Source organism: Ruegeria sp. CDSC085, assembly GCF_059610465.1.
Map to the genome: position 1 here is coordinate 168,075 of NZ_JBXWNR010000003.1, position 57,671 is coordinate 225,745.

Below are 57,671 nucleotides of genomic sequence, written 5' to 3' on the forward strand. Positions count from 1 at the left end.
ACAGCATCAAAGTCGGAAACAGATTGATGGCCGCCGGAGAATACGAACTGGCGCTTGAAACTTTTTCCCGGGCCGCGCTGGAGCAGGGTATGACGCCCCAGGTCCTGACGTCTCTGGGCACCGCGAATGTCGGACTCCGCCGCTTGGGTCAGGCCGAAAAACTGCTGCGCCGTGCTGTAGAAGACGACACGGACTGGCCCGTGGCGTGGAACAATCTCGGTGTCCTGCTGATGGAGAAACAGGAATACCCTGAAGCCGCGCAAGTGTTTCAGCGGGCCTATGCGTTGGACAATGGCGAAAGTGACGCAATCCGGGACAATCTGCGCTTAGCACTCGCAAAAATGGAAAATCCTGTTAATAATACCCCACAAGAACAACAAGAATACACACTGGAGCAGCTTGGCGACGGGCAATTCACGCTACGCAAGACCCAGTAATTGAGGCGAGAGCAGTAAAGGACGCAAAAAATGCGCCAGCAATTCTTGATTCCGACTGTTGTTATCAGTGGTCTGATCCTTTCGGCCTGTGCAAAGGAAACCGAAGAGGAAAAGGTTGAACGCACATTCCAGGAAGTGAACGTAATTGACGAAACCAACCTGAACGATGTGCTTCTGAGTGCCGCTGATCCAAATGAGGCAGTGACCTATTTCCACGGTGCAGCACTCAAAAACCCGGACCGGATCGATCTTCAGCGTGGACTGGCGATTTCCTTGGGCCGTGCCAAACGCACGACCGAAGCCGTAACCGCGTGGAAGCGCGTTACAACGATGAAAGGCACGAATGCCGCGGACAAGGTCGAATACGCGGACGCACTAGTCCGAAACGGAGATTGGTCGCAGGCCAAAACGGTTCTGGATTCGGTCCCCCCGACCTTTGAAACCTTCAAACGGTATCGCCTTGAGGCCGTGGTTGCGGATTCCCGGAAAGAGTGGAAGCGCGCGGATCATTTCTATGAAACCGCTGTCGGGCTGACGACACGTCCAGGCAGTGTGATGAACAACTGGGGGTATTCCAAACTGACCCGCGGCCAATATGCCGAAGCTGAGCGGTTGTTCTCGGATGCAATCCGCCAGGACAACTCATTGTTTACCGCAAAGAACAACCTTGTTTTGGCCCGATCAGCGCAAGGCAACTATAGCCTGCCAGTCGTCCCCATGACTCAGGTTGAACGGGCGCGCTTGCTGAACACAATGGGTATTTCAGCAGTCAAACAGGGCGATATCACAACTGCCAAGAATCTGTTCCGTGAAGCCATTTCAACCCACCCGCAGCATTTCGACGAGGCAGTCCGCTCGCTTCGGGCGCTTGAAGGGGCCTGACACATGCAAATACCAGCAGTGGCAGCGGCCTGGTTCCTGCCGTTTGTGCTGCCTATCTGCTTTTACGTGGCATTCACGGATATGCGTGAGATGCGGATCAAGAACCATGCAGTCCTTGCGCTGGCACTGGTTTACATTGTGATAGGTCTGATCGTCCTCCCACCCTGGTCCACAGGCGGCATCAGCGGCAACCTGGGGCCGTTCACCGTGTCGATGCCGGTCTATTTCTGGCAACTTCTGCATATCGTCGTGGTCCTGGTAATTGGTATCTTCCTGAATGCTGCAGGCACCATGGGCGCTGGCGACGCCAAGTTTCTGGCTGCCGCGTCGGCGTTTGTATGGCTCGGCGATTTTAGAATTGTGCTGGTGATCGTGACCGCCTGCATTCTGGCTGCCGTGGTCACTCATCGTTTGGCCAAAATCACAAAGCTGCGCACCATTGCGCCGCATTGGGAAAGCTGGGATCGAGGCAAACAGTTTCCGATGGGGTTCGCCTTGGGCGGATCGCTCGCCATGTACCTGATTTTGGGCACTGTTCTCGGATCGTAAACTATCATCAGCGCGCCTTTTCGCTGCCTTTGTCCCGCCACAAAGCTGGTTCATTTTTTTCAAGACGCCCATTTTTGGGTTCTTGGCGTGACATTTTGATGGACGAGCACCGCGCATGAATATGCAGACTTCCTCTGTTATGGCCCCCCCTGCCCCCAAGGGTCTGGGCGAAATGAAGCTTCCGCTTGTAATGATGCGGGATATTCTGCTGAAGACGATTTTCCGCAAAAACGCGAGCACCGTGTCGGAAGTGGCCGAAGCCATCTGTCTTCCCACTTCGGTTACTCAGGAACTGATCGACATCGCGCGCGATCAGAAACTGCTTGAAGCGACCGGGACACTGAACGCCAATAGCGGCAATGAGATGGGGTATCAGCTGACCGATGCGGGCAAGGCCCGTTCGCTGGATGCGCTGAGCCAATCCGAGTATTTTGGTGCGATGCCGGTGCCGCTGGATGTCTATCGCGAGCAGGTTAAACGCCAGTCGATCCGCAATATTCAGGTCACGCGAGAACAACTCGTAGGTGCAATGGGCCATCTGGTCCTACCCGACAGCCTGCTGGATCATCTGGGCCCTGCGGTCAGCGCGGGCCGGTCGATTTTGATGTATGGTCCCCCGGGCAACGGTAAATCCTCAATCTCGAACGGTGTACGGGACGCACTGGGCGATAATGTTTATGTGCCCTACGCCATCGAATACTCGGGGCAGGTGATCACGGTTTATGACCCGATCGTTCACACGGCGATCCAACAGGAGCCGGATGATCCCAATAGCCTGCGCCGTCGCAAGCGATTCGATTCCCGCTATGTGCAATGTGAACGCCCCACCGTTGTAACCGGTGGTGAACTGTCGCTCAGCATGTTGGATCTGGTCTACAACCCAACCGCACGAACCTATCAGGCCCCGTTGCAGCTGAAATCCACCGGTGGCATCTTCATCGTGGACGACCTTGGCCGTCAGGCCGAGCCGCCGCAGGCGCTGGTCAACCGTTGGATCGTCCCGCTGGAGGAAAACAAGGATATCCTCGGCCTGCAATCGGGTGAAAAATTCGAAGTACCCTTCGACACTCTGGTCATCTTCTCGACCAACTTCCACCCGAACGAGATCTTCGACCAAGCCGCCTTGCGTCGAATCTTCTTCAAGATCAAGATTGACGGCCCGAACCAGGAAAACTTCCTGAAAATTTTCGCCATGGTGGCCCGCAAACGAGGAATACCACTAGACGAGGCGGCACTGGTACACCTGCTGAAGGTCAAGTATCCGACTATCGACAATATCTATGCCAACTATCAGCCGATCTTCCTGATCGACCAGATGATCTCGATCTGCGAGTTCGAGGGCATACCTTATCAGATGAGCCCGGACCTGATTGACCGTGCCTGGGCCAATATGTTCGTCAAAGACGAGAAAATCGTCAAATAACGCCGTGCCAATCCCTCCTCCGGGCGGGTAATCTGTGACCATGACGCAGATTCCCGCTCGGATTGATACGTGGTTTTCCACCAAAGGCTGGTCCATCCACCCACATCAGCAAGAGATGTTCGATCGGGCGAAGGACCCGTCAACCTTGCTGATCGCCCCAACCGGTGGCGGCAAGACCATGGCCGGTTTTCTACCTTCCCTGTCCGAGCTGGCCGACGGTGGCCATGGCGGATTGCACACGATCTATGTCTCTCCCCTGAAGGCCCTGGCAGCTGATATCAAACGTAACCTGCGCACCCCGGTGGACGAGATCGGCCTGCCTATTCGGATCGAGGATCGCACCGGGGACACCTCAGCCACACGGAAGAAACGCCAAAGGGCCGACCCGCCCCATATCCTGCTGACCACACCCGAAAGTCTGGCGCTGCTGACCTCTTACGAAGATTCGCCGCGCATGTTCGACGGCGTGCAACGGATCATCGTCGACGAAATCCACGCGCTGGCGGAAAGCAAGCGCGGCGATCAACTGATACTGGCCCTGGCGCGTCTTCAGCGTCTCAACCCGGATCTGCGCCGTGTTGGATTGTCAGCCACGGTCGAAGACCCCGCAGCGATTGCCCACTTTCTGGCGCGCCACCCGGACCCCTGCCGGATCGTGCAGGCCGACCCCGGCCCGGACCCGGACATACAGATGCTGGAAACAACCGAAATGCCGCCCTGGTCCGGCGGCGGCGCGGCTTATTCGATTCCGGCAGTGCTGGAACAAATCCGGCGGCACAAGACCACGCTGATCTTTCACAACACCCGCGCGCAGGCCGAGATCTACTTTCACAATCTGTGGTTGGCAAATGACGACGGCCTGCCCATCGGCGTCCATCATGGCAGTCTTGACCGACAGCAACGCGAGCGGGTCGAGGCAGCGATGGTGCGTGGCGACTTGCGTGCTATAGTCTGCACCGGCTCGCTGGATCTGGGCATTGATTGGGGCGATGTCGATCTGGTGATTCAGATCGGTGCGCCCAAGAACGTCAAACGGCTGGTGCAAAGGATTGGACGAGCCAACCACCGCTATAACGCGCCTTCCAAGGCACTACTGGTGCCTGCTAACCGGTTTGAAGTTGTCGAATGCATTGCAGCGCTCGAGGCTGCCAAGGCTCATGACCTGGACGGGGAACCCCGAGGCCCCGGCCCTCGCGATGTGTTGTGCCAGCACATTCTGATTGCGGCCTGCGCCGGGCCTTTTGACGCCGATGACCTTTATGCTGAGATGACATCCGCCGGGCCTTTTGCGCAGTTGACGCGAACCGAGTTTGACGCCTGTCTGGATTTCTGTGCCACCGGGGGTTACGCCTTGCGCGCCTATGATCGCTGGCAAAGATTGCAGCAGCGTGCCGACGGGCAATGGCAATTGCGCGATCCTCGCGCAACGTCACGCATTCGCATGAACTTGGGCACGATTCAGGATACCGACACCCTGAAGGTACGCCTGAAGCGCAGCCGTGGTGGAAAACCGTTGGGAGAAGTTGAAGAAGCCTTTGCTGCCTCGCTGACCCCCGGCGATACCTTCCTGATCGGTGGGCAGATCGTGCGCTATGAGGGCCTGCGCGAAATGGTGGTCGAAGTCAGCCGTCGCGCAGATCGCAAACCAAAGATCGCGACCTTCTCGGGTACGAAGTTTGCAACCTCCACGCAACTCAGTGACCGCATTCTGCGCATGTTCGCCCAACCTGACTGGCCGCACCTGCCTTCACACACGGCTGATTGGTTGGACTTACAGCGCCAAGTGTCTCGCCTGCCTCAGCGCGATCGTTTGCTGATCGAAAGCTTTCCAAGTGACGGGCGAGAACATCTGTGCGTTTACGGTTTCGCCGGGCGCAACGCGCAACAGACACTGGGCCTGCTGCTGACAAAGCGAATGGAGGAAACCGGTTTGGCCCCGTTGGGGTTTGTAGCCACAGACTATGCCACGCTGATTTGGGGGTTGGACGCAGTCACTGACCCTCGCCCTTTGTTTCAACCCGAAGCGCTGCGTGACGGGCTGGACACCTGGCTGGCAGGCAACGCGGTTATGAAGCGTACCTTTCGCGCGTCGGCAACAATTGCCGGTCTGATCGAACGCAACACGGGCGGGCAACGTAAAAGCGGACGGCAAGCCACATTTTCGTCGGATATTCTCTATGACACACTGCTGAAATATGATCCCGATCATCTGTTGATGCAGATCACTCGCGAAGAAGCCATGCGCGGGCTGGTTGACTTCGGTCGTATCGAGGCGATGCTGGCCCGCATCGGAGACCGCATCGACCTGCTGCGTCTGGACCACGTTTCCCCACTTGCCGCGCCGCTGTTTCTTGAAGTTGGAAAGGTGCCTGTCAAAGGGGCAGCCGAGGAAAGGCTGCTTGCAGAAGAAAGCGCGCGCCTGCTTGAGACCGCCGGGTTGGACCAGCTTTGATCCCTCTTGCGCAACATCCGCAAACAGTTCAAGAACGTATCATGAACGTGTGCAAGTTTTCCTTTGCCGGTCAGCGGCTCGATGCGTTGCCATCTGGCGCATTATGGTGGCCGAAGCGGCTACTGCTCTGTGTCTCGGATTTGCATCTGGGGAAATCCGAACGCATGGCCCGTCGAGGCGGGACGACGCTTCCGCCTTATGACAGTCGCGAAACGCTTGATCGGCTGGCGCGCGATCTGGAACACACCAACGCTGAAACCGTCATCTGCCTGGGTGACAGTTTCGACGATCTTGAAGCCGCCCGGGCTCTACCCGGCGCCGAAGGGTTGAGGATTGCAACGTTGCAGGCCGGGCGTCAGTGGATCTGGATCGAAGGAAATCACGATCCAGGCCCGATCGAGATGGGCGGCTCTCATTTGGTCGAATGGCAGTGTGGCCCGCTTATCTTTCGTCATATCGCTCAAAGTCGGCTACAAGGCGAGGTTTCAGGCCATTTTCACCCAAAAGCTCGGATTCGGACGAAAGGCAGGCACATTTCACGACCCGCCTTCTTGCTGGACAGCAATCGGCTGATCCTGCCTGCCTACGGTACTTATACCGGGGGGTTGCGCAGTTCGGATCAGGCACTGGCAGATCTCATGGACGCGGATGCAATGGCCATTCTGACCGGTCCGCAACCGCGCATGATTCCAATGCCGCGGTAAACTCAGATCAACCCGTCTTCTTCCAACATGGGTTTGTACTTGCGGCTCACCGGAACCAGGTCGTCGTTCATCAGGCGCAAAAAGGTTTTACCGCCTGATTTTTCAACGCAAACGATGGACGCATCCACCACCCAATGTGAACGGTGCGAACAGTGTCCGGGAACCGGCTCCATCTCGGCAATTGCATCCGTAAAGCGCGAGCGGACTGTGAACGTGCCTTCCGAGGTCACAACATCCACATTGTGATCCCTGACCGTCAGACGATGGATTTGACCGTCGAAATTGGGTGACAAGCGTCTGACAAGGCGCGGCTTCTCGATCTCAGGCGCAGAGTCCATCGAAGTATTTAGGTCACCGCGCTGCACAAGAACCAAACCAGTCGCGAACAGGACCCCATATACAGCTACTGTCTGGGCACCTGGTGCCATGTGACCACCGCAGGTGAAAAGAACCCAAGCCAACATCCAAAGGGGCGGTGTGAACAAGACCAGAATTAAAGCGGCAAATGCCACATCACGGGCAGGAACATTCAAAAATACAGGGTTTTTCTGCATCAGATTTCGCGCCACCCCGGTGACCGTCAAGGCAAGGACCATCACCCCGGTCCAGAAAAGAAGTCGCAATCCAAAGGTCAGATCAGCAACCAGAAACGGCGGAAACGCATAGGCAAGCAAAGGAAGAAAGACGAGACCCGCCATCACCCTCTGTGGGGTAAGTGCTTTCCGAATAGTGTCAATCTTGGACGTCATACCGCTTTTGTGCACGATTTAATAAAAATCAACCTGAGCACGTCGAGCACTGATGCACCTTACCTGTAACTGGCTGGGAATACAGGGATATCACGAATTTTAAAGCTGTCAAACCCATTTGGAACAAAATGGCCGTGGCGTCCAGTGTTTGTCCAGCGCAACCAAGGGGTTTGTCGGGCCGAATGGATCGGCCCGACCAGATTGCTTTATGCCGTCAAACCTTCTGGTTCGGGCAGAGCATTGGCACGGCAGCACGCAGTCAACGTGTTGGCCAGCAGGCAGGCAATGGTCATCGGGCCTACGCCCCCCGGAACCGGAGTGATCGCGCCAGCACGCTCGGACGCGCTGGCATAGTCCACGTCACCGACAAGCTTGTTCTTTCCGTCACGCTCGATGCGGTTGATGCCTACGTCGATCACGGTCGCGCCTTCCTTGATCCAGTCACCCGGCACCATTTCCGGACGGCCCACGGCGGCCACGACGATATCGGCACGGCGCACGACATCCGGCAGATCCTTGGTGCGCGAATGCGCGATCGTCACGGTGCAGCTATCGCCCAGCAGCAGTTGCGCCATCGGTTTGCCCACAATGTTCGAGCGGCCAATCACAACCGCGTCCATGCCGGAAAGCGAGCCGTGGTGGTCACGCAGCATCATCAGGCAGCCCAGCGGGGTGCAGGGCACCATCGACTTCTGACCGGTGCCCAGCAGGCCCACGTTCGAGATATGGAACCCGTCGACGTCTTTGGCCGGGTCGATAGAATTGATCACCAGATCTTCATTCAGGTGCTTAGGCAGCGGCAACTGGACCAGAATGCCATGCACGGCGGGATCGTTGTTCAGCTTGTCGATCAGCGCCAGCAGATCTTCTTCCGACGTCGCTGCGTCCAATTTGTGCTCGTACGAATTCATACCGACTTCAACAGTCATTTTGCCCTTCGAGCGGACATAGACCTGGCTGGCAGGGTCTTCGCCCACAAGAACCACGGCCAGGCCGGGGGTGATGCCGTTTTCCTCTTTCAGCTTTGCGACCTGATCGGCCACTTGTGCGCGCACTTTTGCGGCAAAGGCCTTACCGTCGATAACCTGAGCTACCATGTTTTGATCCCTTCTTTCAAAAAACGGATCGGGCGCACAAAGCGCCCGGTCAGTCAGTCGGTGCCAATCACGCGCTCTTCGCGTGCAATCGACCAGTCAATCAATATGCGCCATAGCTTCTCGGCCAGATCCGGGTCCATCCCCAGCGCGTCCGAGTTTGCACGCACGCGTTGCACCACCTCTTCGACGCGTTCCGGGATACGGGCCGGAAGGCCCTCGCCCGGCTTCAGCTGCGACGCGCGGTCAATATAACTCGCGCGAGTCACCAACATTTCGATCAGTTGGCGATCCAGCTTGTCGATCTCGGCCCGCAGGTCCTGCATCGTGTTACAGTTCTGGGGCGGTGTCAGAGTGGGCATCGTCATCTCCTCATGGCCCGGGAATGAATCCCCGGACCACGAGATGTCTTATTCAGCAGCTTAGAACAAGCCCTCGATCTCACCTGCGTCATTGAGGCAGATGGTTTCAGCGGCCGGCTTGCGAGGCAGACCGGGCATGGTCATGATCTCGCCGCAGACAACCACGATGAAACCGGCGCCTGCGGACAGGCGAACTTCACGCACCGGAACCGAATGGCCGGTGGGCGCACCGCGCAGCGTCGGGTCGGTCGAGAAGGAATACTGCGTCTTGGCCATGCAGACCGGCAGGTTGCCATATCCCGCCTCTTCCCACTCGCGCAGCTGGTTGCGGATCTTGTTGTCGGCCAGAACCTCGTCAGCGCGATAGATACGCTTGGCAATGGTTTCGATTTTCTCGAACAGAGGCATTTCGTCGGGGTAGATCGGTGCAAAGTTCGCGGTGCTGCCTTCGACGATTTCGACAACTTTCTCTGCCAACGGGGCAGACCCTTCGGAACCCAGTTCCCAGTGACGCGACAGAACAGCCTCGACGCCGTGCTCGCCACAATAGTCCTTAACGGCCTGAACCTCGCCATCCGTATCGGTAACGAAGTGGTTAATTGCGACAACAACCGGCACACCGAACGACTTTACGTTTTCGATATGACGGCCCAGGTTGGCACAGCCCGACTGAACCGCATCGACGTTTTCCGCACCCAGATCAGCCTTGGCAACGCCGCCGTTCATCTTCATCGCGCGCACGGTCGCAACCAGAACAACTGCCGACGGGGCAATGCCCGCCTTGCGACATTTGATGTTCATGAACTTCTCAGCGCCCAAATCGGCACCAAAACCCGCTTCGGTCACGACGTAGTCGGCGACTTTCAGAGCGGTTTTGGTCGCGATGACCGAGTTACAGCCATGTGCGATGTTCGCGAACGGGCCACCGTGAACAAATGCCGGGTTGTTTTCCAGCGTCTGCACCAGGTTGGGCTGCATTGCGTCCTTCAGCAGAACAGTCATCGCGCCTTCGGCCTTGATGTCGCGGCAATAGACCGGGGTCTTGTCGCGACGGTAGGCAACAATGATGTCACCCAGGCGCTTTTCGAGATCCTTCAGGTCGTTGGCGAGGCAGAGGATCGCCATGACTTCCGACGCCACGGTGATGTCAAAGCCGGTTTCGCGCGGGAAACCGTTCGACACTCCGCCCAAAGATGCAGTGATCTGACGCAGCGCCCGATCATTCATGTCGACCACGCGACGCCATGCAACGCGGCGGATATCAATCTCGCACTCGTTACCCCAGTAGATATGGTTGTCGATCATCGCCGACAGCAGCGAATGCGCCGACGTAATCGCGTGGAAGTCACCGGTGAAGTGCAGGTTCATCTCTTCCATCGGAACAACCTGCGCGTAGCCGCCACCAGCAGCGCCACCCTTCATGCCGAAGTTCGGGCCCAACGAGGCTTCGCGGATACAGATCATCGCGTTTTTGCCGATACGGTTCAGACCGTCACCAAGTCCAACGGTGGTAGTGGTCTTGCCTTCACCTGCCGGGGTCGGGTTGATCGCAGTGACCAGGATCAGTTTGCCATCTTCGCGGTCCTGCACCGAGTTGATGAAGTCCTGGCTGACTTTTGCCTTATCATGGCCGTAAGGCAGCAGATCCGCAGAGTCGATGCCGATCTTGGCACCGATTTCCTGAATCGGCTTTTTGTTCGCTTCGCGGGCGATTTCGATATCGGATTTGTAGCTCATTGGCCGGGGTCCTTGATTGAATACCGTGCAAAGCCGACGCAGGGCGTCGGCGCTGTGCATTCCATACCCTTGTGTACAATTTCAATAGCCATGGATTCCGACATTCTGGCGTCGTGAAGCGTCGTAAGTTCGTTTCAGGGGTTTCTAATCGGAAACAAGCCCGTTTTCGCAAGCCCAGGCAGGTTGATCCGGAACAAACAGCTTTAGCCGATCCCCAAGTTGAATGCGTCCAGGTCGCTCTATCCATCCAGTGATGCCCCGACGTCCGGCCGCCGCAGGTTTGAAAGTCGGGCCACACCCAGGGTGATCCGCTTCAACCTCGCGCCCAGGCAGAACACATGGGGCGTTTTCCATGTCTACTGTTATCGTCATCCCACTTTTTGCCTGAAGACGTGAAGACAGTGGAATATGTGAGAAATCCGGGATCCCACGCAGCACAATGGACGCCCCAAGGTAAGACGGATCAAGCTGGTCCAACCCCATGTCCTGCGCAATTTGCTGCAACTCCTCGGCAGAGAGAACCGAAAGCTGACGCACATTGCGAATTTCGGTGCTTTTTGGATAGAGATTTGAGACCCTGACACATGACGCGCGATTAAGCCCCTCGTGGCGCTCGCCCTTTACGCCGTCGAAGCCCAGATCAAGCGTATCAACGGCATCAGCTCGCAGGGATTTTCCCGCAGGAACATGGCCAAGCCAGATTACTTCAGCAGTATACTCGGTTTCCCGTAGAAACGGCATAGCCTTCCCTTTTCATCCTTTTGCTTGCGCGCATAATGCCCGGCAAAACCCCGATGAAAAGAAAAAAGACCCGGAGCGTGCCCCGGGTCTGTTTCTTTTGCCTATGCAGTGGGTTCAGGCTCCATCCCGCCATCATCGGGAGGAGACTTCTTGGCCTTTGTCTTAGGAATGGCCGTGACACTGGGCGCGCTGCCTTCATCCGGCTTGTCGCCTTCATCATCATCCTCGCTGGGTGACTCGCCATTCATTACGCGTTTGATCTCATCCCCAGTCAGGGTTTCATACTCAAGCAGGCCCTGCGCAAGACGCTCCCATTCTTCGTTCTTTTCGGTCAGAATCTGGTGCGCCCGCTCGTATCCTTGCTGGATTAGGCGTTTCACCTCTTCTTCGATCAGTTCTTTGGTATGGGCAGAGACCGAGAACCCGGCTGTATTGCCCTGATATCCCTCATGCGCTTCGGCATAGTCGATATTGCCAACCTTGTCAGACATACCCCAGCGCATCACCATGGCGCGCGCCAACTGGCTGGCCTGCATGATGTCCCCGGCCGGGCCGTTCGACACATGATCTTCACCATATTTGATCACTTCCGCGGCTTTCCCGGCCATGGTCATAGCCAGCTTTTGCTCACATTCATCACGGTGATAGTTCAGACGGTCCATTTCTGGCAGCGATACAACCATACCCAACGCGCCACCGCGCGGGATGATCGTCGCCTTATAGACCGGATCACATAGCGGCAGACTCAGGCCGACAACGGCGTGTCCGGCCTCGTGATAGGCGGTCTTTTCCTTCTGGTCCTGGGTCAGCACCATCGAGCGGCGCTCGGCGCCCATCATCACCTTGTCCTTGGCGTTCTCAAAGTCCTCCATGGTTACAAAGCGACGGCCTACGCGGGCAGCCATCAACGCGGCCTCGTTCACGAGGTTTGCCAGATCAGCACCCGAGAAACCCGGTGTCCCGCGCGCAATGATGCGCAGATCGACATCGGGGCCCAGAGGTGTCTTGCGGGCATGTACGCCCAGAATCTTTTCGCGGCCTTTAATGTCAGGATTGCCAACGGTGACGTTGCGGTCGAACCGGCCAGGACGCAGCAAAGCCGGGTCCAGTACGTCCTTGCGGTTGGTAGCCGCCAGAATGATCACACCTTCGTTGGCTTCAAAGCCGTCCATCTCGACCAGCAACTGGTTGAGGGTCTGTTCGCGTTCGTCGTTACCACCGCCATAACCGGCACCACGATGGCGGCCAACGGCGTCAATCTCGTCGATGAACACAATGCAGGGCGCATTCTTCTTGGCCTGTTCGAACATATCGCGGACACGGGATGCACCGACACCTACGAACATCTCGACAAAGTCGGACCCCGAAATGGTGAAGAACGGAACGCCCGCCTCACCCGCGATGGCACGGGCCAGCAATGTCTTACCCGTCCCCGGTGGTCCCACCAGCAGAGCACCTTTCGGGATCTTGCCGCCAAGCCGGCTGAATTTCTGCGGATTGCGCAGGAATTCTACGATCTCTTCCAGTTCTTCCTTGGCCTCGTCGATGCCTGCGACGTCATCAAAGGTCACGCGACCATGCTTCTCGGTCAGCATCTTAGCCTTGGATTTTCCAAAGCCCATCGCGCCGCCTTTGCCACCGCCTTGCATCCGGTTCATGAAATAAACCCAGACACCGATCAGCAGCAGGAACGGCAAGAGCGTGATCAGGAACGACTGGAAGCCTGACTGTTGTTGCTTGACCGCCTGAACCGGGATGTTCTCATCGATCAAAAGCTTGGTGACTTCGGCATCGCCGGGTTTGATCGTGACATAAGTCGCACCGCTTTCTGTGGTATAGCGAATCTGCTCGCCATCCAACGTCACGTTCTTGACTTCGCCGCCTTGCACGGCGCCGACAAAGTCGGAATAAGTTCTCTCATTGCTCTGAAGCGTTCCGCCCGGTCCACTGAACAGATTGAACAGTGCAAGGATGAGCAAGAACAGAACGACCCAAAACGCGATATTGCGAGCGTTGCCCAAGGAAATTCTCCCAAAAGTTCCGGCAGGTGAGGAGCTGCCAAGTTACCTCTTAAAATAGAGAGGATTGTGGTATGTTCAATGCGATAAAAAAGATGCGTAGAACTCGGGCCATTCTGGTGACATGTCCGCGCGCCATCCGTTCGCAAATCCCGCAAGCGGAGCAGCCAGCACCGTTCCCCCTTGCCAGACAGCAGGCGTCGCGCTCAAGGCAAGTCTGGGGCGGCCTGTTTCGCGCCAATCGGGCACCTGTCGCAGCCCACCTTCACCCAAAGCACGGATCTCGGCACCGGATATTTCGGGTCCGCTTAAGACCCATTTGCCATCCCATACTTCGTCGGATGCTGATATCTGAGCCTCCACGGCCCTAAATTCCCTGCAAATCCAAACACTATTGCCCTTGGGGACCAACAGACACCCACCGACCGATCCAGGCCGTCCGTCGGTCATGGCCTCCATCGCCTGCTCGACCGCAGCCTGGCGCGGGGGGTATCCCTGCCCTGCGATCCAGGCGAGGCTTCCAACCAACACGCGGCGTCGGATTTCTTTGGGCAATGCGGCAAACCCGACTCTGTCCACCTTCACATCACCTTGCTCAACCTGGGCTACATTCCGTGCGGATTCCTGCGCAAACACACCCAGGGCTGCATGTGCCTGCGCCAGATTGTCGGCCACTCGAGACAGTGAAAGCGCGTCAATTCCCAATGGTTTGAGGCCACATAGGGCTTCTCGCGCTTTGATGCGGTCGAAACGTGTGTCCTGATTCGACGGATCTTCGACCCACGATGCGCCGATACCGGCCAGGTAGGCTCGCAGGTCCTTTCGGGTGATCCCCAGCATAGGTCGCAGTAATGTCAGCCCTGCCAGTTGCCGACTTGCGGACATGCCGGACAGACCCGTGACACCTGATGATCGACCCAGGCGCATCAACAGCGTTTCCGCCTGATCATCTGCTGTATGCCCCAACGCCATGGCGTCTATTCCGCGCTCCCGCGTCCAGTCGGCGAGCAATTTGTAACGAGCCTGACGCGCATGATCCTGCAAGTTGCCAGCGCCGTCCCAACCCGCCCAATGCAAAGTATCATGAGCCATCCCCAATGCAGCGGCCTGGCGGGACACGGCCTCGGCCTCCTGCCTGGCCTCGGGGCGCAAGCCATGATCGACCGTGGCAACAAAAACGGTGGTCGTTTCGGTTTGAGCGATCTCATGCAAGAGATGCATCAGCGCGACAGAATCCCCACCGCCTGATACCGCTACCCCCAGTTTGCGCGGAAGCCTTTCGGGAAGCCGGGCGCGAAGCTCTGCAAGCAGGTTTTCGCTGTGTCGTCTCAAGAACACCCCAGCGCAGACATCTCTTGCGTGGCATTCGCAAACGCGGGTGCGGATGGAAAGCGCACACCAACTTCATTGAGAGTGATGCAAGCCTGATCGGTCTGCCCCAGACGCCCCAGCGCCGCGCCCAATTCATAGAGGGCCTCGGGGGCCAAGGGACCTTCGGAATCTCCGGTAAAGCTAGCCAAGAACGCACGCGCGGCTTCGCGGGTGTCGCCAAGGCCTTCAAGCGCATGACCTCTTTTCAGATTAACTTCAGGGGCAAGAGGGCTGCCGGGATAGCTTGTTTCAAACTGCGCAAACAAAGTGGCAGCGGTCTGATAGTCGCCTTCGGCCAGCGCTTGCGATGCCGCGTCGAAATCCGCCCGTTCACCTACAGCAAGTTCACCCTGATCTGTTTCAGGTGGTGTGGCAGGCGTGATTGCAGCTGTACCAGCATCCGTGCCATCTCCACCCAGCGTGCTCGTCGGCTCACCCGATATCTCGCAATTTGCCTCCAACTCGCACAGACGAAATTCCAGATCCCCGATGCGATTGGTGCCATCGGAGACAATGCTCTGCACCCGCTGGTTAAGCTGTTCGGTCTGACGGGTCAGGCGCTGCAATTCGGCCTCTATTGCGTCGACGTGCTCAAGAATCGAACTACCGGACAAATTTGGCGCGGGGGATCCTGTGGTGGAAAACTCGCGCTTCAGACGCTGAATTTCCACGTACAGCACCGTCAGTTCCTGGCGTATGTCAGCCAAGGTCTGTTGATCTTGTGCCTGTGCAACACCGGTCGTCGCCATGACCGCCGCCAATACCCATCCTGCAATACGCATTGTCTTACCCCAGAGTTGACCCGGTCAGCACCGTTACCGCGCGGCGGTTCTTGGAATAACACTCCTCAACGCTGCAAATTTCGATCGGGCGCTCCTTGCCGTAGCTGACGGTTTTGAGACGGTTGCCCGCGACACCGCGCGAAATCAGATACTCACGCGCGGCATTTGCCCGACGCGCGCCCAGTGCAAGGTTGTACTCGCGCGTGCCCTGCTCATCCGCGTGACCTTCGATCGTGGCAACAAAATCCGGATTGGCCAGCAGCCAGTCGGCTTGTCCTTGCAGTACGGTCTGCCCCTGCGGAGACAAGGTCGACTGGTCCACGGCGAACAGAACACGGTCGCCGACGGTTTGCTGGAAATACGCTGGCGAACGCGGGTCACTGGGCGAGCCCGGTACGATTGCGCCAGTGCCACCGGCACCACCGCCGCCCAAGGCAGAGGGGTCATTGTTCGTACAGGCCGCGATCACACTCAGCGCGCCCAACGCCAGGACTTTGCTCAATACATTCATTTCAAGTGCCTCGTGTTTTGATTATTGCCGCCTGTCTACCACAGGGACGATTCGTTGTGAACTTTGCTGCGATCAATTCTGTAGTGGGCCCCATGACGGATCACTGCCGCCATCCGGTGTACGTACAGGGCGCAGGTTGCGGCCCGAGATATCCACCGAATAAAGCGAGGCCCGGCCACTGGCACCCTGCGTTTCACGGGTGAACATGATGACACGTCCATTGGGCGACCACGTCGGGCCTTCATCCAGGAACGAGGCCGTCAGCAACCGCTCTTCGGACCCGTCCGTGCGCATCACGCCAATGTGGAAACGGCCCTGGTTTTGCTTTGTAAAGGCAATCAGATCGCCACGCGGGGACCAAACCGGCGTGCCATAACGACCTGCGCCAAAACTGATCCGCGTGGCCTCGCCTCCGTTCGCAGGCATCACGTAAAGCTGCGGCGTACCAGAACGGTCGCTTTCAAACACGATCCGGCTGCCGTCGGGCGAATAGCTGGGTGCGGTTTCAATCGCCGGCGTGTTGGTCAGACGGGTGCTTTTCCCCGAGGCCAGATCCATTTTCCACAGATCCGTATTTCCGCCCTGAATTAATGAATACACGATCGATCGACCATCCGGCGAAAAGCGGGGCGAGAAGCTCATGGTTCCGTCCTGCGTCTTCAGTTCCTGCCGTTTGACGCGGCCCACATCCAGAACATAGATGCGCGGGCTGCCGCTTTCATAGCTGGTGTAAAGCAACCGATCGCCGGTAGGCGAAAAGCGCGGCGCCAGCACGATCGCCGCACTGTCGGTCATGTACTGCACATTCGCCCCATCATAGTCCATGATCGCCAGACGTTTCAGGCGCTGGTTCTTCGGCCCGCTTTCCGAAACAAAGGCCACGCGGCTGTCAAAGTAACCGCCCTCGCCCGTAATCCGGCTGTACACCTGATCGGCCACCTTATGGGCCATGCGTCGCCAGCCTTCGGTGGTACCCGCCAGTTGAAGGCCGTTCCCCAGTTCCTGACCCGAAAACACATCCCAGACCCGAAACCGAACCGTGAGGTTCTTGCCCGAAACATTGACCGCCCCCGTGATCAGCGCATCGGCATTGATCGCTTTCCAATCGGCAAACTGAACCGGTGCTTCGAAGCTGCTGACCCTGCTGATGAACGCATCCGAGGAGATTTCGCGAAACAAACCGGTTCCCGTCAGATCAGCCGCCACCACGCGCGAGATGTCCTGTGCAAATTGCGCCGCTGACGGGCCATCGGGGACAAAGTTCGGTACCGCAAAGGGCAATGGTTCGATAATGCCCTGGTCCAACTCCAGTCGCAGGGGACCGTTCTGTGCAAGAACCGGCGCAGACATCAGCGTCAGGCCGACAAAGAGGCTGGTCAGAAGTTTCATCATTTGATCCGCATCCTCTCGGGATTGAATGTAATCTCAACATCCTGCCAATGAGCGTATTTGTCAGCAGGCAAGTCATATCCTCTGGCCCCGCAGCGTAAAATCGCGCGCCGGGCGGCCTGATAGGCCTGATTGGCCGCACCCGCAGACCCGCCAGAACTGTCCAGCATCCGAATGCTGCCATCCACAACTGTACCATCACGGTTCAGCGAAAATGCTACAACGACCACAGTGCTCAGCGCATCCGTAGACAAAGAGCCCACGTTCCAGCATTTGGATACGGCCAATCGCATCGCGTCCTTCTCGCCGCTGGTCAGCGGTGGGCCGGAAGGCTCGGTTCCGCTGCCCAAGGCTTCGGCCAGAGCGTCATTGATTGCGGCCTCATCGGCCTGTGCGTCAGGTTCAGGTACCGCTTCCGGTGTCTGCGCAACAACAGGTTCGGGCGGGGGGCTTGGGCGGTTCGGACGCACCCGCGGTCGCGGTGACGTAAGCGGAGACTGCTCTTTGGTTTCCTCTGCCTCGGTCACGATCTCCGGGGCCGCTTCTTCCGGCGCAGTCTGATCCTGTTGTTCCTGCTGAACCTCGGCGCCTTCGTCCAGAGACACCGGCGGCGTTTCGAAATCATCCGGTTTTGCCTCGGGCGGTGGTGGCGCTATGGCCTCGGGGGCGACACGATCCGACGGGCGCGGCTGCGCCTCGGGCCCCGGGGGCACAGGCTGTGCGACAGGTTCGACCTCGGGCTCTGTCAATGTTGGCGGTTCTTCCGGCACGTCCGGTTCCGGCGGCGCTTCGACGATTACAGGAGCAGGCTCGGGTTCGGGTTCGGCAGGCACGACGGGTTCAGGGCGCGGCTGTTCCTCGACCACAGGTTCTGGCGGCTTGGTCTCAGCCTGTGGTTCGGGCGGCTGTTGCAATGCCGTCGGCACCTCCGGGATCGCAGGCGCATCCCGCTGGGCCGTCATGGCCGCGAATTGTTCAGCGGTAATCACTGACACATCCTGTACGGCCATCGGCAACGGCTCGGATCGGAAGGTGCCGCCGAACAGCGCCGCTCCGATCAGGCTGACATGCGCAATCGCCGAAATCTTGGTGCCGGTATCCACCGTGCGGCCTCACTCTCCACCTTCATCCAGCGTCGGCCCGCCCGTATCGGTCACAAGCCCAACGTTGGAAAACCCGCCTGCGTTCAGCGCACCCATAACCTGCATGACCTGAGCGTAAGGAATTGCGCCATCGGCGCGCAGGAAAACCCGGTCACTACTCCGCTCTGCGGCGATGGCCCGCAGCTTGCCAATCAACTCTTCGCGCAACACGTCAGTTGTCTGAATTTGCACACGTCCATCTGCCGTCAGAGTCACGGTCAACGGTTCTTCATTGTCACTGGGCAAAGCACTGGCAGCGGTCTTGGGCAGATCCACCGGAACACCGACGGTCAGCAATGGCGCGGCCACCATGAAGATGATCAGCAAAACCAGCATGACGTCCACAAACGGGGTCACGTTGATCTCGGCCATGGGTTGCGCGCGACCGCGACGCCGGCCGCGCCTGCGCCCGTTTCCACCCGAAGATTGCTGAACCGCCGCACCCATTGTCAGCTGTCCAACTGGCGCGACAGAATGGTGGCGAATTCATCGGCAAAGGCTTCGTACCCGCCCACGATGCGGTCACAGTCTGCACTGAGCTTGTTGTAAAAAATCACCGCCGGGATCGCCGCCAGAAGGCCCAGCCCCGTCGCCATGAGCGCCTCGGCAATACCTGGGGCCACGACCGCCAGGTTGGTATTCTGCTGCTCTGCGATTTCGATAAAGGCATTCATAATGCCCCAGACGGTACCAAACAGGCCGATGAACGGCGCAGTCGATCCAACCGTGGCCAAAATGGGCAGACCTTTCTGCAAGGTCTCTGCCTCTTTCGCAATGGCCACATCCATGGAACGGTCTATCCGCGCGGTCGCTCCGGCAATCAATCCGCCATCATTTCGGTGCGACCTTCGCCATTCGATCATGCCCGCTGCAAAAATCTTTTCTGAACTGCCATCCGGCTGGGTTCCGATCTGTTCGAACAACTCGTCCAAAGGGTTTCCGGACCAGAAGCTCTCGTCAAATGTCTGCGCCTCGCGACGGGCCGCGCGGTAATTGATCAGCTTCTGGATAATAATACCCCAAGACCAGATAGATGCGCCGATCAGCATCAACATCACCAATTTGACGATAAAGGTCGCGCGGGCATACAGCCCCCACATAGAGAAATCGATCTCCTGCGCCAGCGCCAGCGTTTCAGCTTCCATGAACCTGCTCTTTGTTTTGCCTGACGGCCGTTTGTTTGGCCTTGTTTTGCCAAACGCTAACGCAGTTGGGGCTGAAATGCCAACAGAACCACCCCTGAGACGCAAATTGTTACATCAATGCGCGAATCTCTGCCGGAAGTCGGATCGGCCTGCCGTCCTTGTTGATGCACACAGCTGTGACCGAGGCGCGAAAAATCTCGGTCTCGCCGCGCCGGACCAGCTGCGCCATGGTCAGCCGCACACCCGAGATTTCCGTGACTTCGGTTTCGACGATCAGTTCGTCATCGAACCTGGCAGGCGAAAGGTAATCGGCCTCAACCCGCCGCACGACCCAAACAATGCCCTCTTCCCGCATCGCGTTCTGGTCATTGCCCAGATTGCGCACCCAATCCGAACGCGCACGTTCAATATACCGCAGATAGTTCGCGTGATAGACAACGCCGCCCATGTCGGTGTCTTCATAATATACGCGAACCGAGTAGATGTGTTTCATTGCGGTGGCTCCAACCGGGCAAACAACCTGAGCGCATGAGACGCATCCTGGGCCGCCCCTGGCAGAACCGGATCATAAGCTGACCGGATTAGCGCAGCAATGTCGGGGCGCAGGATCGTCGTTTCACCTGCCACAGCCAGCGGAGATTGCGTTCGAAACGCAGTATCGGACCAAAGCAGAATGGTTTGCACCACCTGGCTCAGCGCCAGCGCTTCCGCCGGCACCTTGGACAACTGCTTGTCCATGCGAAGAAAAACAAAAGCCGCACGGATCGCGCCGTCCTCTTCAAACCGGAAAATGCGGTACTGGTTTGCATCCGCTTCAACCAAGCGCTCGACCAACGGTGCCAGATCGGGAATCAGACGATCAAGATCCGGCACTTCCAGCAGTTCTTGCCAATCCCGGAAGAAGAAGATCATGCAGTTGGCACCAAGCTCGGGGTCGGTTTCGGCCATTTTGTGACCGGCCAGAGTGACAACAGCCTCGAATGCGCCCTTCACAGTGGACAGCGTCTCGTCTTCTACTCCAAACACAATCGGCACGATGGGCCGCCCCCAACGCGCAAACAGAAACTCACCGCTTTCGCGCGTAAACAGTGCCTCAATCTCTTCCGGTGTCACGCCCAGCCCTTCATCTATTCGAAAAACCTCACACGGAGAGGCATAAAATCTCTGGGCGCTGGCATCAACCAAACAGATCGCTCTGCCGCTTGGGCGCAGCTATTCCCAGATGCGTCCAGGCCTTTTGGGCCAACATACGCCCACGCGGTGTTCGCTGGATCAGGCCCTGTTGCAGCAGATAGGGTTCAATCACTTCTTCCAGTGAGTCCCGGCTTTCCGAGAGCGCCGCCGACAGCGTCTCGATCCCAACCGGCCCGCCGGCGTAGTTTTCAGCGATCAGTTTCAGATAGCGCCGGTCCGCGCCATCCAGGCCAAGATTGTCGACGCCCAAACGCGTCAAGGCACCGTCGGCCAATTCGCGCGTAATCCGCCCATCTCCTTCGACTATGGCGAAATCCACCACCCGGCGCAGCAGGCGCCCGGCAATACGTGGTGTCCCGCGCGACCTGCGCGCAATCTCGCGCGCGCCATCATTATCGGCTGGCGCGCCCAGCTTACGCGCGTTGCGGGTGACGATCTCGTGCAACTCGTCAATCGTATAGAACTGAAGTCGCGTCGGAATGCCAAACCGGTCGCGCAAGGGCGTTGTCAGCAGACCCATCCGAGTGGTCGCCCCCACAAGCGTAAAAGGTTGCAGTTCGATCCGAACGGTGCGGGCGGCCGGGCCTTCACCGATCACCAGATCCAGCTCGAAGTCCTCCATTGCCGGATAAAGCACTTCTTCCACCGCCGGGTTCAGTCTGTGAATCTCGTCGATGAACAGCACATCGCGCGTCTCCAGATTGGTCAGGATCGCCGCCAGATCACCCGCCTTGGCCAGAACCGGGCCCGAGGTCATGCGGAAGTTCACCCCTAGCTCGCGTGCCATGATCTGCGCGAGGGTCGTTTTACCCAACCCCGGAGGTCCATGAAACAACGTGTGATCCATCGCCTCGCCCCTTTGGCGCGCAGATTGGATGAAGATGCGGAGGTTGGCGCGCGCCTCAGCCTGACCGATGAATTCGTCCAGCCCCTGCGGGCGCAGCGCGCGGTCGTTGTCCTCGGGCAGGGGCTCCGGGCGCACAGTGGGATCAGCGTCTACCATTCATCTAGCCTTTCGGAGCCAACAAGCGGAGCGCAGCACGGATCAGATCCGCCTCTCCCGCCTCAGGCTGACTGGCCGCCGCCTCGGCCACGGCCGCTGCTGCGTCGGACGGCCCATATCCAAGATTGGCGAGCGCCGACAACGCCCCGGCGGACGCGGCAGACGCGCCAGAAGGCGGCTTCACCGAACGTTTTGGCGCGGACGCGGGTTCACCCGGCTCGACGACTTCAAGCTCTGGCCCATCCATCGCCTCGGTAACCGTGCCGCCCATGGCCATGACACCCGGAGCCTTGTCCTTGAGATCCAAAACAATCCGCTGGGCCGTTTTGGGTCCGACACCTTTGGCCGCCTTGACCGCGCTCCAATCGCCCAATGCGATTGCGCGGCTGACACCGTCCGGCCCAAGTGCGCTGAGGATCGCCAGAGATACCTTCGCTCCGACCCCCTGAACCGAGCACAAAAGGCGGTGCCATTCTTTCTCGATCAATGAGAGGAAACCGTAAAGCTGCATCAGGTCTTCGCGCACGACCATGTCTGTATAGATCGAGACCGCCTCACCCACACCCGGCAACGCAGCCATGGTCCGGTCAGAACAATAGACGAGGTAGCCAACGCCACGCACATCGATCAGCACGTGATCCGCCGCGCGGTAGTCCAAGCGACCTGTCAGTTTACCAATCATGCCCGCACCTCTTTCACACGCGCCTGTTGCGTCTTTCCGTAATAGGCATGGCAGATCGCAATCGCCAGCGCATCTGCCGCATCGGCCCCTTTCGGCAAACAGCCCGGCAATTGCAGTTTGACCATGTGCAGCACCTGCTCTTTCTCGGCATGACCCACACCAACCACGGTCTTTTTGACGCGGTTGGGTGCGTACTCTCCCACCGGCAATCCAGCCTGAGCCAGTGTCAGCAACGCCACCCCCCGCGCCTGACCCAGTTTGAGTGTGCCGGCGCCATCCTTGTTCACAAAAGTCTGTTCGATGGCGGCCTGATCCGGTTGGTAATCGGCGATGACTTCGACAATCTGGTTGTGAAGAGATAACAGCCGCTCACCCAGATCATCTCCATCCGACTTGCACAAACCATTGGCCACATGGCTCAGGCGGCTGCCATTTGATTCGATGACGCCCCATCCCAGGGTCCTAAGCCCCGGATCAATGCCCAGAATTCGCATGTTTTGCCTCGGCCTGCTCGGGTTCTGTGATCTTTTTTCAACGCCTAGCACGAAGCGTGAACATTTTCCAAGCGAATTGACCCATGAGCTGAAAACGACAGACCTGTTCCACAGGCGACTTAACGCGCGATTTGCGACATGAGGATGTCTGAATTCGACACTGTTATGAACGCATTTTAACCAAATATTTAAGGGGATTACAGCTTCGTGAAGCGTTGCAAAAAACGCATAGGACACATGCAAAAACGGAACTTGTGCAGGCGATATGGCGGCACTAAATGCCGGGCAGATCGCAAGACTGCAAAGTGAACACCAACCAGAAGGAAACAGGATATGGCTGCACTGGACACAACCCGCTTCGCCTCCACTGGCTCATTCGGCCTTGCTGGCCGTATCGGCGCATTTTTCGTATCGGCCGTGAACGCCGCCGTCGAATGGAATGACGCCCGCGTTACCCGCAATGCGCTGACTGGTCTGAGCGATCGCGAACTGGAAGACATCGGCCTGTGCCGTGGCGACATCGACGCCATCGCCCAAGGTCGCCGGTAATACCGACCACCACACTCATTCGCCCCTTTCTTTTCCCTAGAGGGCAAACAGAAACACCGCATGCCCCAGGCACGCGGTGTTTTTTCGTCCGAAGACTGATAATCAGTACAAAATCTTGTTGAGCTGAACCGCCAGCGCTTGCGACACCGGGTCGATCTGCATCACCCACGCACCGGCTTTCTCGACCGATGTGCCTTCGTTCAAACTATCGATCCGATATTGGTATCCGGTCGGGCCAAGGCTGGACAAAAGAAACGCTTTGAACGCCAGAACTCCCAGAAGTGTGAGCAACAGTACCCTGGCAGGCACTGCCGAACTTACCCGCTGCGGCTTCATGACGACCAGGCCATCCCTGCGCATCGTCGCGCGATAGCCACGGCTCATCTTTTGATGCTTCTTGTTCAGGCGATTAACGCGCTGAGTGAACTCCAGTTGTTTACCCGTCATGGCAGCCTCCAAAAACCGCCCCCCTCGACTTCAGTCAGGAAACGGTAAAAAGAGATTACGACAAAATCGTGGCAAAATTCCACAAAACTCCTGCAAATAGCCTAGTTTGCGCCCTGTTTCGTTAAGATTAGCGTCGTCCATTCACCAATCTCACCCCTGTGAGTTAGATTGAGTTCATTTTGAGAATAAACAGATACGACGTCATCAGCCTGTTCATTAAGGATTCCCGACAGGATTGCATACCCGCCGGGACGCAGATTCGCTGCGATTTCCGGCGACAGGGCCACCAAGGGACCTTTGAGAATATTCGCAAAGATCAGGTCGTAGGGCGCGTGCGCCTTGAGATCGGGGTGACCGAACCCTGCGGCTTCAACGCATTGCACTGCACCTGCCATGCCGTTTGCTTTCAGATTGGCTTCGGCCACGTCCACGGCCACTTCATCGATGTCGCTGGCAATGATGTCGCCGTCAAACACCCGGGCTGCGGCCATGGCCAGAACGGCGGTGCCGCAACCGATATCCGCCACTTTTGTTGCTGCAAAGCCTTCGTCCAGCAGCCTGTCAAAAGCCTTAAGGCAGCCCAACGTCGTACCATGGTGGCCGGTGCCAAAGGCCATCGCGGCCTCGATCAGTAGCGGAATACGGCCTTCGGGCAGCTTATCGGCATCATGGCTGCCATAGACAAAGAAACGGCCCGCCTCGACTGGCGCCAGTTCGCGTCGCACATGTGCAACCCAGTCGGTTTCCGGCAGTTCTGAAACAACAAACGGTTTGGCGCCGAACGCGGCGGCCAGAACCGCCAATGCAGTCTCGTCCGGGGCTTCGGTGAAGTATCCGCCGACCTCCCACAGGCCAGAGTCGTCTTCGACTTCGAACACACCAACGCCCGTTGGCTCCGGCTCCAGACGTTCCATCGCCTCGCCCAGACCTTCGGCGGCTTTCTTACCTGTCAGCGTGGTCAGTGCGGTGAATGTGGGCATTGGGGGCTCCTGTCTCGATTAACACCGCGCCTAGGACGCCGCGCCGTGAAGGTCAAGCGCTGAGGCCTATTCCGCGGGGGCGGGGGCGTACTTGGTCAGGATGGTTTCGTTGCCCGGCTCGGGATGACGCGGTATCAACAGGGACAGCAGTAGTGAACCGATGGCCATAGCCGTGGCCAGGCCGAACACGGCCCCCGGCGACACCACCCAAAGCAGGCCAAGCAAAGCGGGCAAAAACACCGCCGCAATATGATTGATTGTGAAGGCCACTGCAGCGGTCGGCGCGATGTCAGCAGGGTCGGCGATTTTCTGGAAATAGGTTTTCAATGCCAAAGCCAGCGCAAACAGCACATGGTCGATCACGTACAGGGTCGCCGCCAACAGCACCCCCCAGCCGAACCAATAGATGCCACCATAAGCAGCGAACACGATAGCCAGACCGGTATATTCAAAGATCAGCGTGCGCCGCTCTCCAAACTTTGCCACCGCCTTTCCAAGCAATGGGGCGGCCATCATGTTGATCATCAGGTTGATCAGATACAGGCTGGTCAGTTCATGCACTTGAAATCCGAACTTCTCGACCATCATGAACCCGGCAAAGACGACAAATATCTGCCGCCGTGCACCGGCCATGAATTGCAGCGCATAATACAGCCAGTAGCGTTTACGCAGGATCAGCTTCTTGGTCTGTGGTGTGGGTGCATCGAATTGCGGATAGGCAAACAGGCAGAACAGTGCCAGCAAAGCTGTAACACCGCCCGCAGCCATAAAGACAATGTTGTACGACAGATCAAAACGATCCCAGGTCAGTACGATCAGCCCGTACACAACCATGGTCGCCGCCGACCCCATCGCCACCAGCCATCCCAGAATTTGCGGCGCGCGGTCCTTGGGCAACCATTGCAACTGAAGTGACTGGTTGACAGTCTCGTAGTAATGGAACCCGATCGAACTGAACAAGGTCACAAACAGCAACCCGCCTAGACTAGGGAACCAAGCAGTCACAGCCGTTGCGACACCAAGCATCATCAACGAGATCATCGCCAGCACCTGCTCGCGGATGAAAATGATGACGGCAATCACGCCAACCGCCAGAAAACCCGGAATCTCGCGCACCGTATGCAACAGACCGATATCAGCCCCGTCAAAGTTTGCCGCCTCAATGACGAAATTGTTCAGCAGCGCGCTCCATGCGTTGAACGCAATGGGCATGGTCAGCGCCATCATGAACAAGAGCGTGATGGGGCGGCGCCAGAACGGCAGGCTCTGGGCCTCGGAAAGCGGCATGGGATTCAGCATGAGGGTCCTCTACGCCCATTTCACTGCTTTGGCGAGAGGGAAGCCGCGCGCACACAGTCACTCTGCGCAAATGCAGATGTCAGTAAAAGCTCTGCGGATCGATATCGACTGTCAGACGGATGTCACCCTTCAGGCGCAAAGGCGCGATCCAGCGGGAAATGGCATCCTGGATCGGCGCGCCCTTGGGGGCTTTCACCAACAGACGCACTCTGTGGCGGCCACGTATACGAGCGATGGGTGCTGGCGCAGGGCCAAATACCTGCCCACCGATCTGCGTCAAAGGTGTATCGTTGCGCGCCAATGCATTGCCGATATCGAAAACCGGTCCAACCTCGGGCCCCGACAACACGATCCCGGCCATGCGACCATAAGGCGGCACTCCTGCCGCCTGCCGACCTGCCGCCTCGGCTTTCCAGAAACCTTCCTCATCACCCGAAAGGATGGCCCGGATCACCGGGTGTTCCGGTTGAAACGTCTGCAACAACGCCTGACCCGGCTTGTCCGCACGCCCCGCGCGCCCGGCTACTTGCCGCATCAATTGAAACGTACGCTCAGCCGCGCGGAGGTCCGCGCCGTGCAATGACAGATCAGCGTCAATCACGCCGACCAGAGTGAGTTTGGGGAAGTTATGCCCTTTGGCCACCAATTGAGTGCCGATGATAATATCGGCATCCCCTGCAGCAATCTCTTCAATCTTGGCCTTCAAAGCCCGCGCCGAGCCGAACAGATCAGAGCTCAGCATCGCGATGTTGGCGTCTGGGAACGTCGCCTCGGCTTCTTCAGCCAACCGCTCAATGCCCGGCCCGACCGGGGCCAGCTTGCCTTCCACGCCGCAGGAGGGGCAGGCTTCGGGCATCGGCTTGGTTTCACCGCATTGGTGGCACATCAGCCGCTTGAGAAACCGATGTTCGACCATGCGCGCGTCGCAATGGTCACAGGCAATCTGCTCACCGCAGGCCCGGCACAACGTTACCGGCGCATAGCCACGGCGGTTTATGAACAGAAGCGATTGCTCGCCTCTTTCGATCCGCTGCTGCACCGCTTGCCGCAAAGACGGAGAAACCCACGTTCCGGGCGTCATCTGTTCGGCCCGCATGTCGATGGGCTTCATCTCGGGCAAAACTGCTTCTCCGAAGCGCGAGGTCAGATCGAGCCGTTCGTATTTGCCGGCCTCGGCATTGGCCCAGCTTTCCAGCGAAGGCGTCGCACTGGCCAGAATCACCCGGGCGCCACAGATCGCCGAGCGCAGAACTGCCATGTCACGGGCGCTGTAATGCACGCCGTCTTCCTGTTTGTAGGACGTGTCGTGTTCTTCGTCGACGACCACCAGCCCCAGATCGCGGAATGGCAGAAACAGCGCCGACCGGGCGCCCACAACCAGTTGCGCATTCCCCTGTCCGACCATCCGCCAGACCCGACGCCGTTCCGTCATCGTCGCGCCAGAGTGCCATTCCGCCGGGCGCGCACCAAATCGCGCCTCAACCCGGGTCAGAAATTCTGCGGTCAGGGCAATCTCGGGAAGCAGAACCAATGCCTGCCGCCCCATGCGCAGCGCTTCGGCCACGGCCTCCAAATAGACCTCGGTCTTACCGGAACCGGTAACGCCTTTCAGCAGCGTGGTGCCGTAATCGCCTGTCTGCTGCCCGGCCTGAAGCCGCTTGACCGCCGCCGCCTGATCCTCTGTCAGGTCTTTACCGGGCAGGTCCGGATCAAGATGCGGATAAGGCAGGTCGCGCGGGCTGTCCTCTTCGCGCACGGCGCCTTGTTTGACCAACCCCTTGACAACAGATGACGTTACGCCCGCCTGTTCGGCGAGTTCCTTCAAGGTAAAGGCCAGCCCGCCATAATCCCGCAACACCTCCAGAACCCGGTTCCGGGCATCGGTCATTCGGTCAGGTTCAGCATTGCCCAGCCGGTAGACCTTGCGCATAGACGGCGGATCACCCAGGCCCGGCGCCCGCGTAGCAAGACGCAGCATCGCAGGCATTGGCGTCAGAGTGTAATCGGCAACCCTCTCCAGAAACACCCGCATCTCTTCGCGCATTGGTGCAACTTCGAGAACCCGGATCACCGACCGCGCCTTGCTCAGATCAAAACCGCCCTGCCCCGGCCCCCAGACCACCCCCAGCACCTTGCGCGGACCCAAAGGAACTTCGACAAACGCACCCAGAAAGCACCCTCCCTCGGGCGCTTTGTAATCCAGCGTCCGGTCCAGCGGCTGCGTTGTCAGCACCGCAACCAGCTCTCCTTGGTCGAAAAATCCGTTAGCGCTCACGGCATGTCCTTCGCAGGGGGTTCCAGCATGGGTCTCTTTGAGGTAAAGCCATCCGCGACCAAGGCCAACCCATCAAAGGACTGCCCTCATGAAATTCTTCGTAGACACAGCCGAAATCGACGCCATCGCCGAACTGAACGATCTGGGCATGGTGGACGGCGTAACCACCAACCCCTCACTGATCCTGAAATCGGGTCGCGACATTCTGGAAGTAACCAAGGAGATTTGTGAACTGGTCGACGGCCCGGTATCGGCAGAGGTTGTCGCTACCGAAGCTGATGACATGATCGCCGAAGGCCGCAAGCTGGCCAAGATCGCGCCGAATATCGCCGTAAAGGTTCCGCTGACATGGGCGGGCCTGAAAACATGCAAAACGCTCAGCGACGAAGGCCAGATGGTCAACGTGACGCTCTGTTTTTCTACCAATCAGGCAATTCTGGCCGCCAAAGCGGGCGCAACCTTCATCTCACCTTTCATCGGCCGCCTGGACGACATCAACCTCGACGGTATGGATCTGATCGCAGACATCCGCCAAGTCTATGACAACTACGGGTTCGAGACCGAAATCCTTGCCGCATCGATCCGTACCGTCAACCACGTGACCGACAGCGCCCGCATCGGGGCCGACGTGATCACCGCACCGCCCGCCGTGATCAAGAAACTGGCCGACCATCCGTTGACGGACAAAGGTCTGGAAACCTTCCTGGCGGACTGGGCCAAAACCGGCCAGAAGATCCTCTGATCCCAGGCGCGACCGCGCGATGCCGAACGGCGCCGCGCCCGGCCCACAGGCCAAATGTCTTATCTGTGATCGGGCGTGGCAGGCGGGAGCTCCCTCGCCACAGCACGCAAGGAAATCCATCCCTGCGTGCATTTTTCCCAAGGCAAACCCCGTCCGGCATGTTATAAGCCGCGACAACAAAAAAAGACCGGACGGGATATGAGCAGTAACCCCAAACTCGAGGACAACCTCCGCGCAGCGATACTGGCCGAGCCGGACGTCGTGCTGGACGACAAGGACCTGATGCAGGCACTTGTTGCAGCCAACGAGCAGGCACGCGGCGACAACGTGATCGACCTGCGCGGCATTGCCATGCAACGGCTCGAGGCCCGGCTGGATCGGCTGGAAGACACTCATCGCTCGGTCATTGCAGCAGCTTATGAAAACCTCGCGGGCACCAATCAGGTACACCGCGCCATTCTGCGCCTGCTGGAACCGGTCGAGTTTGAAGGTTTCCTCCGCGCGCTGGGCGCTGACGTCGCAGACATCCTGCGCGTCGATAGCGTTACGCTGGTTCTGGAAACCACCGTGGTTCAGAACGATCCTGCGATTGACACGCTGGGTGGCGTCCTGACGATCGCGGAGCCCGGTTTCATCGACCGATATCTGACCATTGATCGCGGTGGCCCCGCACGGGACGTAATCTTGCGGGAAATCCATCAGCCAAGCCGCCGTATATTCGGGTCTCAGGCTGGCCAGCTCCGCTCTGAGGCCTGCCTGAAACTCGACCTTGGGCCAGGCCGCCTTCCAGGCATGATCGTCATGGCAGCCCGGGACCCGCGACATTTCACGCCACAGCTGGGCACTGATCTTCTGGCCTTTTTTGCCGGCGTATTCGAACGCTCGATGCGTCACTGGCTGTCGTGAGCCTGATCTCACCCGCGTGCCGCGACGCGCTGCAGCACTGGCTGGACAGTCTGGGCGCGCTGGCCGCGAGATCCGAGAACACGCAAAACGCCTATCGCGGTGATGTCACCGAATTTCTGTCGTTCATGACACTGCATCACTCTGAACGACAGGGGCTGAAAGCGATTGAACGGATCACGGTATCGGACATGCGCGCCTGGATGGCGGATCAGCGCAGCGCAGACGTAAGCGCACGATCGTTGGCGCGCAAACTGTCTGCGGTCAAGAGCTTCTATCGTTGGCTGGCAGAGCGTGAGGAGTTCGAACCCACAGCCGTTCTGTCCACCCGCGCGCCAAAATTCACCAAAAAACTGCCCCGTCCACTGGCCGAAGACGCCGCGCGAACCATGATCGATACTGTGGAACTGCAATCCACATCCGACTGGGTCGCCGCTCGTGATGTCGCTGTCGTCACGCTGCTCTATGGCTGCGGCCTGCGCATATCCGAGGCGCTATCGCTGACCGGAGCGGACGCACCGTTGCCTGCGACACTGCGCATCATCGGGAAAGGCGACAAGGAGCGGATCGTTCCGGTTCTTCCTGCCGCCCGCGACGCGGTAGACCGGTACTTGCAGCTGTGTCCACACGCAAAAACACATGACGCGGCCCTGTTTCGGGGCGTTCGTGGCGGGCCACTGAACCCGCGTGCGATCCAGGGGGTCATGGCCAAAGCCCGTATGCAATTGGGATTGCCCTCTACTGCAACACCCCACGCTATGCGGCACAGCTTTGCGACCCACCTGCTTTCAGCCGGTGGCGACCTGCGCGCCATTCAGGAGTTGCTGGGCCACGCTTCTTTGTCGACGACGCAAACCTATACGGCAGTAGACACTGCGCGGTTGATGGAAGTCTACAACCGCGCGCACCCAAAAGCCTGACTTACACATCACTCGAAAACCCGGGCTTTTGGTTTGCATCTCAGACGCGCATCGGTCATGACGCTTGCATGACACTCAGATTCAAAGCTCTTTCCGTTCATCTCTTCACTGCAACAGGCGCTGTTTTTGCCATGCTGGCCATGCTGGCTGCCGTCGAAGAGAAATGGAGCCTTATGTATCTTTGGCTGGTCGTGTCTTTCATTGTAGACGGTATCGATGGTCCGTTGGCACGACACTATCACGTCAAGCACAATGCGCCCGAGTTCGATGGCGTTCTGCTGGATCTGATCATTGACTACCTGACATATGTGTTCATCCCGGCCTTTGCCCTGTTCAAGTCGGGGCTGATGGACGGCTGGACCGGATGGTTCGCGATCATCGTGATAACCTTTGCCAGTGCGATGTATTTCGCGGATACACGCATGAAGACCAAGGACAATTCCTTTTCCGGCTTTCCCGGGTGCTGGAACATGTTCGTCATCGTGATCTTCGCGCTAGAGCCGAGTTTCTGGGTCATCCTGCTGCTGGTCACGCTGCTGTCGCTGGCCATGTTCCTGCCACTAAAGTTCGTCCATCCCGTACGCACCGAGCGCTGGCGCAGCCTGACCTTGCCGATGGCACTGGCATGGACGTTTTTCGCGGGTTGGGCCGCCTGGGTCGATTTTCACCCCGAAAGCTGGGCCCATTGGGGGCTGGTAATCACCAGCCTGTACCTGACCTTTGCAGGCATCGCCCAACAGATCATTCCGCAGCGCCACGTCTGAGGCAGCGCTGCCTGAGCCGTTTTACAGAACTTCCTGCACCTCGAATTCGGTGCTGTTATGGGTAAAGACGTCGCCCTCTTGCAGGCCGGCCATAGCCAGATAAATCGGGCTTTGAGTTGAAATGCCCATATAGGTCTTACCGTCCACCTCGAACCGCGTCGTCGAGACACAAACGACAAATCTGCGATTGTTGAACTTGATCACAGCACCCGGTTTGACCGTGTCGGTCAGACTGAAATCGGTATTTTCGATGACATCAATCTTGGCATGATGCGCGTGGACCGGGGCGTCAAAGGCAGCCGCCAGATCGGCGTTCTCACGCGATGCGGCAATGTCATCTTTGTCGTGACCTTCCCGGTCGTCCAATTGAGCATCTTTCAAAAACGCGTCGTAATGCGCCTGCGCTGTTGCAAGCTCTTGCGCTTCGAGCGACATCAACCGGTCTACAATGGCCTTCTTGCTGGCTGCACGGTCTTGTTCAGTGGTCATGCAATGCGGTCCTTCAAATTCTGCACCAATTACAAGTTGTGCCTGCAGAAAGCGGATTGCAACCGAATTTCGATGCTCAGATCAAAAGGCCTGCCGCTCGCTCATGTCGCAAGAGGGCAACTTTTGTCTCAATACCACCGTCGCCCGAAAAGCCGCCCAGGCCATTGGCGGCCAGAACCCGGTGGCAAGGAATAATCACAGGGATCGGATTTGCACCGCATGCCTGGCCAACCGGCTGGGCGGGCTGCCCCAATGCCTTTGCTATATCGCCATAGGTGCGCGTTTCTCCTAGCGGAATGGCATACATGATGTGACAGACCTGCTTTTGAAACTCTGATCCGTCAATGCGATATGGCAGATCGAAGCGGTCAAGTCGCCCTTCATCATAGGCCCCCAGCTGGGCGGCGGCTTCGCGCAGCAACGCGGTCGGTTCGCCTTTGTCCCTGCCGTTCCAGACAAGCCGCGTAAGGGCCCCGTCTGTTTCTTCAACACCAAGTCGTCCGAAACGGGTTTCAACGGAAATCATCGCCATGGATCGACGGTTTCAGATCAAACCGCCAAGCGCAAGCGCAGGGGCGTGCAAAACCGCGCAACGCATCACTTTTGGGCAATGGCACCATTCATGATACGCTTCTGTCGTTACTTAAAGAGATTTGGAGAACGCAATGGGTCGTCATTTGATCCTCACGGTACATGGAATCGGTGAACAAAAACCCGGTGAAACCGTCGATCAGGTGGTCGGTGCCGCAACAACTTGGCTGGATGGAAAACCCAGACCCCCGATCGAAGTCGAACGCGGAATGATCGAACTGGCCGAATCCACCTTCGACGGAAACCCGAGAAATGCAGAGTTGTTCGAAGTCAATCTGCGCACAGTGACCGACCCGGCTGTCCCACAGGACAAGGCCATGTTTGCAGAAGTTTATTGGGCCGATCGGTCTCCGGCCCCGAAAGGAGCCATCAAAACTGTAATGGATCTGATTTGGGTCATTCTGGCTCTGGGTTATTTGGCGATGGACAACGCCGAGCAGACCCATAGCCGCAAAGGCGTTGCCCCGGACCAGCCCAATGGCCGGAACACACTGGCAGCGCAACTGGTTCACCTTTTCACTTGGATCTTCTTCGGTGCGGTTGCGACGCTGAACGTCTATTTGTTGATCGGTGCCGCAGCGGTCATGACCGATCGGATACCTGTCTCGTTTTCCCAGAACCCTGCCCTGTTATTCTTGCTGCTGTTTGGGCTTTACGCCGGTGGGACCGTTGTTGGGCTGGGGCAAAGCCGGGCAGCGCCGACCTATCTCAGGCGGGTCTTCTGGCGCGGAATGCTCGGAATGGGGGCAGTACTGACTCTCTGTCTGATCTTGGGGCCGCTGGGTCTGGAATTTTGGGCCTGCGTTCCTTCTGACACGGTAAGCTGCCCACCGGCTCTGGAGCAATTCGTGGCTTTTCAGGTTTTTCTGCTGTCCCTCTTCTGGGCTGTACTTATCTTCCTGACGATCATTCTTTACGCGCTGTCTCTGGCAAAGCTTCAGATCAATGATACGCTAACAGAGCACAGGCGGCTTTACCCCAGCATATGCGCAGGCATGCTTGTTTTCTGGATGTTTTTCATTTCCGGTCTTTGGTTGACCATTGAGCAATTGCTGGAGACCGTTTCGTGGTTGTCCGGAGGTCAACTGCAACGTCTTTTTGAAAGCAATTTGAACGAGTCCATCGAAACACTCAGCGTGGCTTTCGTGGCCATCGTCCTTCTGGGCTTCGTTGGGGTCGGGCTTTTTGCGGGCCGGAAGACGTACAAAGCCAACCTTCACACCCGCAATGGCCTGATCAGCCGGGCGATTGTGAATCGGCTGGCGCAGTGGGTCTTTTTGTTTGGCACAATCGTGCTGGTTCTGGTTACGATCCGCGAGATCGCGGCCAACCAAAATTTTGAAGCCGCATGCAACGTTGGCATAATGGATACCAACCTGATCAGTTGGGCTCTGGACAGGTTGGCTTGTTCGCAGGGCGAGATCGGCCTGATCGTGCTTGGTGCAACTGCGTTGATGTATCGATTCTCTGATTTTGTTTCCGCCGGATTGGGCGTGGCACGAGATATCGTTACCTACGCCATTCGCGACAAGTGCTATCTGGGAAAAGACCTGGAAACGCGGCAACGCAACTACCCGGATCGCAAGGCGATAGACGAACGTTTCTATCGCACGTTGTACTATGTTCTCGATATCTTTCCAGCAGATCACGTTACGGTGATATCCCATTCACAGGGCACCGTGATTGCCACACAGATGCTTACCGACCCACGTGTCCAAAAGCGTGTTGGCGGCCGACCTCTGACTCTCGTTACAATGGGTTCCCCGGTCACGCATATCTATCAGCGCTATTTTCCCGAAATGTTCACCCTTGCGGCCAGTCATCTGAACGCCGCGTGGTTCAACATCTTCCGGCAGGACGATTTTGTTGGAACGGAAATCGAGGGGGGGCTGATTTTTGCGAACCGGAACATCCCGGTCGATCCCGGAGGGCATACCGGTTACTTCACAGATTACCAGGTTTGGAATGCGCTGACGGACCCTGCCATTGGCTTTGACCTGTTCAATCCTGTCCCGCAGGCAGTGCAGACATAGGCAGGAAAGCCCCCCCGAGTGAACCCGAGGGGGCGATTTGACTTATCCAAGCGCTTCGTCACAGCGCCCGCAAACACCCGCGTGGGTGTGACGGCCCACATCAGGCAGGATTTTCCAGCAGCGCTGACATTTCTCGCCTTCTGCTTTTTCGCATACGACGGCAACGCCTTCGATTTCCGGCACACGGAACGCCTCGGCCGGGGCAGGATCGCCGGTCACCGTCAGACCCGAGGTGATGCACATGTCGTCCACGTCGAACGTGGCCAGCAGATCGCGGGTGTCACCATCCTCGACATGCACAATCGGTGCCGCTTCGAGGCTGGAACCGATCACTTTGTCCTGACGCTGGATTTCCAGCGCGGCGGTTACGGCCCGACGCACACGACGAACCTTAGCCATGTTGGCCTCAAGCTCAGCGTCGCGCCAATCGACGGGTGTATCCGGGAAGTCCACCAGATGGACCGAACTGTCGGCGCCCGGGAACCGCTCCAGCCAGACCTCTTCCATGGTGAAGACCAGAACGGGGGCCAGCCATGTGGTCAGGCGATGGAACAGAATGTCCAGCACGCTGCGGGCAGAACGACGCCGCAGGTTGTCACCATCGCAATAAAGCGCATCCTTGCGGACGTCGAAGTAGAACGAAGACAGGTCTACGGTCGCGAAAGTGAACACTGCGCTGAACACGCCCTGGAAATCGAAGGACGCATAGCCCTTGCGCACCTGCTCATCCAAATCCGCCAGACGGCTGAGAACCCAGCGCTCCAGGCGCGGCATGTCTGCGGGATCAACCCGATCCGCCTCGGTGAAATCGGCCAATGATCCCAGCATGAACCGCATGGTATTGCGCAGGCGGCGATAGCTGTCGGCGGTGCCTTTCAGGATTTCCGGCCCGATCCGCTGGTCGGCGGTATAATCGGTCTGTGCCACCCACAGGCGCAGGATATCGGCGCCATATTGCTTGATGACCTCTTCCGGCACGATGGTGTTGCCCAGCGATTTGGACATCTTGTTGCCCTTGGCATCCAGCGTGAAACCGTGAGTCACCACGTTCCGGTATGGTGCGCGGCCCTTGGTGCCGCAAGCCTGCAGCATGGACGAATGGAACCAGCCGCGGTGCTGGTCGGTGCCCTCCATGTAGACATCTGCAATGCCATCCTCGGTTCCGTCCTCGCGATCGCGCAGAACGAACGCGTGAGTCGAACCCGAGTCGAACCACACATCCAGCACGTCAAAGACCTGATCGTAGTCGTCAGGATTGACGATGCCGTCGAGGATCTTTTCCTTGAAGCCTTCGGTATACCAGACGTCTGCGCCGTCCTTTTCGAACGCCGCCTTGATGCGGGCGTTCAGTTCTTCATTGCGCAGCAGGTAATCCGCATCGGTGGGCAGAGCACCTTTCTTGGTGAAACAGGTCAGCGGTACACCCCAGGCGCGCTGGCGCGACAGAACCCAGTCCGGGCGGGCTTCGATCATAGAATACAGGCGGTTGCGGCCCGTCTGCGGGGTCCATTTCACCAGCTCGTCGATGGACCGCAGGGCGCGTTCGCGGATGGTATCCCCCATCTCGCCCATACCGTCGTTCAGCTTGCGGTCAACGGATGCAAACCACTGCGGCGTGTTGCGATAGATGATCGGAGCTTTCGAACGCCACGAATGCGGATAGCTGTGCTTGATCTTGCCACGCGCCAGCAGCCCGCCAACCTCGACCAGCTTGTCGATAACGGCCTTGTTCGCATCGCCCTCACCGCCTTTGCGGGACAGGATGTATTTGCCGCCAAAGAAAGGCAGATCGGCACGGAACGAGCCGTCGTCCATCACGTTGTAGGTTATGACCTGCTCGAGCATCCCCAGATCGCGGTAGAGTTCAAATTCCTCCATACCGTGCGAGGGCGCACAGTGTACGAAACCGGTGCCTTCGGTATCGGTCACGAAGTCAGCGGCGCGGAAATCGCGGATGTCGTCCCATTCGCCGTTGCCGCCTTCGGCCCCGGCCAACGGGTGAAGCAACTGAACGCTCTCCAATTCGTCAGCGGTCACGTCGCGCACACGGGTCCACTGATCGTCGTTTAGACGGGCACGGCCCAATACATCGGCGGCCAAGTTGTCGGCCAACAGGAACCTGTCGCCCACTTTTGCCCAACATTCCTCGGGCGTGTCGATAACTTCGTACAGACCGTAGGAGATGTCTTTGCCATAGACGACGGCCTTGTTCGACGGCATGGTCCACGGCGTCGTCGTCCAGATCACCACATAGGCATCATCCAGATCGCCAGCGTTGACGACCTTGAACTTCACCCAGATGGTAAAGCTTTCCTTGTCGTGATACTCGACCTCGGCCTCGGCCAGCGCAGTCTTTTCGATGGGCGACCACATGACAGGCTTCGATCCCTGATACAGCGTGCCGTTCATCAGGAACTTCATGAATTCGTCTGCGATCACGGCTTCGGCGTGATAGTCCATGGTGATATAAGGAACGGGCCAGTTGCCAGTGATGCCCAGACGCTTGAACTCTTCGCGCTGGATGTCGATCCAGCCCTCGGCGAATTTGCGGCATTCCTGACGGAAGTCGACGATGTTCACCTCATCCTTGTTCTTGCCCTTCTTGCGGTATTGTTCCTCGATCTTCCATTCGATCGGCAGGCCGTGGCAGTCCCAACCGGGGACATATCGCGCGTCAAAGCCCATCATCTGGTGGGAGCGCACGATCATGTCCTTGATGGTCTTGTTCAACGCGTGGCCGATATGCAGATGGCCATTCGCATAGGGGGGGCCATCGTGCAGCGTAAAGGGCGTGCGGCCCTGTTTCTCGCGCAGGCGGTCGTAGACGCCGATGGTCTCCCACCGCTCCAGCCATGCGGGTTCGCGCTTGGGCAAGCCAGCGCGCATGGGGAAATCAGTTTTGGGCAGGTTCAGCGTGTCTTTGTAATCAGGTGTTTGGATCGTGTCGGCGCACATTGGGGGCGTCCTTTGGATGATCTGGTCGTACTAGGATCGAAGCGGTCGGTGCGAAGTCTCAAACACCTTTGCCCGGCGTCTCGCGATATCAGAGCGCCGGGGATATAATTCGAATAATGATGGCCATCCGGTCATGCATGGCCGCGCTTATATGACGCCTGCACCTAATGGTCCAGAGGTTCCGCCCGTTGCAGCGAATGGCGCAGTTTCGCCCACCGGTTCAGCCACGCAAGACCAGCCAGAGCAAGACCCAGCGCCAGCAGCGAGAACACCCGGATCAGGCCACCCAGACCGGCGATGTCAATCAGGAAGACCTTGGCCACGGCCAGCCCGATCACGGCCAAACCGGCTTTGCGCATTACGTCGGACCTGCGGGCCAGAGATTGATAGAATAGAGCGGCCCCGATCATCAGTAGAACGATGGTATAGGTGTAGAGCTCGGGCTGAGTGACGCCATTGCCTTCATACATACCCCCTGCGCCCTGCCAGACGTGGCGGATCGCCAAGCCCAACCAAACTGCGGCCAACATCCCTGCGGCGGCATAGCTTCCTTGCATGATCTGTTTCGGCATTTCCCTGATTCGCCAAGCAGAACCCCAAACAACCAATGCAGGCAACAAATAGGCAATGGCGAGTGAATTCAGAAGCGGCGGCCCAAGCACCGGGTCTGCGTTCGGATTCAGCAATGGGTTCTGGTCCGCCAATGCCAACATCAGATAGAAAAGACCATGAGCTGCAAAGAACAGAGCCAGCAGGTATCGAAGGTAGTTCAGCTTGCCACCCAGCCCGAACCTTTGCACCTGCGCAAACGCAAGCAAAAGCCAGATGACGGCCAACAGACCCAGGCCCCAATGGCTGTTGTCAGCGCCGCCCTCTCCAAAGCCTTCGAGCCAACGCAGCAGCAACAATGAAAGCAGGATACCCGCTGTCGCCCAGGCCGCGCTTTCCAACAGCAGCGCCGCCAGGGGGCGTTTCAACGGACGCAAAAGCCACCAGCCCGCGACAAATCCCAATGTGGCCGCGCCGTAGACCATCGCCATTTCAAGCACCGGAGCGGAATTGGCCCAATCCAGACCCGGATCAAGCACCAAACGAACGGTAACAGTAAAGACACCCGCCCAGATAAACCAGCTCATCGGCGGCAAGATGAACCTGCGGTCCAACGCTGCTGCAACCACAACGCTGGCCACCAGAGCAACCGTGAGCGCCGATGAACTGAGCACGATGACGCAGGCGAATACCAGACACGACAACGCGGACAGAGTGGCCAGAGCCGCTCGCATCCGGTCATCGCCGTCAACACGGGCAAAACGTTCTGCCAGAACCACCATCAGCACAGCCAGTGCGATCGCATGGAGCGCCCAGGGGTAGGCTCCGATCACCAAAGCCGGATGCCAGCCAATTTCCAGCGCGATGGCCAGCAAAGGGGCAAAAAGCGCGGCTCCTCCGGCCCAGACGGCGCGATACTGGCTCGCCGTAAATGACCGCCATGCCATCAGGGCTGACATCAACGCTCCCAAGGCGACCAGCACAGTGACCACCATCGGATAGTCCGCCTCGGGCGTTTCTGCGTAAGCCTCGGCGAACCTGTACAGAGCCGCGCCGTTCTCAAGCCCATGGGAGGCAACAAAAAACACCAATCCGGCAGCAGGCAGAACAGTCAGGTCTTGCAACGCCGGTGCATCCTTGGTCCATAAGAGCAATGCCAGAATGAGGGCGGACAACAGGCTGACGCCTAACCAGAATTCAGCCTCTGTGTCCGCCCAATGCCAGGACAGGATCACCGTACTTGCCGCAATGGCTCCTACAGCCAGACGGGTTGGGAATTCGGGCCAAGGGCGAACCTTGGGATGGCGGATCATCTCAGACAGCATGGGGCCCGCATGATCCGGCCAAATGCGCCGCACCGGAATGGCGGTTGCGAAAAGCGCCAGCACAGTTGCGGCGATCAAGTAACCAGGTTCTGTATTTGGGGCACTGGTCGCCAGGAGCAGGTTCGCCGCATATGCCCCGAACAGCGCTAGCACCGAAATCCATGCCCAGCGCCGCACCGTATCGATACCCAGCCCCAAAACGGCAACCAATAGGAAATATGCATACAGCCAAGAGGGATTGTCGGACGCGCCTCCGACCAGGAAAGGAGCGGCAAAGGCTCCGATCAGACCGACCGCAGCCAGCAGTGGACCGTGGAACCACCCCAGAACAAGGCCCACCATCGCGACAACGACCATTCCTGTCAGTGCCGTTTCGGCACCGATCAGGTTATACAACTGGCGGGCAGACAGGATCGCCCCGAACAAAGTGACAAGCCCGGCACCGGAAAAGACCGAGGGTAAATAGGCAGTGGCCGCCTCCTCATCATCCCCGAACTTCCGACGCAACACCTCGCCTGCAAGAATCAGAACAGCGCCGAAACCCAGGGCTGCAAAAACACGGGCCGCCGGAGGCAGCAAACCGTTTTCGACGCCGTATTGCACAAGGAAAATGCCAGCCAATGCCAGAGACAGGGCCGAAACCACATAAAACCAGTTCTCGCGCAGCCACGCGCCCAGAGCCGCAAACTTGTCGTGGCGAAACACTATAGCCGGTGAAGAAACGTCTGCATCCTGAGCGTCGGCACTGTTGTCTTCCTGCCGTTTTGGAGCCGACCAGGGTGCCGGCCTGCTCTGCTTCTCTTCTGCAGCAGGTTGCGGTGCAGGCGTTTCCTGTTTCGGTTGCGGCAGGACCGTCGCATCGCCTGAAGCCAAGGCGTCGATTTGCGCTTCCAGCTGCTCCACCCGGCGCCGCAACCGGGACTGTCCGACCAAAAGTGCAATCAATGTCACAGGGATGGCCAGAACAATCAGGCCAACAAGAACAAGCAGCGATTCCAACTGAGTCTCCGATCCTTTTGGAGGTCAAGCTATCTTGAGCCGCCGGCAAGTGACAGTCAGGAAAGCCGTGACCCGACTTAAAACACGGAAATCTCCGGACGCGCGATCATCAGCCAGAGTATCGTCAGAACCGCCAGAAACGCCGGAATTCCGCAGACAAACCAGAACCGGAACAAGCGGTAATAGTCCCGCGGCAGTTGCGTTCCCTTCTCTTCCGCCCATCGTGCAAAGTTTCGCAACCGGATTTGCACCCAGACGACTGGCAGCCAGAACAAGCCGGTCAAAACATAGAGCACCAGAGACAGCACAATCCACCCTTCGCTCAAGGGCCACCCGATACGCCACGCAAGCAATGCGCCGGTTACGGGCTGAACGATCACAGCGGTCGAGGTGAACAAAAGATCGGCCAGAACAACGATACCTGCCGTATGCGCAATGATGCGAGGATCGCCGTTGCGATGGGCCATCAGCATGAAAAAGGCGATCCCCGCGCCCGTGCCCAACAGCACGCAGGCACCAATGACATGCAGCCAACGCAGTACAAGGTCAGGGTCCGTCATCTGCGATCCAACATGGGCAGTGCGACAAGCGACAGGATCATTGCAGGCAGGATTTTCACCAAGGGCCCCAACGGGTCAGACCACAGGTCCGGCGCTGTGATCGAGGCGGCTATCAGATAGAACATGGCCACAGCAATCTGAGCCTGACAGGCCCGCGCAGCCCACGGGCGCCAGAGAATGGCCAGACCCAGAACTATGTCACCCAATGACCAGAACACAACACCGGCCAAAGCCATAGGTGCTGACCACCCTGCTCCGATCAGAACGTCCGAGGCAGTGGACAAGCTGACCAATCCAAATAGCCCTGACAGTAGCCAGAACAGGCTGAGTGTCGCTACGACCAGCGGCATCAACAACGTCATCTGCGCAGTCAGCCTGTGTTCACGGGCACACGGAAGCGTGGCGTAGATGTCTGTCAGTGAAGCGACCCCGAGCCCAGATGCCGCCCTATAGGGCTCGGGATCTCCGGTCACGCCATCTGCCACGACTGTCAACGCCGTGCTTCGCAACGGGGATTTCCAGCCAACCCGGGCCAACCCATCTGCCAGCTCTGCAACGGCTTTTGTCAGGATAGGTGGTAAGGCCACAGCGAAGCGCGTTCCGGAAACCCAAGCCATCTCCGGGTGCTGCGCACCACCTCAGCCAGGCTGTGAGGGGTATCTTCGACAAGGTCGTATGTGCCTTGCGGCAAGTGACCTGCAACGGCGTCGGTCACTGCCTTGCATAAATCCTGCATTCCCACGCATTGAACAGGCGTGTCAGGGTAAGCCAGAGGCTGAACCCAGGGCACCGCAGCCAACATACGCAGCAACGCGGTACCGCCATAGTCCGTCTGTCCAAGGACCAGACCGGGCTTAAGTATCCAGAGCGGCACACCTGACGCGCGCAGCGCCGCATCTCCAGCCGCCTTGCTGCGCAGGAAATGCGTACTCGCCGCAGCTCCTGCACCAATGGCAGAAATCTGGACGACACTTGCACCATGATCCATGCAGCCGTCAGCCAAGGCTGCTATCGCAGTGTGGTGCACCGCTTCGAGGTCATCGTCTGCATTGTCCTGCAACGCGCCGGCGCAGTTTACCACGACATCCACATCAGTCAGCAGGTCCTGCCAGTCCTGCGCGACAAGCAACTCACGCAGGTCACCCTGTTTCAGAGAAACACCCGGCAGGATTTTTGACCCTTGCTCAAGATCGCGCACCATACCCTGAACTGTTGCGCTTTCGGCCTGTAAAGCTCGTGTAACCGCAGCACCAATGAACCCATATGCGCCCAGAACCAAAACCTGTTTTCCAGAAAGATCGTGTCGTGACATTGGCCCATGCGCCCGTTTTCGATCACTCTACCCAACCGGGTGCAATTGAACAGTTATGACCGCCGGACTGCGACATTACGGATGGAACAGGGACCCGACGAGATACGCGATCAGCGCGGCCAGCCCGCCAATCAATAGCGTCTCGAGCCCCGACCGCCACCAGGGGGCCAGTGACCACCGGCTTTTGAGCGCACCGATCGCAAAGAAGACCCCCATGGTCATCCAGGCAGACATCGCAAACGCATTCTGCACCGAGGCGAGAAACGGCAGCAGCGGGATCATCCCCGCCACCAGAAAGGCAAAGAAGGTGGCCAGCGCCGCCTTCATCGGATGCGGGTCGACACTGCCCAGACCATATTCACCTTCGATCATCAGGTTGATCCAGTTTTCAGTGCTCGAGGTGATCTCTGCCGTAGCCTCATTCAGAATGTCGCCAGTCAGCCCTTTTTGCGCAAGGATCTCACGCACTTCTTCGCGCTCGCCATCCGGGTACAACGCGATGTGGCGTTCCTCGACCGCGCGGATGCGGCGAATGTTGTCCAGTTCGGCCTTGGTGCCCGAATAATTGCCCGCAGCCATCGAAAACCCGTCAGCCAGAACATTCGCCAGGCCAAGCGCCACGATAACGAACGGGGAAAGACCTGCCCCGGCAACGCCTGCCACAATGGCAAACGTGGTGACGGATCCGTCGATGCCGCCATAGACGACGTCGCGCAACACGCCTCGGCCGGGCGGTGCGTTGATCCGTTCGGCGATTTCCTGCGGGCTGTGACCGTGATCCGTCATGGCTGGCTCCTTCGACACATTCAGTGTGCCGAGGGGCAGGCCGGGGCGCTTTGCTTTGGATCAACCCTTGGAAAACAGGCCCTGCAAGGCGCGCTTTATGATGCCCCGCGTCGAAGGTTTGTGCCTGTCCGAAAAGGGCAGCGGACGGCACACCTCCATCGCGGCCACACCCACACGGGCGCTGAGCGCCCCGTTGACCAGACCCTCTCCGAACCGGCGGGACAGTTTGCTCAGAACGGAACCACCCAGAACAGGCTCCAGCAGATCATCGCCAACTGCCACCGCTCCTGTCGCCACCAGATGCACAAATACACTGCGGGTCAGGCGCCAGCCGCCCAGCGTGCCCGCGCGACCGCCATAGATTTCCGCAACCCGGCGGATCATCCGCAACGACGCTGCCAGCGCGGTTATCACATCCGCAAGCGCCAATGGCACCAATGCGGTCACTGTGGCAACTTGCCGGGCCGCGGCTTCGACCTCGCGGCTGGCGGCTTGGTCCAGAGGGGCCAGCAGCTCATCTTCGGCAAGCTCCAGCAGCGCTGATGCATCGAACTGATCCGCCATACGTTCGGTTAATCGTTCGCGGCCCCAGCGCGTGTCTTCACGCCCTTGGTAGAATGCGATGATACGGTTGGTGACCGCACGGGCCTGAGCCAGATCGTCGTCGGCCAATGCGGTGTCAGCGGCCCGACGCAGGCCATCTACGCGGGACAATCGCCCCAATGCAGCCAGTTCACGGATAGCAATCATAAGCGCCACAAGAACCAGCGCGGCGATCAATCCGGTAACGATCCAACCCAATACAGGTGTGCGCGCCACCAGAGAGGTCGCAAAATCCCACGCGGCCACAGATATGGCAGCCCCGACCACTGCCAGGGCCAGCCCCCAGAACCAGCGCGCAAGCGCCGATGGTTTGCGCGCCGCCAGCCGTGCCGCGCTTTGCATCGCCTGCCCTTGCGGTTGCGCGATGTCCGGCACCGGCGGGGCCTTCGCGACATCAGCAGCGGGCTCATCCAATTCAAGATCGATCAAAACCGGGCCTTTAGCCATGGATCACACCCTCACCGCGCCAGACAAACCGTATGTCGGGCAAGTTTTCATCGTTATCCGCCCCATCGCTGCGGGCCACCTCGGCAAAACCGTTACGTTCATAAAACCGACAGGCTCGGGCATTGTCCTGAAACGCGGACAAGCTCAGCTCTGAGCGGCCCGATTTGGCGTGATTCAGCAATTGCTGACCAATCCCCCGCCCCCGAACCGGTGCATCCAGATAAAGCGAATGGATTTCACGACCGTTAAGCGCCAAAAAACCTACAACACCGGCCTCAGCTTCGGCCACAGTAACCCATTCCTGATCAATCATTCGCCCACAGAAGGCGATCGTCTCGGCGCAGCTGTGCAATTCAGGCATCCAGTCGTTTTCCACGGTGAAACTATGCAGGATTGTCCCGATGGTGCCTGCATCCGTTGTGCGTGCGGGACGCAGAAGTACCGTCACAACCGATCTCCAATCAAAAACTGGGCCGCACGATCCAGTCGGATATGCGGCGGGCCGTCACCGGGTTTCAAGGTCAACTGGGCCGGGGCAAAGGCCATGAAGCCGTAGTCTTCGCCCAACCAAGCATCAGCCCCATTTCGGGCCGGGCCCAACAGATGCGCTGGATCCTCGGGCAATTCACCGGGGTAGAAGGCAGCCCGTTTCCCACTATCCAACAAGGTACCCCGAACGCATGGCAGTTCTGTCCCGTTGTGATTGCGCAATTCTTCGGTCGTCGCGCGCAGCGATGCCAGAGACAGGGCCTCGGTCCGGGCTCCGGCGAAATTCGCCCGATCGCGCGCCTCCCGCGTCAATGCTTCAATGATCGCGGTGAGGCGGGGATGCTGCGTGTGGTGCAAATGGTCGGCTTTTGTCGCCGCAAACAAAATGCGTTCGACCCGTTTTCCCAACAGCAATTGGCTGAGCCACGCATTTCGGCCGGGGCGAAAGGCCGACAGGATATCAGCCATGCCACGGCGCATATCCTCGACCGCCTGCGGACCCTTATGAATAGCGCCCAGCGCGTCAACCAGAACCACCTGCCGGTCGATTCGCGAGAAGTGATCCCGAAAAAACGGTTTCACGACCTGAGCTTTGTAAGCTTCGTATCGCCGTTCCATCTCGCGTTGAATCGTTCTGCGCCGCGAAGGGCCAGACGCCACCAACGGCGCAAAGGTCAGGACCGGAGAACCTGCCAGATCCCCCGGCAACAGGAACCGTCCGGGGGTACAGTCGTAATACCCGGCTTCACGTGCCTGATTGAGATAGGTCGTAAACGACGATGCCAGCGCCTGCGCGGTCGGCTCGTCATGTGCCCCGGACGGGTCTGCGGCGTTGACCTGGGCCAGATACCCGGCAGCCTCCGAACGGGTCTCGATACGTGTCAGTGTTTCCTGAGACCAGTCTGAATACGACTTGTCCAGCAAAGCCAGATCCAGAAGCCATTCTCCGGGGTAATCGACAATGTCCAGATGAACGGTGCGCGGTCCCTGCAAGCCAGCAAGCAAGCCGGCTGGGCGGGCTTTGAAGGACAGGCGCAGTTCTGAAACCGCGCGCGTGCTGTCTGGCCAGTGCGGTGTCGGACCGGTCAGGGCGGACAGGTGCGTTTCATAATCGAACCGGGGCACAGTGTCATCCGGCTGCGGTTGCAGATAAGCGGCGTTGATCCGACCTTCCTGCTGCGCAACCAACCCGGTCATGCGCCCCCGATCCAGCAGGTTCGCCACCAGCGAGGTGATGAAAACCGTTTTGCCCGACCGGGCCAACCCAGTGACACCCAGGCGGATGACAGGCTCAAAAAACGTCTCGGATACGCTGTCGCCTATGGTTTCGACGCCGCGCACAAGGCTGTCTGCCAGTGATGAGATGACCAATCTGTCGCCCCGCAATTATCGTTTCACCCAAGATAGGTAGAGGGTACGGCACATACCAGCGCTTTCGCCCCCTTGCCCGTTCCCGCGCTGCGCTGTACCAGCGGCGCATGCCCAGATACGCGTTGAAAGTTGAATACAAGGGGGAACCGTTTGCCGGATGGCAGCGGCAGAAGGATCAACCGTCCGTGCAGGGGGCAATCGAACAGGCCCTGTCCCGTATCCAGCCGGGTGCGCATACGATTGCTGCCGCAGGGCGCACCGATGCTGGGGTTCATGCGTTGGGCCAGGTCGCCCATTGCGACATGGTCAAGGGATGGGACCCGTTCCGCCTGTCCGAGGCGCTGAACTATCACCTCAAACCGCAGCCGGTGGCGATCGTGGACGCCGCGCGCGTGACTGACGATTGGCACGCACGGTTTTCGGCGGTCGAACGGCAATACCTGTTCCGCATCCTGATGCGACGCGCGCCTGCAACCCATGACAGGGGGCAGGTTTGGCAGATCAATCATCCGCTGGATGTCGAGGCCATGCAGGAAGGGGCGAACATGTTGCTGGGTCGCCATGATTTCACGACCTTCAGGTCGTCGATTTGTCAGGCCGCCAGCCCGGTCAAAACTCTGGATGAGTTGCGGGTAAAACTGGTTCAGTGCTTTTCCGGCCCCGAGGTCCATTTCCACGTACGGGCACGGTCATTCCTGCACAATCAGGTGCGCAGTTTCGTCGGAACCCTGGAACGTGTGGGCGCCGGAGCGTGGGCTCCGGAAGAGGTGCGTGAGGCGTTGGAAGCTGCCGACCGTGCGGCCTGCGGCCCTGTCTGTCCGCCGCAAGGGCTGTATCTGGCGCGGGTCGGATATCCGGAACCAGTGTTCGACTGACCTAAATCGCCCGCAAAAGCAATCCACTTGCGATCACGGCAATGATCAGCCCGGCGACCAGTTCGATTGTTGGGGCCAGCACCGATGCGAACCGCGTTGCTGAGGCTGAGGCCAGCAGACCTCCGCGAAGGCCAAAGGATGTCCATCCCACCAAGGTCGTCACCAACGCCGTGCCCAATGCCATGGCAAAGGCCCCAGCGATGCCGACCATCGCGATGCCCATCTGCCACGTCAGGATCAGTACGAACAATGCACCTGTGCACGGTCGCGCCGCGATGCCAGCTATCAGGATCAGGGCCTCGCGCAGTGAACCAACATTTGCAATTTCTTGCGCAGTTGGGCCATGGCGGTGACCACAGTCTGAACAGACCTCTCCATCGTGGTGGTGATGATGCGTGTGATCGTTTTCATCATGATGGTGGTCGTGGGGCGATGTGGTTTTCCGTCTCCTTGCGAAACTGCGCAAAGACCGAACCACCAGCCAAAGACCGATAAGGACGATTGCACCGTAGCTTATCGGAGCCATGACCTGTTCAGTCGTTCCAACAAGGCTTTCACGGGACATCTGGAACACCAGCACCCCGGCATAGACCAGTACGACGGCCGTCACCGCCTGCCCCAGGCTGGACAATACACTGATCGCCGATAACCGCCAAAAGGCGACGCGCCGACCCAACCCGTAGCCACCGATCAGGACCTTTCCGTGGCCGGGGCCGATGGCATGAAAGAACCCGTAAGCGAAACAGACCGTCAGTAGCGTTGCCACCGCCTCGGGCTGCTCGGCGCGCGCAGCACGCAAGGACCGGGCAATCTGGTTCTGGAATTCTCGTTGCTCCCCCGCGGCCCAGGCCGCAAGACTGTCAAAGCCTCCGCTGCCCCAGAACCAGAGCAGCAGACCGCAGGCAAGAGCAACCGGAACAATCAGGTAGCGGGACATGAAACACGGATCTCGGTCGCGAAGTTTTCACCGACCAGTGGAATATCGTTTTCCTCGAGGTCATAGTCTGCGTCCAGTGTCAGCAGGAACGCCTGCATCTGTGCAAGTTGTCCATCAATGTCCGGGTCAAACCGATCCATCTGGCACGCAGCAGGACCTGTGACGGTCACGGGCCGCGTCACCTCGTAGGCGGTGTAAAACGTCTCATCAAATGCCTTTGCGGACAATGCCGTGGCAGGCACGGCGCCAGCTTCCACCGCCCTGAGATGCGTGGTGACAACGCGCCCGTCTTCAACTGTCGCGTGCGCCTCCATCGGACCGGAAAGTGCAACCGGGTTTCCGTCTGCCGTAACGACAAGATCGCCGTTGTATCCCTCAACCCACTGCATATCGAACCCGGTCAGGAACTGTTCTTCGCTTTCCGTCAGAATGCCGTCAGCATCCTGATCCAGCTTCATGTCTTCCAGAACCAGCAACGAGTAGAATTCGTCATATGCCCAGGTCACGCGGACATGGGTCAGTTGACCAGCGTCATCCACGATGAACTCCAGCCCGGTACCAATGAAAACATGCGGGTGGGCATTGGCCTGCATAGGCAAACAAAGGATCAAAGTGGTTATAAGGTAACGCATAGTCGCAAGATAGGTGTCCCTCCGCGTGGCGGCAACGACATTTTCAATCCCTATGCGAAATCCGGCCAAACATCAGGTCGGCGGAAACAGAACCAGTGTTTGCAGCGCAGTACCCACCGGACCCTGCGTATCGAAGAGCACGGATTGAGACATGCCGATACCGGAAGGCTGCCAATGCGAAACCGACTTCGAGGCCAGCCAGTCCGAAACCGGTTCACGGTGGATATGCACTGTCAGGTCAGTATTCATGAACCCCATTTCCGAGGTTGGCGCATTCCATGAGATACCGTTGCCACAATCGGCCAAAGGACACAGCGCCTGAATGGGCGACTGATCCTCGCCTTGCAAAAGCTGCGGAGTACGCATCCAAATTGTTTTGGGCCCGGCACCCTGTTTTCCCCCTGTCGGATAGCGAATATCGCTGTAATGGGCGAAACCGGGCAGATCGTGGCGAATTTCACCAATTGGAAAGGGGCCCTCTACAACATCCTCTATCCTCGGCGCATCTATGTCGACATTCGGCACCTGCCCCAGATCGCGCCGCAAAAGATGCATTGTGGTGGCCGTAGCGCAAAGCGTGTCATCAAGATCGTGTACCGTGACCCGCGTGGTCCCGAGCGTCTTGGTATGGCGCGTGGTCTCTGCCGCGACACGGAGCCCGGCCAATGGAAGTGGACGCAACAAATCAACGGTCAGACGGGTCAGCATCTTTTCGGGGCCGATTTCGGTTTCCGCGGCCCGCACAATCAAACCGCTGACCGGCCCCGCGTGGCAATGAGCGGCAGACCACGGCCCGCGCGCGGCATCGTTACCAATAAAGGCCCCGTCATCGCGCTGATGAAAGTAGGTCTTGTCCGCAAAATCGAGCGCTTCCGCCATGTGTTCCTCGGGTCTATTCTTGTGCAAATCGTTTCAATTCATCTGGGCCCAGGTGTTCAACCACTTTCGCTATTCTGACGTCGGGGGGCGGACATGTTGGACACACCGTCCTTGCAATCAGTTTCGCTTTCGCTTCCAGGGAAACACGTGTCATCCAGCCGCATGATCTCAGCCCCGGTCATTGCGGTAACATCCTTCAGATGATCATGATTTTGATCCATCAGGCTGATTGTCATGTTTGCCGAAATGTCCCTGTCAAGCACCCAGTCCGGGCTATACTTTTGCCGCAAGGATGGCTTAACTGCCCGGGCCCTGTCCACCGTAATGACGGGACGTCACCGCATCAAACCTAAGCAGGAGCCGTACATGGCGTTGTTGATCGAAACCGGGTTGTCCAACTGGATAAGTGATGACGACATTGCCCGCAGTTTACAGGCGGAGTTGCCGGATGCGGATATCCGTACCGCCGATACGTTGGGAAATCCGGATGACATAACAATGCTGGCCGTGGTTGATATGCAACGTGACCACCCGACGCGACTGCCCAACCTGAAACTGGTACAAAAGCTGGGTGCAGGGGTGGAAACCATTGTCAGTCATCCCGGTTTGCCTGGTCACGTTCGCATCGCCCGCCTGAAGCCTGACGCACCGGCGCAGGGCATTGCCGAGTGGTTTCTGGCCTATATCCTGCGCGCTCAGCGACACATGGCATTTCACGAAGCGGCCCAAACCCGCGCCGAGTGGTCCCCGCGCGCACCGGTTTTTACGCCGGACACCGTAGTCGGCGTTCTGGGTCTTGGTCACATCGGTGCCCGCACCGCGCGGATGCTGCACGCCGTCGGCTTTCAGGTGATGGGCTGGAGCCGTACGCCCAAAGCCATCGAAGGCGCAACTTGTTTGCATGGGCAGGACGCGTTGCCCGCGCTTCTTGGCCAATGCGACCACGTTTGCGCAATCCTGCCCTCGACCCCTCAAACCGCTGGCCTGTTTGATGCCCGGATGCTGGCGGCGATGAAACCCGGCAGTCAGTTGCTGAACGCGGGGCGCGGAAATCTGATTGATGAGGGCGCTCTCATCGCGGCACTGGACGCAGGTGTTCCGGGGCATGCCGTGTTGGACGTCACGTCGCGGGAACCTTTGCCACAAGACAGCCCGCTATGGCGCCACCCCGGCGTTACGATCACGCCACATGTTTCGGGCTGGCATCTGGGCGATGCGTTGTCGGATGTGGCTGAAAACTTCCAACGCCTCTGTTCTGGCGCGCCCTTGCTACATGAAGTCAATCGCGATCAGGGCTATTGAAACCTGACACGATGATCAGGGCGTAAGGATCCAGTTGCCATTGCCATCGTTGCATCGGCGGGTTCGGATTTCCCTGCTCTGATCACCACCGTCCGGCTGAATCACATGCTGAAGACCAACGCAATTTCCCTTCACCGATTGCACCCGGATTGTTCCTTTTGAACCCGTGTCGTCATTCTTCCATGACCGCTCCTGGCCCACGGATGGCGTGCCACTGGTCAAAAGCGCGTTTGAGGCCGCGTTGACCACTTCAAAATCTGCTGGAGACAACCCCATCTCGGCTATGATTCGAGATAGCGGCTTGGCCTCGACCGCATTGGTCATCAAAAGAATGCCGAATGCGGCTATGGCGGTTAAAATCGGGGCATTCATGGCGGCCTCACAGAACTGAAATCATTTGTGGTCAAGGTTATACACCTGATCCGGCGGGGCCAAGCCCCGAAGCGAACCTTCAAATTATCCCGAACTGGCCTATCTGCGCGATTTCTGTTCGCAAGCCTGCAATACAGGCGATCCGGGGCGATTCAGGTTTTGGTGGCACAAGGGCTTCAACCGACATTTGCCTTTGCCCCCGCCTCGCCGGTTACAACTGCCCGACAAGGTGGCGCCACAATTTTATGACCTTAGGGCTTCACAGACGGGCCTGAATTTGCTGAAATTCAAGTAAATTCTGATTTTTAGCACTGGAGATTGTTCCATGAAACTACGCCCTGCCCCAATGGCCATCGCAGCACTCGCTGCATCTGCGGCCCTATATACCTCGCCGATATCGGCCAAGGAAGAAACCAAATCCGTCTTCGTCATGAGCCGCACCTGGGCGGTGACACAGGTTTCCGACGCGCCGGTCGTTTATCGCGCCACGCGTGACAACAACAACCTCAACCCCTTCGGGCCTCCACCGCGCCTGCGTACGGTTCAGGCCATTGCCGCGATTCAGCAGGCAACCGGGTGCAAACCGATCGTGGCCAGTATGTATCAGAACATCTCGGGCCAGTTTTTCTCGCAGGTCAGTTGCAACTGACACAGCGTCAGATCAGGCATTGAGGTCACCCGACCGGCCTGCCATAGCTTGCGCATGAAACTCGCGATTAACGGATTCGGCCGCATTGGCCGCACGATCCTGCGGCAGGTTCTGGCCCTGCCGGCAGGGTCAGATATCGAGCTGGTGCTGATCAATGACATCGCGCCGCTGGACACCTGCGCATACCTGTTCAAATACGACAGCACATTCGGCCCCTATCCCGGCGATGTGTCCGGGGGGGACGCTGCGCTGATCGTGGATGGACGCGCAGTTCCCATGACCCACAGCGCCGATCTGTCCCGCGTTGATCTGTCGGGCGTTGACGTCATGCTGGATTGTACGGGTATCGCCCGCAGCTCGGACGTTGCGCGTCGCGGGTTGTCCGCGGGCGCAGGTAAAGTACTGATCTCAGGCCCATCCCCCGCCGCTGATGTCACCATCGTTCTGGGCGCAAACGAGGACCAGTTGGGCAGCGCCCGGATTGTGTCAAACGCGTCCTGCACCACCAATGGGCTGGCGCCACTGGTCAAGGCCATCGACGATATCGGCGGCGTCGCATCGGGGCACATGACCACCATCCACTGCTATACCAACAGCCAGCCAATGGTCGATGCCCCGCGCGGCGACCTGGCCCGTTCTCGGGCAGGGGCACTGTCGATGGTGCCGACCACATCGAGCGCGATGCACCTGATCGATGTCGTCCTGCCGCATCTGGCCGGGCGCATTTCGGGCGCGGCTGTCCGCGTTCCCACGGCAAGTGTGTCAGCCGTGGACCTTGTGGTCACATTGCAGCGCGGCATGAGTGCAGAAACCTTCGATCACGCCCTGAAGCAGGCCGTTGCTGCATCACCTGTGCTTGGCTGGACTGACTTGCCTCTGGTCTCGTCCGACCTGCGGGCTCGCCCTGAATCGCTGGTTATTGCCGGGCCTGAGACCCGTATGGTGGGTGAAAGTCAGATTAGGGTCTTTGGTTGGTACGACAACGAATGGGCGTTTTCGGCGCGAATGCTGGACGTGGCCCGCCTTATGGCAGCCGAATAGCCGGGCGGTGACGTCAACACAATAAGGCCCAAAAAAAACGTGTCTCATGCATAATTCCTTTCCTCTTCCGCATTCAGATGCTCTAACCTGAATTCAAACGACCGTGCATGGCGCGGGCAAGAGAACTGGAATTGGGGCAGTTGGGGCAATTCATGCAAAGGAGCAAGCGGCAATGCCGTCTGGGGCGCTGGCTGATGGCCGCAGTTGTGACTTTGGCCCCAACCACACTGGTGGCGCTGGAAACCTCACTCTCTGCCCCCGGCGCATCGAAAGAACTGGTTGAACGCCTCGAAAAGACATCCTCAGTAACGACGGCTGAAGAACGTGGCCTCGACACCCCCCTTGAAATCCTCTCAGCGGCTTTGTCGGATTACCGAACGATTGTACAAATCCTGTACGACGAAGGGTATTTCAGTCCGGTCGTCAGCATCAAGCTTGATGGACAGGAAGCGGCCGAACTGAGCTCTCTCACGGTGCCTGCACAAATCAACCGTGCTGCGATTACCGTTGAAACCGGGCCAAGCTTCAATTTCGGCACCGCCATTGTTCAGCCCCTCGCCCCCGACACGGAGCTGCCCGAAGACTTTGCCTCTGGGAAACTGGCGACAACCGGAGCCATTCAACAGGCCTCCTCGGCCGGTGTTCAGGGCTGGAGGAACGCTGGTCATGCAAAAGCCAGTGTTGCGGGTCAGACAATCATCGCGCGCCACGCACAAGCCCGCCTGGATGCCCAGATCGACCTTGATCCCGGACGCAAGCTGACATTTGGCAGAATGTTTATCAAAGGCGATTCAGATGTGCGTCACAGGTCCATCGAAAAGATCGCCGGGTTCCCCAGTGGAGAGGTATATTCGCCCGAGAAAATTCAGAAGGTTGGAACACGATTGCGCCGGACCGGTACGTTCAACGTGGTCTCGCTGCAGGAACGAGAGACCCCAAACCCCGATGGCACACTGGATTTCGATGCCACGTTCGAAGACTTGCCCAAACGTCGGTTGACCTTTGGTGTGGAACTGGCCTCTCGCGATGGTGTTGATGTGACCGCGACATGGACCCATCGCAACATGTTCAGGCGCGCAGAACGTCTGCGCTTCGAAGCGGCGGTTCGAAATATTGGTGGTGCCGAGGATATCGATGGCCGGATCGGGCTGCGTCTGGATCAACCTGACCGGCTTGGCCCCGATGACAACACCTTCTGGAGCACCCTGCTGGAACGCCGCAACACGGAAAACTATAATGTGACGGTGGCTTCGCTGGCCTATGGTGCGCGCCGAACGTTTTCAGACAGTCTCTACGCCGAGGCATCGGCCGGATTTCAGTGGTCGGACGCGGACGATGCATATGGCAGCGGGCGCAAGTTCAGGTATTTCATCCTGCCGTTCCGATCCGAATGGGACCAACGCGACAGCAAAGTCAGCGCCACGCGCGGATTCTATCTGGACTCGCAAGTCATGCCCTTTGTCGGAATTTCCGGTACGGATACCGGCATCCGCCTTTTCTTTGATGGGCGGGCCTATACCAGCCTGGGGACAGGGGGGCGGATCGTTTTGGCCGGTCGCGCGCAACTGGGATCCGTGATTGGCCCACCCGCCGATGGCGTCACACCTGACTTTCTGTTCTTCTCGGGCGGCGCGGGAACCGTGCGCGGGCAGCCGTATGAAAGTCTCGGCATTCCGGTCGGAACCGGCATCGCGGGCGGTAAGTCGTTTATTGGCTTGTCCGGTGAGATCCGTGGCAAGGTAACCGACAGCCTGTCACTGGTCGGATTTTATGACTACGGTGTTGTCGACACGTCGTCCTTTATCGGCAGCGGCGCAGAAGACCACTCTGGCGCTGGTATTGGCGTAAGATATGATCTGGGCGGGTTTGGCCCCCTGCGCTTTGATCTGGCCTATCCTGTCAGCGGTCCCACCGGGGACGGGCTACAGTTCTACATCGGGATCGGACAGGCGTTTTGAGACGATACCTTTCATACCCTCTGTTGATCGGCGCGCTGGCATTCGTGCCGGTGGCCGGACATCCGCAGGAAGATGAAGGCGGCAGCATGATCGAGCGGTTCCTACAGGATACCCTGTCGGGCGACGATCAGAACGTCACCGTCAAAGGCCTGCAAGGTGCGCTGAGTTCACGCGCCACGATTGCCGAGATCACGGTTGCAGATGACGAAGGAGTCTGGCTTACCATCAAGGATGCCGAACTGGACTGGAACCGACTGGCTTTGATCCGTGGGCGGTTCTCGGTCAATGCTTTGACTGCGCACGAGATCGACGTCGCCCGCGCGCCGGGCACCACCACCAAGGATACGCCGCCGCCGACCGCAGAAACAAAAGGCTTCCAACTGCCTGAACTGCCCGTTGCTATCGAAATCGGCGAAATCCGCATCGACGAGCTGGCTTTGGGCCAGCCTCTGATCGGAGTGGCCGCGGAATTGGCGGTCAATGGCAACCTGTCACTTGTCGACGGGACGCTGGACACCAATCTGGATATTACCCGGCTGGATCGGGCCGGTGATGAAATCAAGTTGACTGCGGGCTTTCAGAATTCAGACAGCCAGATCGATCTTGACCTTCAGGTGACAGAGGCAGCGGGCGGCCTGATCTCGGCCGCTCTGAAAATTCCGGACAGCCCGCCGATTGGGTTGACCGCAAAAGGGTCCGGACCGGTGACCGACTTCACCGCAGATATCGGCCTCAACAGCGATGGTCAGCCTCGTGTGACAGGGCAGGTACGGTTGCGCTCGGCCCCGACTGCGGCGGCAAGCGCGGAAGAGGGTATTGCCTTTACCGCCGATCTCGGCGGTGATCTGACACCATTTGTAGCCGACAATATGGATACATTCTTCGGCGCCAAAACACGGCTGTATGTGGATGGGCGGACGCTGCCCGACGGTGCGCTGACCATCAGTGATCTGGAACTCACCTCGCAGGCGCTGAACCTTGAGGGTCAGCTGGAACTGGCAGCGGGTGGTCAGCTTCAACTGGCGGCCCTTCAGGGGCGAATTACTCCGCCAGAAGGGCAAAGCGTTGTTCTGCCTGTCTCAGGCGGCGACACATCCATTGGAGCGGCACAGATTTCCGCGCTGTTCGACGAAAAGAACGGCAACCTTTGGGATCTGAGCCTGACCGCGAAGGCCGTGAAAACCGAACAGCTCGACGTTCAGCGCGCGCAAGTCTCGGCGCAGGGAACCCTGGAACAGGGTGATGCTCTGAGCTTCGACGGCGATCTGCAAGCCGCTCTGGACGGTATCAAAATGGCTGACTCCGGGCTGAATGCAGCAGTGGGCAGCCGCATTACTCTAGATGGCACCTTCGAATATGGCAGTGACCAATCCCTTAACCTGACCGGGTTCGAACTGGTCGGTTCAGACTACGATTTGGGCATCGACGCATTGATCAGCGGCCTGTCCACCGGGTTGGCCGTCGACGGCACCGCCACTCTGGAAGCCACGGACTTGTCCCGATTTTCGGAACTGGCCAAGCTGGAGCTGGGCGGTCAGATCTCTGCCCGACTGACTGGTCAGGGTTCACCACTGGAAGGCAGTTTCGACGGCAAACTGGAGGTCGAGGGCACTGACCTCTCTTCCGGGCGTGATGACATCGATCCGGTGATCCGGGGAAAAACAACGATTACGCTCGACGCCAAGCGCGGCGCAGATGGTGTAACCGTCCGTGATTTTACCCTGATCGGGGATACCTTGCGCGCGCAGGTCGATGGCACGGTAACGACACCTGATGGCAACGTGGCTATCGATGGTCAGGCAACGGTCAATTCCCGGGACCTTTCAGTGTTCTCAGGCCTTGCCAACCGCGAGCTTGGGGGGGCAGTGCAAGCGAAACTGAACGGAAAGGGAACCGTTCAGACGCTGGAGTTTGACGGCACAGCCAGCGTGTCCGGCCGGGACATCAAAACCGGCCTGGCCGAGATTGATCCGCTGTTGGCCGGTCGCAACGAGATCACGTTCGACGGTGCGCTGAGCCAGGAACGGATTGTGATCCGCGACGCGACGGTGAACGGTTCTGCCCTGACCGCCAAAGCCTCTGCCACCATAGACGACCCAAAGAGTGCTTTGGCTATTGACGGACAAGCCAATCTGAACATCCCGGACCTTTCGCTGTTTTCAGGCCTTGCCAAACGCGATCTGGCAGGAGCGATCCGTGCGGATGTTGCCGGCAAGGGCGCAGTCGGCAGCAAGATGTTCGACGTAATAGGCAATTTGGCTGCGGACGAAATCAAAACCGGAATCGATGCCGTAGACGACCTGATCCAGGGGCGAACGAATCTGACCGTGGACGCGGTGAATAACGACGAAGGCCTGAACATCCGCACGTTCCAACTGATTGGAACCGCCCTGTCGGCAAATGCATCAGGAAAGTTGGACCGAAACGCTGGCGGATTGGACTTTTCCGCCAAATTGGATGACCTCGGCCGTCTGTCGCAAACCTTGTCCGGCCCGCTTAGCTTGAGCGGGAACGTCGCTCCAACCGGTTCTGGGCTAGAAGGCACTGCCCGTCTGGACGGACCAGACAGCTCATACGCCAGCCTTCAGGGAACAGTTGACCGGAATGGGTCTGCCGACGTCGACTTTGACGCCAAACTAAACCAGATTGAGCGGTTTGTTCCAGAGTTCCCCGGCACCGTTGCAGCAACAGGGACGGCCCAGCGCGACAATGGAGTCTGGACGATCGACGCCAAGGCGCAAGGGCCCGCGGACATAGACACCACGTTGGCCGGCACC

At 58.6% G+C, this 57,671-nt stretch carries 55 protein-coding genes (2 of these 55 cut by a window edge); 18 read left to right on the forward strand and 37 right to left on the reverse strand.

What is annotated here, in order from left to right; all coding sequences use genetic code 11:
- The 6 genes from AC2FJB_RS07230 to pdeM form a co-directional block, all read left to right on the forward strand.
- On the forward strand, positions 1–437 hold the 3' portion of the coding sequence (locus AC2FJB_RS07230) for a tetratricopeptide repeat protein (RefSeq protein WP_496717736.1). It extends 106 nt beyond the left edge of the window; only the last 437 of its 543 coding nucleotides appear in the window; its start codon lies off the left edge, out of view; it ends in the stop codon at positions 435–437.
- Between the two features lie 30 nt (positions 438–467).
- Entirely contained in the window at positions 468–1,319 is an 852-nt protein-coding gene (locus AC2FJB_RS07235; protein ID WP_117869721.1) for a tetratricopeptide repeat protein, read from the forward strand.
- A 3-nt stretch (positions 1,320–1,322) separates the two neighbouring features.
- Positions 1,323–1,868: a prepilin peptidase gene (locus AC2FJB_RS07240; protein WP_117869722.1), complete on the forward strand. Its 546-nt coding sequence runs from the start codon at positions 1,323–1,325 to the stop codon at positions 1,866–1,868.
- Positions 1,869–1,983: 115 nt separating this feature from the next.
- Positions 1,984–3,291: a DUF8689 domain-containing protein gene (locus tag AC2FJB_RS07245; protein WP_117869723.1), complete on the forward strand. Its 1,308-nt coding sequence runs from the start codon at positions 1,984–1,986 to the stop codon at positions 3,289–3,291.
- A gap of 40 nt (positions 3,292–3,331) precedes the next feature.
- A complete protein-coding gene (locus tag AC2FJB_RS07250; RefSeq protein ID WP_496717737.1) occupies positions 3,332–5,743 on the forward strand; it encodes a ligase-associated DNA damage response DEXH box helicase in 2,412 nt (803 codons plus the stop codon).
- Positions 5,744–5,784: 41 nt separating this feature from the next.
- The gene (gene pdeM, locus AC2FJB_RS07255) at positions 5,785–6,447 is read left to right on the forward strand and encodes a ligase-associated DNA damage response endonuclease PdeM (protein ID WP_496717738.1); all 663 of its coding nucleotides are present in this window, start codon (positions 5,785–5,787) and stop codon (positions 6,445–6,447) included.
- 2 nt (positions 6,448–6,449) lie between these two features.
- On the opposite strand, the gene AC2FJB_RS07260 is transcribed toward pdeM, so the two are convergent.
- From AC2FJB_RS07260 to ruvC, 18 genes are all read right to left on the reverse strand, one after another.
- Positions 6,450–7,145, reverse strand: coding sequence for a LytTR family DNA-binding domain-containing protein (locus tag AC2FJB_RS07260; RefSeq protein WP_496818055.1), 696 nt, complete (start codon positions 7,143–7,145; stop codon positions 6,450–6,452).
- 257 nt (positions 7,146–7,402) lie between these two features.
- Positions 7,403–8,293, reverse strand: a complete 891-nt coding sequence (gene folD, locus AC2FJB_RS07265) for a bifunctional methylenetetrahydrofolate dehydrogenase/methenyltetrahydrofolate cyclohydrolase FolD (RefSeq protein ID WP_117869726.1) — start codon at positions 8,291–8,293, stop codon at positions 7,403–7,405.
- A gap of 53 nt (positions 8,294–8,346) precedes the next feature.
- Entirely contained in the window at positions 8,347–8,652 is a 306-nt protein-coding gene (locus AC2FJB_RS07270) for a chorismate mutase (RefSeq protein ID WP_117869727.1), read from the reverse strand.
- 60 nt (positions 8,653–8,712) lie between these two features.
- Positions 8,713–10,389, reverse strand: coding sequence for a formate--tetrahydrofolate ligase (locus AC2FJB_RS07275; protein ID WP_496717740.1), 1,677 nt, complete (start codon positions 10,387–10,389; stop codon positions 8,713–8,715).
- Positions 10,390–10,533: 144 nt separating this feature from the next.
- On the reverse strand, positions 10,534–11,130 hold the full coding sequence (locus AC2FJB_RS07280; protein WP_496717741.1) for an MOSC domain-containing protein: 597 nt from the start codon (positions 11,128–11,130) through the stop codon (positions 10,534–10,536).
- Positions 11,131–11,231: 101 nt separating this feature from the next.
- Positions 11,232–13,151, reverse strand: coding sequence for an ATP-dependent zinc metalloprotease FtsH (gene ftsH, locus AC2FJB_RS07285; RefSeq protein ID WP_117869730.1), 1,920 nt, complete (start codon positions 13,149–13,151; stop codon positions 11,232–11,234).
- Between the two features lie 75 nt (positions 13,152–13,226).
- Entirely contained in the window at positions 13,227–14,486 is a 1,260-nt protein-coding gene (tilS, locus tag AC2FJB_RS07290; protein ID WP_496717743.1) for a tRNA lysidine(34) synthetase TilS, read from the reverse strand.
- The gene (gene ybgF / locus AC2FJB_RS07295; RefSeq protein WP_496717744.1) at positions 14,477–15,301 is read right to left on the reverse strand and encodes a tol-pal system protein YbgF; all 825 of its coding nucleotides are present in this window, start codon (positions 15,299–15,301) and stop codon (positions 14,477–14,479) included. The genes tilS and ybgF overlap by 10 nt, the downstream gene beginning before the upstream one ends.
- Before the next feature lie 4 nt (positions 15,302–15,305).
- Positions 15,306–15,812 (reverse strand): peptidoglycan-associated lipoprotein Pal, encoded by a 507-nt coding sequence (gene pal / locus AC2FJB_RS07300; RefSeq protein WP_117869733.1) that lies wholly within the window; start codon positions 15,810–15,812, stop codon positions 15,306–15,308.
- A 72-nt stretch (positions 15,813–15,884) separates the two neighbouring features.
- The gene (gene tolB / locus AC2FJB_RS07305; protein WP_299898568.1) at positions 15,885–17,204 is read right to left on the reverse strand and encodes a Tol-Pal system beta propeller repeat protein TolB; all 1,320 of its coding nucleotides are present in this window, start codon (positions 17,202–17,204) and stop codon (positions 15,885–15,887) included.
- Positions 17,201–18,304 (reverse strand): cell envelope integrity protein TolA, encoded by a 1,104-nt coding sequence (tolA, locus tag AC2FJB_RS07310; protein WP_496717745.1) that lies wholly within the window; start codon positions 18,302–18,304, stop codon positions 17,201–17,203. The genes tolB and tolA overlap by 4 nt, the downstream gene beginning before the upstream one ends.
- A gap of 9 nt (positions 18,305–18,313) precedes the next feature.
- A complete protein-coding gene (gene tolR, locus AC2FJB_RS07315; protein WP_117869736.1) occupies positions 18,314–18,790 on the reverse strand; it encodes a protein TolR in 477 nt (158 codons plus the stop codon).
- Positions 18,791–18,792: 2 nt separating this feature from the next.
- Positions 18,793–19,488 carry a protein TolQ gene (tolQ, locus tag AC2FJB_RS07320; protein WP_117869737.1) on the reverse strand — a complete coding sequence of 232 codons (696 nt, stop codon included), beginning with the start codon at positions 19,486–19,488 and terminating at the stop codon, positions 18,793–18,795.
- A gap of 109 nt (positions 19,489–19,597) precedes the next feature.
- Positions 19,598–19,981 carry a tol-pal system-associated acyl-CoA thioesterase gene (ybgC, locus tag AC2FJB_RS07325; RefSeq protein WP_496717746.1) on the reverse strand — a complete coding sequence of 128 codons (384 nt, stop codon included), beginning with the start codon at positions 19,979–19,981 and terminating at the stop codon, positions 19,598–19,600.
- Positions 19,978–20,601 carry a hypothetical protein gene (locus AC2FJB_RS07330; RefSeq protein ID WP_496684082.1) on the reverse strand — a complete coding sequence of 208 codons (624 nt, stop codon included), beginning with the start codon at positions 20,599–20,601 and terminating at the stop codon, positions 19,978–19,980. The genes ybgC and AC2FJB_RS07330 overlap by 4 nt, the downstream gene beginning before the upstream one ends.
- Before the next feature lie 64 nt (positions 20,602–20,665).
- Positions 20,666–21,685, reverse strand: coding sequence for a Holliday junction branch migration DNA helicase RuvB (ruvB, locus tag AC2FJB_RS07335; protein WP_496717747.1), 1,020 nt, complete (start codon positions 21,683–21,685; stop codon positions 20,666–20,668).
- 4 nt (positions 21,686–21,689) lie between these two features.
- Positions 21,690–22,367, reverse strand: coding sequence for a Holliday junction branch migration protein RuvA (gene ruvA / locus AC2FJB_RS07340; RefSeq protein WP_299898555.1), 678 nt, complete (start codon positions 22,365–22,367; stop codon positions 21,690–21,692).
- Complete coding sequence (gene ruvC / locus AC2FJB_RS07345; protein WP_117869741.1) at positions 22,364–22,861, reverse strand: crossover junction endodeoxyribonuclease RuvC; 498 nt, start codon at positions 22,859–22,861, stop codon at positions 22,364–22,366. Before ruvC ends, ruvA begins: the two co-directional genes overlap by 4 nt.
- A gap of 333 nt (positions 22,862–23,194) precedes the next feature.
- Here ruvC and AC2FJB_RS07350 point away from each other — a divergent pair, with 333 nt between their 5' ends.
- Positions 23,195–23,410 (forward strand): DUF1127 domain-containing protein, encoded by a 216-nt coding sequence (locus AC2FJB_RS07350; RefSeq protein WP_117869742.1) that lies wholly within the window; start codon positions 23,195–23,197, stop codon positions 23,408–23,410.
- 102 nt (positions 23,411–23,512) lie between these two features.
- Here AC2FJB_RS07350 and AC2FJB_RS07355 read toward each other — a convergent pair whose 3' ends face one another.
- The 4 genes from AC2FJB_RS07355 to AC2FJB_RS07370 form a co-directional block, all read right to left on the reverse strand.
- The gene (locus AC2FJB_RS07355; RefSeq protein WP_117869743.1) at positions 23,513–23,857 is read right to left on the reverse strand and encodes a hypothetical protein; all 345 of its coding nucleotides are present in this window, start codon (positions 23,855–23,857) and stop codon (positions 23,513–23,515) included.
- A gap of 101 nt (positions 23,858–23,958) precedes the next feature.
- Positions 23,959–24,837 carry a 50S ribosomal protein L11 methyltransferase gene (locus AC2FJB_RS07360; RefSeq protein ID WP_496717748.1) on the reverse strand — a complete coding sequence of 293 codons (879 nt, stop codon included), beginning with the start codon at positions 24,835–24,837 and terminating at the stop codon, positions 23,959–23,961.
- Positions 24,838–24,903: 66 nt separating this feature from the next.
- Positions 24,904–26,136: an MFS transporter gene (locus tag AC2FJB_RS07365; protein WP_496717749.1), complete on the reverse strand. Its 1,233-nt coding sequence runs from the start codon at positions 26,134–26,136 to the stop codon at positions 24,904–24,906.
- Positions 26,137–26,215: 79 nt separating this feature from the next.
- Positions 26,216–28,411 carry a primosomal protein N' gene (locus AC2FJB_RS07370; protein WP_496717750.1) on the reverse strand — a complete coding sequence of 732 codons (2,196 nt, stop codon included), beginning with the start codon at positions 28,409–28,411 and terminating at the stop codon, positions 26,216–26,218.
- Positions 28,412–28,499: 88 nt separating this feature from the next.
- Here AC2FJB_RS07370 and fsa point away from each other — a divergent pair, with 88 nt between their 5' ends.
- The 4 genes from fsa (at position 28,500) to AC2FJB_RS07390 (ending at position 31,740) form a co-directional block, all read left to right on the forward strand.
- Positions 28,500–29,153, forward strand: a complete 654-nt coding sequence (gene fsa, locus AC2FJB_RS07375) for a fructose-6-phosphate aldolase (protein WP_117869747.1) — start codon at positions 28,500–28,502, stop codon at positions 29,151–29,153.
- Between the two features lie 198 nt (positions 29,154–29,351).
- On the forward strand, positions 29,352–30,059 hold the full coding sequence (locus AC2FJB_RS07380; RefSeq protein WP_117869748.1) for a DUF484 family protein: 708 nt from the start codon (positions 29,352–29,354) through the stop codon (positions 30,057–30,059).
- Entirely contained in the window at positions 30,056–30,976 is a 921-nt protein-coding gene (locus AC2FJB_RS07385) for a tyrosine recombinase XerC (RefSeq protein WP_496717751.1), read from the forward strand. Before AC2FJB_RS07380 ends, AC2FJB_RS07385 begins: the two co-directional genes overlap by 4 nt.
- Positions 30,977–31,044: 68 nt before the next feature.
- The gene (locus tag AC2FJB_RS07390) at positions 31,045–31,740 is read left to right on the forward strand and encodes a CDP-alcohol phosphatidyltransferase family protein (RefSeq protein WP_117869750.1); all 696 of its coding nucleotides are present in this window, start codon (positions 31,045–31,047) and stop codon (positions 31,738–31,740) included.
- Between the two features lie 21 nt (positions 31,741–31,761).
- Here AC2FJB_RS07390 and AC2FJB_RS07395 read toward each other — a convergent pair whose 3' ends face one another.
- Together AC2FJB_RS07395 and AC2FJB_RS07400 are read right to left on the reverse strand one after the other, a co-directional pair.
- Positions 31,762–32,229: a hypothetical protein gene (locus tag AC2FJB_RS07395; RefSeq protein ID WP_299898545.1), complete on the reverse strand. Its 468-nt coding sequence runs from the start codon at positions 32,227–32,229 to the stop codon at positions 31,762–31,764.
- Between the two features lie 76 nt (positions 32,230–32,305).
- Positions 32,306–32,761, reverse strand: coding sequence for a methylated-DNA--[protein]-cysteine S-methyltransferase (locus tag AC2FJB_RS07400; RefSeq protein ID WP_117869752.1), 456 nt, complete (start codon positions 32,759–32,761; stop codon positions 32,306–32,308).
- 133 nt (positions 32,762–32,894) lie between these two features.
- Here AC2FJB_RS07400 and AC2FJB_RS07405 point away from each other — a divergent pair, with 133 nt between their 5' ends.
- Complete coding sequence (locus tag AC2FJB_RS07405; protein WP_496717752.1) at positions 32,895–34,853, forward strand: lipase family protein; 1,959 nt, start codon at positions 32,895–32,897, stop codon at positions 34,851–34,853.
- A 42-nt stretch (positions 34,854–34,895) separates the two neighbouring features.
- Here the strand turns inward: AC2FJB_RS07405 and ileS are convergent, their stop codons facing one another.
- The 9 genes from ileS to AC2FJB_RS07450 all read right to left on the reverse strand — a co-directional run bounded on the left by ileS (position 34,896) and on the right by AC2FJB_RS07450 (position 46,249).
- A complete protein-coding gene (gene ileS / locus AC2FJB_RS07410; RefSeq protein ID WP_496717753.1) occupies positions 34,896–37,808 on the reverse strand; it encodes an isoleucine--tRNA ligase in 2,913 nt (970 codons plus the stop codon).
- A 164-nt stretch (positions 37,809–37,972) separates the two neighbouring features.
- Positions 37,973–40,681: a DUF2339 domain-containing protein gene (locus tag AC2FJB_RS07415; protein ID WP_496717754.1), complete on the reverse strand. Its 2,709-nt coding sequence runs from the start codon at positions 40,679–40,681 to the stop codon at positions 37,973–37,975.
- A gap of 77 nt (positions 40,682–40,758) precedes the next feature.
- Positions 40,759–41,241, reverse strand: a complete 483-nt coding sequence (locus AC2FJB_RS07420; RefSeq protein WP_496717755.1) for a DUF2269 family protein — start codon at positions 41,239–41,241, stop codon at positions 40,759–40,761.
- On the reverse strand, positions 41,238–41,828 hold the full coding sequence (locus AC2FJB_RS07425) for a DoxX-like family protein (protein WP_496717756.1): 591 nt from the start codon (positions 41,826–41,828) through the stop codon (positions 41,238–41,240). Before AC2FJB_RS07425 ends, AC2FJB_RS07420 begins: the two co-directional genes overlap by 4 nt.
- Complete coding sequence (locus tag AC2FJB_RS07430) at positions 41,807–42,553, reverse strand: NAD(P)H-binding protein (RefSeq protein WP_496717757.1); 747 nt, start codon at positions 42,551–42,553, stop codon at positions 41,807–41,809. The genes AC2FJB_RS07425 and AC2FJB_RS07430 overlap by 22 nt, the downstream gene beginning before the upstream one ends.
- A 75-nt stretch (positions 42,554–42,628) precedes the next feature.
- Entirely contained in the window at positions 42,629–43,339 is a 711-nt protein-coding gene (locus tag AC2FJB_RS07435) for a VIT1/CCC1 transporter family protein (RefSeq protein WP_117872825.1), read from the reverse strand.
- Between the two features lie 60 nt (positions 43,340–43,399).
- Positions 43,400–44,389, reverse strand: coding sequence for a YcjF family protein (locus AC2FJB_RS07440; RefSeq protein ID WP_496717758.1), 990 nt, complete (start codon positions 44,387–44,389; stop codon positions 43,400–43,402).
- Entirely contained in the window at positions 44,382–44,837 is a 456-nt protein-coding gene (locus AC2FJB_RS07445) for a GNAT family N-acetyltransferase (RefSeq protein ID WP_496717759.1), read from the reverse strand. The genes AC2FJB_RS07440 and AC2FJB_RS07445 overlap by 8 nt, the downstream gene beginning before the upstream one ends.
- Positions 44,834–46,249: a YcjX family GTP-binding protein gene (locus AC2FJB_RS07450; protein WP_496717760.1), complete on the reverse strand. Its 1,416-nt coding sequence runs from the start codon at positions 46,247–46,249 to the stop codon at positions 44,834–44,836. Before AC2FJB_RS07450 ends, AC2FJB_RS07445 begins: the two co-directional genes overlap by 4 nt.
- A gap of 107 nt (positions 46,250–46,356) precedes the next feature.
- Between AC2FJB_RS07450 and truA the strand changes: the two genes are divergently transcribed.
- On the forward strand, positions 46,357–47,124 hold the full coding sequence (truA, locus tag AC2FJB_RS07455) for a tRNA pseudouridine(38-40) synthase TruA (RefSeq protein ID WP_496717761.1): 768 nt from the start codon (positions 46,357–46,359) through the stop codon (positions 47,122–47,124).
- A gap of 1 nt (position 47,125) precedes the next feature.
- Here the strand turns inward: truA and AC2FJB_RS07460 are convergent, their stop codons facing one another.
- From AC2FJB_RS07460 to AC2FJB_RS07470, 3 genes are all read right to left on the reverse strand, one after another.
- Positions 47,126–48,061 (reverse strand): nickel/cobalt transporter, encoded by a 936-nt coding sequence (locus AC2FJB_RS07460; protein ID WP_496717762.1) that lies wholly within the window; start codon positions 48,059–48,061, stop codon positions 47,126–47,128.
- The gene (locus tag AC2FJB_RS07465; RefSeq protein ID WP_117869761.1) at positions 48,046–48,693 is read right to left on the reverse strand and encodes a DUF1007 family protein; all 648 of its coding nucleotides are present in this window, start codon (positions 48,691–48,693) and stop codon (positions 48,046–48,048) included. Before AC2FJB_RS07465 ends, AC2FJB_RS07460 begins: the two co-directional genes overlap by 16 nt.
- Before the next feature lie 72 nt (positions 48,694–48,765).
- A complete protein-coding gene (locus AC2FJB_RS07470) occupies positions 48,766–49,572 on the reverse strand; it encodes a thioesterase family protein (protein ID WP_117869762.1) in 807 nt (268 codons plus the stop codon).
- A gap of 366 nt (positions 49,573–49,938) precedes the next feature.
- Here AC2FJB_RS07470 and AC2FJB_RS07475 point away from each other — a divergent pair, with 366 nt between their 5' ends.
- On the forward strand, positions 49,939–50,874 hold the full coding sequence (locus tag AC2FJB_RS07475; RefSeq protein ID WP_496717765.1) for a 2-hydroxyacid dehydrogenase: 936 nt from the start codon (positions 49,939–49,941) through the stop codon (positions 50,872–50,874).
- Between the two features lie 15 nt (positions 50,875–50,889).
- Here AC2FJB_RS07475 and AC2FJB_RS07480 read toward each other — a convergent pair whose 3' ends face one another.
- A complete protein-coding gene (locus tag AC2FJB_RS07480) occupies positions 50,890–51,246 on the reverse strand; it encodes a hypothetical protein (protein WP_117869765.1) in 357 nt (118 codons plus the stop codon).
- A gap of 325 nt (positions 51,247–51,571) precedes the next feature.
- Here AC2FJB_RS07480 and AC2FJB_RS07485 point away from each other — a divergent pair, with 325 nt between their 5' ends.
- The 4 genes from AC2FJB_RS07485 to AC2FJB_RS07500 form a co-directional block, all read left to right on the forward strand.
- Positions 51,572–51,895, forward strand: coding sequence for a hypothetical protein (locus AC2FJB_RS07485; RefSeq protein WP_254683701.1), 324 nt, complete (start codon positions 51,572–51,574; stop codon positions 51,893–51,895).
- A gap of 54 nt (positions 51,896–51,949) precedes the next feature.
- Positions 51,950–52,936: a type I glyceraldehyde-3-phosphate dehydrogenase gene (locus AC2FJB_RS07490; protein WP_496717766.1), complete on the forward strand. Its 987-nt coding sequence runs from the start codon at positions 51,950–51,952 to the stop codon at positions 52,934–52,936.
- 194 nt (positions 52,937–53,130) lie between these two features.
- A complete protein-coding gene (locus AC2FJB_RS07495) occupies positions 53,131–54,894 on the forward strand; it encodes an autotransporter assembly complex protein TamA (protein ID WP_496717829.1) in 1,764 nt (587 codons plus the stop codon).
- Positions 54,891–57,671: the 5' portion of a translocation/assembly module TamB domain-containing protein gene (locus AC2FJB_RS07500; RefSeq protein ID WP_496717767.1), read on the forward strand. 1,308 nt of this gene lie beyond the right edge of the window; 2,781 of the gene's 4,089 nt are visible here — the first part of the coding sequence; its start codon is at positions 54,891–54,893; its stop codon lies off the right edge, out of view. Before AC2FJB_RS07495 ends, AC2FJB_RS07500 begins: the two co-directional genes overlap by 4 nt.

Excerpts from the sequence above, each read along its gene's own strand:
- AC2FJB_RS07235 (WP_117869721.1), top strand. The coding sequence starts at position 468 with ATGCGCCAGCAATTCTTGATTCCGACTGTTGTTATCAGTGGTCTGATC.
- AC2FJB_RS07240 (WP_117869722.1), top strand. The coding sequence starts at position 1,323 with ATGCAAATACCAGCAGTGGCAGCGGCCTGGTTCCTGCCGTTTGTGCTG.
- AC2FJB_RS07245 (WP_117869723.1), top strand. The coding sequence starts at position 1,984 with ATGAATATGCAGACTTCCTCTGTTATGGCCCCCCCTGCCCCCAAGGGT.
- AC2FJB_RS07250 (WP_496717737.1), top strand. The coding sequence starts at position 3,332 with ATGACGCAGATTCCCGCTCGGATTGATACGTGGTTTTCCACCAAAGGC.
- pdeM (WP_496717738.1), top strand. The coding sequence starts at position 5,785 with ATGAACGTGTGCAAGTTTTCCTTTGCCGGTCAGCGGCTCGATGCGTTG.
- AC2FJB_RS07260 (WP_496818055.1), bottom strand. The coding sequence starts at position 7,145 with ATGGCGGGTCTCGTCTTTCTTCCTTTGCTTGCCTATGCGTTTCCGCCG.
- folD (WP_117869726.1), bottom strand. The coding sequence starts at position 8,293 with ATGGTAGCTCAGGTTATCGACGGTAAGGCCTTTGCCGCAAAAGTGCGC.
- AC2FJB_RS07270 (WP_117869727.1), bottom strand. The coding sequence starts at position 8,652 with ATGCCCACTCTGACACCGCCCCAGAACTGTAACACGATGCAGGACCTG.
- AC2FJB_RS07275 (WP_496717740.1), bottom strand. The coding sequence starts at position 10,389 with ATGAGCTACAAATCCGATATCGAAATCGCCCGCGAAGCGAACAAAAAG.
- AC2FJB_RS07280 (WP_496717741.1), bottom strand. The coding sequence starts at position 11,130 with ATGCCGTTTCTACGGGAAACCGAGTATACTGCTGAAGTAATCTGGCTT.
- ybgF (WP_496717744.1), bottom strand. The coding sequence starts at position 15,301 with ATGCGTATTGCAGGATGGGTATTGGCGGCGGTCATGGCGACGACCGGT.
- pal (WP_117869733.1), bottom strand. The coding sequence starts at position 15,812 with ATGAATGTATTGAGCAAAGTCCTGGCGTTGGGCGCGCTGAGTGTGATC.
- tolB (WP_299898568.1), bottom strand. The coding sequence starts at position 17,204 with ATGATGAAACTTCTGACCAGCCTCTTTGTCGGCCTGACGCTGATGTCT.
- tolR (WP_117869736.1), bottom strand. The coding sequence starts at position 18,790 with ATGGGTGCGGCGGTTCAGCAATCTTCGGGTGGAAACGGGCGCAGGCGC.
- tolQ (WP_117869737.1), bottom strand. The coding sequence starts at position 19,488 with ATGGAAGCTGAAACGCTGGCGCTGGCGCAGGAGATCGATTTCTCTATG.
- ybgC (WP_496717746.1), bottom strand. The coding sequence starts at position 19,981 with ATGAAACACATCTACTCGGTTCGCGTATATTATGAAGACACCGACATG.
- ruvB (WP_496717747.1), bottom strand. The coding sequence starts at position 21,685 with ATGGTAGACGCTGATCCCACTGTGCGCCCGGAGCCCCTGCCCGAGGAC.
- ruvA (WP_299898555.1), bottom strand. The coding sequence starts at position 22,367 with ATGATTGGTAAACTGACAGGTCGCTTGGACTACCGCGCGGCGGATCAC.
- ruvC (WP_117869741.1), bottom strand. The coding sequence starts at position 22,861 with ATGCGAATTCTGGGCATTGATCCGGGGCTTAGGACCCTGGGATGGGGC.
- AC2FJB_RS07350 (WP_117869742.1), top strand. The coding sequence starts at position 23,195 with ATGGCTGCACTGGACACAACCCGCTTCGCCTCCACTGGCTCATTCGGC.
- AC2FJB_RS07355 (WP_117869743.1), bottom strand. The coding sequence starts at position 23,857 with ATGACGGGTAAACAACTGGAGTTCACTCAGCGCGTTAATCGCCTGAAC.
- AC2FJB_RS07360 (WP_496717748.1), bottom strand. The coding sequence starts at position 24,837 with ATGCCCACATTCACCGCACTGACCACGCTGACAGGTAAGAAAGCCGCC.
- AC2FJB_RS07365 (WP_496717749.1), bottom strand. The coding sequence starts at position 26,136 with ATGCTGAATCCCATGCCGCTTTCCGAGGCCCAGAGCCTGCCGTTCTGG.
- fsa (WP_117869747.1), top strand. The coding sequence starts at position 28,500 with ATGAAATTCTTCGTAGACACAGCCGAAATCGACGCCATCGCCGAACTG.
- AC2FJB_RS07380 (WP_117869748.1), top strand. The coding sequence starts at position 29,352 with ATGAGCAGTAACCCCAAACTCGAGGACAACCTCCGCGCAGCGATACTG.
- AC2FJB_RS07390 (WP_117869750.1), top strand. The coding sequence starts at position 31,045 with ATGACACTCAGATTCAAAGCTCTTTCCGTTCATCTCTTCACTGCAACA.
- AC2FJB_RS07395 (WP_299898545.1), bottom strand. The coding sequence starts at position 32,229 with ATGACCACTGAACAAGACCGTGCAGCCAGCAAGAAGGCCATTGTAGAC.
- AC2FJB_RS07400 (WP_117869752.1), bottom strand. The coding sequence starts at position 32,761 with ATGGCGATGATTTCCGTTGAAACCCGTTTCGGACGACTTGGTGTTGAA.
- AC2FJB_RS07405 (WP_496717752.1), top strand. The coding sequence starts at position 32,895 with ATGGGTCGTCATTTGATCCTCACGGTACATGGAATCGGTGAACAAAAA.
- ileS (WP_496717753.1), bottom strand. The coding sequence starts at position 37,808 with ATGTGCGCCGACACGATCCAAACACCTGATTACAAAGACACGCTGAAC.
- AC2FJB_RS07420 (WP_496717755.1), bottom strand. The coding sequence starts at position 41,241 with ATGACGGACCCTGACCTTGTACTGCGTTGGCTGCATGTCATTGGTGCC.
- AC2FJB_RS07430 (WP_496717757.1), bottom strand. The coding sequence starts at position 42,553 with ATGTCACGACACGATCTTTCTGGAAAACAGGTTTTGGTTCTGGGCGCA.
- AC2FJB_RS07435 (WP_117872825.1), bottom strand. The coding sequence starts at position 43,339 with ATGACGGATCACGGTCACAGCCCGCAGGAAATCGCCGAACGGATCAAC.
- AC2FJB_RS07440 (WP_496717758.1), bottom strand. The coding sequence starts at position 44,389 with ATGGCTAAAGGCCCGGTTTTGATCGATCTTGAATTGGATGAGCCCGCT.
- truA (WP_496717761.1), top strand. The coding sequence starts at position 46,357 with ATGCCCAGATACGCGTTGAAAGTTGAATACAAGGGGGAACCGTTTGCC.
- AC2FJB_RS07460 (WP_496717762.1), bottom strand. The coding sequence starts at position 48,061 with ATGTCCCGCTACCTGATTGTTCCGGTTGCTCTTGCCTGCGGTCTGCTG.
- AC2FJB_RS07465 (WP_117869761.1), bottom strand. The coding sequence starts at position 48,693 with ATGCGTTACCTTATAACCACTTTGATCCTTTGTTTGCCTATGCAGGCC.
- AC2FJB_RS07470 (WP_117869762.1), bottom strand. The coding sequence starts at position 49,572 with ATGGCGGAAGCGCTCGATTTTGCGGACAAGACCTACTTTCATCAGCGC.
- AC2FJB_RS07475 (WP_496717765.1), top strand. The coding sequence starts at position 49,939 with ATGGCGTTGTTGATCGAAACCGGGTTGTCCAACTGGATAAGTGATGAC.
- AC2FJB_RS07480 (WP_117869765.1), bottom strand. The coding sequence starts at position 51,246 with ATGAATGCCCCGATTTTAACCGCCATAGCCGCATTCGGCATTCTTTTG.
- AC2FJB_RS07485 (WP_254683701.1), top strand. The coding sequence starts at position 51,572 with ATGAAACTACGCCCTGCCCCAATGGCCATCGCAGCACTCGCTGCATCT.
- AC2FJB_RS07490 (WP_496717766.1), top strand. The coding sequence starts at position 51,950 with ATGAAACTCGCGATTAACGGATTCGGCCGCATTGGCCGCACGATCCTG.
- AC2FJB_RS07495 (WP_496717829.1), top strand. The coding sequence starts at position 53,131 with ATGGCCGCAGTTGTGACTTTGGCCCCAACCACACTGGTGGCGCTGGAA.